This is a genomic window from Kribbella koreensis (assembly GCF_039525325.1).
Taxonomy (GTDB): domain Bacteria; phylum Actinomycetota; class Actinomycetes; order Propionibacteriales; family Kribbellaceae; genus Kribbella; species Kribbella koreensis.
Genome location: NZ_BAAAHK010000021.1, coordinates 1 through 57,017 on the forward strand (window position 1 = coordinate 1; position 57,017 = coordinate 57,017).

A 57,017-nucleotide genomic window follows, 5' to 3' on the forward strand; every position below is an offset into this window, starting at 1 on the left:
GCTTCACTCTTCCAAGTTCAGCTCCGGGGCAACCCGCCAAACATTACTGTTTCGGTCAGTGCCAGTCAAATCGGCGCTTTTCGATCCAGTCACCCGGCAAGACTCAGCGACTGAAGTCCGCACTAGGCGTGCTTCAGCTGCTAGGACCTTCTGGGAGTTCGAAGCGACCGGCCGCTTTCGCGTCCCGCACTCGCTCCGACAAAGAGAACAATACACGCCCTGGAGAGTGCTTTTGACCAGGGGTACCAACCCCCGCCGTTCACCAGGACGACTTGGTGATCCCGGGCAGCTCGCCGCGGTGCGCCATCGTGCGGAACCGGACCCGCGAGATGCCTGCCTTGCGCAGGAAGCCCCGCGGCCGGCCGTCGGCCACATCGCGGTTGCGGACCCGGATCGGGCTCGCGTCCCGCGGCAGCTTCTGCAGCTTGAGCTGGGCGGCGCCGCGCTCCTCGAAGCCCGACGCCGGGTCCGCGATGATCCGCTTCAGCTCCGCGCGGCGCTCGGCGTACAGAGCGACCGTGCGCTTGCGCTGCTCGTTCTTCGCGATCTTGCTTGTCTTCGCCACCCGCTCCTACCGCTCTTCGCGGAAGTCGACGTGGGCGCGGACCTTCGGGTCGTACTTGCGGATCACGAGCCGGTCGGGGTCGTTCCGCCGGTTCTTCCGGGTGACGTAGGTCGTCCCGGTGCCCGCGGTGCTCCGCAGCTTGATGATCGGGCGGACGTCGTTGTGCTTGGCCATCGAACCCTTCCTTCCGGGCGCCTCCCGGCGCCGTTGACCTCTGTAGCGTTGAACACCCGCCACCGGGGCTGACATTCCCGTTGGCAGGAGTGTACGTTGTACTGGTTATCATTTTCAATAACCATCGAGGGGTGCCATGCCGAGTCAGCTGCCGATCACCCTCCTGACGGGCGTCGACGAGTCCGTGCGCGGTTCCGTCGCCGCCGATCTACTGTCCGTAGCCGGCCAGGCCGTCCTGGTCGAGTACGACGTGAGCGGTCTGGCGGGCGGCTCCGTAGTACGGATCGCCCGTACTACGGGGGGCGTGATCGACCGCGAGGTCATCCGGATGGGCCACCCATGTGTCTCGTGCGCGATGCGCGGCTCGCTCGTCCCTCTCCTGGTGAGCATCGCCGCCACCGAGAAGTACAGCGCCGCGATCGTCTCCATCCCTGGCGCCGGTGACACCCAGGCCTTGGCGGAGGAGATCGCCCGGGATGCCGGCGACGAGCTCCGCGTCGACGCGGTGCTGACGGTCCTCGACACAGCCACCTTCGCCACGGACGTGAGCGGCGAGGACCTGATCCAGGACCGGGGCATCCCCACGGCGGCCGAAGACGGCCGGGCGATCGCGGAGGTGCTGGTCCGGCACGTCGAGTACTCGAACGCGGTCATCCTGAGTAAGCCCGACGACGTGGTCGAGGGGCTCGCCAACGCGCTGAACCCGCAGGCGTCGGTCCGGCCCGCAGCGAGGGCCGCGGAGCTGTTCGGAGTACGGCTGCATGATCCGGATGCGGCGGAGGCCTGGGTCGAGCCTGGGTCGATCAGTGCTCCCCTGCAGACGGACGAGCGGGTGCAGACGTTGGTGTGGCAGTCCGACCGGCCGTTCCATCCGGAGCGGCTGTACGACGTACTGGAGGACCTGGTCGCCGGCTCGGTGCGCGGCAAGGGGACGGTCTGGCTCGCGACGCAGCCGCACGCGCGACTCGGGTGGGACAGCTTCGGTACGAACATCGCGCTCGGTGTCCTCGGCCCGTGGCTGGCCGACCTCCCGGTGGAGCGGTGGTCCGAGGTCGGCCAGACCCATCAGGCCCGGTCGGCGCTCGAGTGGCACCCCGAGCACGGCGACCGCGCGTCGTACCTGTCGATCACCGGAATCGATCTGGACCGGCGGGAATTAGCCCGGGTCCTCGATGGTTGTGTCCTTCGTGCGGGTGAGTCAGCGGACAAGCTGACCGATCCGTTCGCCCCTTACCTGGAAGGAAGTAGCGCAGCATGAAGAAGGACATTCACCCCGATTACCGCCGGGTCGTCTTCCGGGACAAGTCCGGTAACTTCAGCTTCCTGACCGGCTCGACGCGGGAGAGCAACGACACCATCGAGTGGCACGACGGGAACACCTACCCGGTCATCGATGTCGAGATCTCGTCCGCCAGCCACCCGTTCTACACGGGCCAGCAGCGCGTCATGGACACCCAGGGCCGCGTGGAGAAGTTCAAGAAGCGCTACGGCAAGGCCTGACCAACCCCTTTCCCCAGCCCGTCGATCCAGGTGGATCGGCGGGCTGTTTCGTTGTCCCGGGCGGCCCAGACGTCTCGGATTTCAGACAGATGCTGCCCGGCGGTACTACGTGCGCTGGGTCACAGGACTCACACTGGGCGGGTGGAGCCGGTGGAGATTGTCGGGGCGGGGCTGTCGCCGCTGGATGCGGTCGCGCTGGGACAGCGACGGACGATCGTGCGGCTGGCGGACAGTGCCCGCAAACGGATGGCCGCGTCTGCTGAGGCGGTCGCCGAGATCGCGTTGCATCAGCCGGTCTATGGGCGGACTACCGGGGTCGGGGCCAACCGCGACGTGCTGACGTCGGATCCGGAGCACGGGGCTCGGCTGCTGGCGTCGCACTCGACGACCGGGACCACGTCGTACCCGAAGGATGTGGTGCGGCTCGGGTTGCTGATCCGGGTCAACCAGCTGGCTTCGGGTGGGTCGGGGCTGCAGCCGGAGGTCGCGGACGCGATCGTCGGGCTGCTCAACGACGACGAGTTGCCCGAGCTGCATCGCGGTGGCGCGATCGGCACGGGTGATCTTGGTGCGTTGGCGGAGCTGGGGTTGGCGCTTGGGGACGTGATCGATGGGACGAGCGCACTCCCCTTGCTGTCCAGCAATGCGATCACGCTGGCCGAGTGCTGCCTGGCGTTCGTCGAGGCAGCGACGCTGATCAACGTCGTACCGCTCGTCGGTGGGCTCTCGCACGTCGCGCTACGCGGCAACGCGGAGGTGTACGACGAACGCGTCCACGCAGCCCGTCCGCAACCCGGCCAAGTCCGGGTGGCCCGCCGGATGCGCGGGCTGCTCGACGAGTTGCCGATCCCGCCGGCCCGGGTGCAGGACCCGTTCGGCCTGCGTGCGTTCGCCCAGGTGCTCGGCCCGGCCGTCGACCATGTCGATGCCTTGGGCAACGCCCTGGCGATCGACATCAACGCCTCCGCCGAGAACCCGCTGGTGGCCGGTGACACCGTGCTCCACAACGGCAACTGGCACGCGATGCCGATCGCGCTCGCCCTCGACTCGCTGCGGCTGAGCCTGCACTCCGTCGCCACCCTGTCCACGTCCCGCGTCGCGAACCTGGTCGACCCCGACTTCACCGGCCTCAGCCGCTTCCTGGCCAGCGGTGCCGAGGCGAGCTCGGGTGTGATGATGATCGAGTACGTCGCCCACGATGCCCTCGCCTCCGTCAGGTCGACGGCTCAGCCGGCCACGCTCGGTACGGCGACCCTCTCCCGGGGTGCCGAGCACCACGCGAGCTTCGCGCCGCAGGCCGCAGTACTGACCGGATTGCTGCTGGATGCGCTCCGGGACGTGCTGGCGTGCGAGCTGGTCACTGCCGTACGGGCGGCAAGGCTGGCTGGGATCGAGCCCGAGAAGCTCGCCCCCGCCGCGATCGGCCCTTGGCTGGCCGATGCGCTGGCCGCGCTTCCCGACGTACTGACCGACCGCTCCCTCCGCGACGACCTGGAGATCGCCCGGGGTCTGCTGACCCAGTGGGGCGACCGCCAGGTCGAACACCCCGCCGAAGCTGGTTAGAGCCGGCCGTAGGCCTTCAGGGTTCGGAGGGCGGCGACTGTGACGATGCCGCGGTATTCGAGGGTTGCGGCGACGCCTGGGGGTTCCCAGGTGATGGCCCAGCCGCCGTCTTCTTGCTGGTCGGCGATCAGCCGGTCCAGGTGGCCCTCGATCTGGTCGTCGGTGAAGAGCTGGCGCCAGAAGCTGTCGGGGGTCGGCGCGAAGTGCAGGGGGGTCACGCCGTACTCCGGGTCGGCGGCGTCGGCGCGGTAGTGGGCGAGCTTCGGCAGCCACTCCCGCACCGCGGCGACGTCGGGCTCTGACGTGTGTTCGAGGTATTCCAGCGACTCGTGCATCGCGTGGGCGTCGTCCGGGAAGCCCTTGGCCAGGGCGTCGGCGCACCACGCGGCGGCCTGGTCGCGCCAGGGGTGTTCGACACCCATCGTCTGGAGCCGGCCGACCAGCCCGGCTGTTGGGTTGAGCCCAGGGACGTAGGTCCACTCGGCCATGTGGACGGCTCGTGGGTAGCCCTCGATCGCCGGCGAGGCCAGGGCGACGGCACCGTCCTCGGTAGCGACTGATTGCAGCCAGTCGCAGGCGCGGCGTACCAGGTCGTCGTCGTGGACACCCGCGGCGAGCAGGATGTCGAAGGCCGTCTCGACGTCCAGCCCGGTGCTGTCCGGACAGCGCTTGTCCGGCTCCAGGCCGTGCCCGAACCCACCATCCGCATTCTGATAGCCGCGCAGCGCGTCCACCACCCCGCCCGGATCAGCGCCTTCGAACACCGTCGCGAACAACCGCCGCTCCACCAACCGCGCATCACGCCGGACGAACTCCCGTGCAGCCTCGAAAATCTTCATGCCCCCAACCTTGCCCCTCCGACCCCTCCCCAGTCTTGAAGAAATCGGCCATGATCCCAGCCATGACCGACGACCTGTACGCCGATGTCCTGGACGAACAGTTGACCCGCCCCGACGGCCGCACAGTCGCCTGGACGAGAACCGGAACCGGCACACCGGTACTGCGCCTCCCCGGCACCCCCGGGTCGCGCTGGAGCATCCGCGCCGACCGAGCGCTCTGGAACGACCGCGGCCTCGAGGTGATCACCACCGAGCGCCCGGGATTCGGCGACTCGAGCCGGCTGCCGGGCCGGAAGTACAAGGAGCACTCTGACGACCTGGCCGCGATCCTGGATCACCTCGGCCTCGACCGCGTCTACCTGACCGGCGGCAGCGGCGGCGGACCGCATGTGCTGGCGTTCGCGGCGCATCACCCGGACCGAGTGATCGCCGCGACGATCGCCGTGGGCTTCCCGCCGCTGAACGACGACGAGTACGACCAGATGATCCCGTTCAACACGAAAGCCTTCCGGGCCGCCCGCGACGGCGATGAGGCGACGCTGCGCGAGCTCCTCGGCGGAGCGTACGAAGTGGTCAAGACGGCACCGCTGGCCCCGCTGGACGCCGCGATGGCGACCGCGCCGGCCTCCGACCTCGCCGTGATGAGCGACCCGGCCTGGCGGGCCGGCCAGGAGCACGCGACCGTCGCGGCGTTCGCGCAGGGCATGGACGGCTGGTACGACGAGATGCTGGCGATGGGCGGCGAATGGACCGACATCGACCTGGCCGCGATCACCACCAGCATCACCTGGTGGCACGGCCCGACCGACCGCAACTGCCCTTACGCAGCAGCCGAACGCCTCGTCAACAAGTTGCCGACAGCAACACTCAGGACGCTCGGCGCCGGCCACTTCGAGCCGTTCATGCGTGAAGGCGACATCCTCGACGAGCTGCTCAGCCGCAAGAGTTGAGCCGCCGCGCTTGAAGGCGGGATGCAGCCCGACGAGGACCATCAGGGCTCGAAGCGATAGCCCATGCCCGGCTCTGTGAGCAGGTGGACGGGCCGGGCGGGGTCTGCTTCGAGCTTCCGCCGGAGCTGGCCCATGTAGAAGCGCAGGTTGCCGCTCGCCGTCTCGTAGCCCGGTCCCCACACCTCGGTCAGCAACTGCCGCTGGGACATCAACTTGCCGGGGTGCCGGATCAGCACCTCCAGCAGGTGCCACTCGGTCGGCGTCAGGCGGACGTCCTCGCCGGACTCCAGCGTCACTCGCTTCGCCGACAGATCCACCTGGGCGCCACCGACGGTGACGACCGGCTGGTCCTGCGCCAGGTTGCTGCGCCGCAGTACTGCGCGCATCCGCGCCAGCAGCTCGTCGATGCCGAACGGCTTGGTCACGTAGTCGTCGGCGCCCGCGTCGAGCGCCTCGACCTTGTCCGTACTGTCCGTCCGGCCCGACAGCACCAGGATCGGCGCCTCGGTCCAGCCGCGCAGCCCGCGGATCACGTCGACGCCGTCGAAGTCGGGCAGCCCCAGGTCGAGAATCACCAGGTCAGGCGGGTACTGCGCGGCGACCTTGAGCGCCGCCGTCCCACTGCCCGCGACATGCACCTCGTACCGCCGGGCCTTCAGGTTGATCTGCAACGCCCGCACGATCTGCGGTTCGTCGTCGACCACCAGGACTCTGGTCATCCCCGCCCCTCCGACCGCTCACGGCTGCCCGGTACGGGCGCGTCACTCGCCTTCAAGGTTGCCACCGGCAACGAGACCACCATGGTCAGGCCACCACCGGGCGTGTCCTCCGGCTGCAGCGAGCCGTGCATCGCCTCGGCCAGCCCGCGGGCCAGCGCGAGCCCGAGCCCGACGCCGGTGGTGTTGTCGGTGTCACCCAACCGCTGGAACGGCGCGAACATCCGGTCCCGCTCGTCGCGCGGGATGCCCGGGCCTCGGTCGATCACGCGGATCTCCACCACGTCACCGAGCGAACTCCCGGTCAGCAACGGCGGCTTGCCCGCAGGCGAGTAGCGAACCGCGTTGGCCAGCAGGTTGGCGAGGACGCGCTCCAGCAACGCCGGATCGGCGTCGGCCAGAGGCAGGGTGTGCGGGATGTCCACGGTGATGTCGGCGGCTCGCTCACCCAGCTCGGCCAGGGCGCCCGGCATGATCTCGTCGAGCGCCATCGGCCGGGTGAAGACGGGCAGTACTCCGGCCTGCAACCGGCTCAGATCGAGCAGGTTGTCCACCAGCCGCGTCAACCGGTCGAGCGACTCATCGGCCGTCTCCAGCAACTCGTCCCGCTCTTCGTCGGTCCAGTCGACGTCCGAGCTGCGCAGGCTGGTGACGGATGCCTTGGCCGACGCCAGTGGGGAACGCAGATCGTGGCCGACCGCGCGGAGTAGCGCGGTACGGAGCTTGTCGGCCTCGGCGAGTGGTTTGGCCTCAGCCGCTGCCTCGCTCAGCCGGGCCTTGTCGACCAGGGCTGCCGCGTGGGCCGCGAAGGCGCCGACCAGACGACGTTCGTCGGCCGCCAGGGAGCGGCCTTGCAGGACGAGCACGAGGTCGTCGCGTCCGGGGATCTCCGCGTCCCCGTCCTCCGGGCGCCGGCAGGTCGGCGTACCGGCTGAGGCCAGGGGGCGCCAGGTCTCGGTCAGCTCGTCGGTGTCGATGCGTTCCATCAGGCAGGCGCTCGTCATCCCGAACGCCTCGCGGACCCGCTCGAGCAGGGCGGGCAGGGCGGTTTCGCCGCGGAGTACAGAGCCGGCCAGGGTTGCCAGCGTCTCGGACTCGGCTGCCGACCGCGCGGCCTGGCGCGTACGCCGGGCCGCCCGGTCGACCACCGACGAGACGAGTGCGGCGATGAGCACGAAGATGCCCAGCGCGAGCGCGTTGTTCGGCTCGGTGATCGTGAAGGACCGCTTCGGTGGGGTGAAGAACCAGTTCAGCACCAAGGTGCCCGCGATCGCGGTCAGCAGAGCGGGCCACAACCCGCCGACCAGGGCCACCACGACGACGGCGAAGAGGAAGGCGAGCACGTTGCTGGTCAGGTTGAGCCGGTCGTCGCCGATGCTGAACAGGAAGGCGAACAACGGCGGTAGGACGACGGCGAGCATGAACCCGTAGATCAGCCGCCGGCGCGACAGGCTGCCGTGCATCCGGGGCAGCCGGCCGCGGCCCATCTCCGAGTGCGTGACGATGTGTACGTCGATGTCGCCCGACTCGCGAATCGCGCTGGAGCCGATGCCCGGCCCGGTGAACAGCGCGGTCAGCCGGGACCGGCGTGACCCGCCGAGCACCAACTGGGTGGCGTTCTCGGCACGCGCGAAGGACAGCAAGGCGTCGGGGATGTCCTCGCCGACGACCTGGTGATAGGTCCCGCCGAGGCTCTCGACCAGGGCACGTTGCTGGGCCAGTGCGGTCGGGTTGGCGCCGGTCAGTCCGTCGGACCGGGTGATGTGGACTGCGAGCAGATCCCCGCCGGAGGAGCGGGCGGCGATGCGGGCGGCACGCCGGATCAGGGTCTCGCCTTCGGGTCCGCCGGTGAGCGCGACGACGACCCGCTCGCGCGCCTCCCAGGTGGAGTCGATGTCATGCTGCGAACGGTACTGCTGCAGGCCGGCGTCGACCCGGTCGGCGAGCCAGAGCAGCGCGAGTTCGCGCAGGGCGGACAGGTTGCCGACCCGGAAATAGTTGCCCAGGGCAGCATCGATCTTGTCGGCGGCGTAGACGTTGCCGTGCGCCATCCGGCGCCGCAGCGCCTCGGGAGTCATGTCGACCAGCTCGATCTGGTCCGCGGCCCGGACCACCCGGTCGGGCACGGTCTCCTGCTGCGGTACGCCGGTGATCTTCTCGACGACGTCGTTGATCGACTCCAGGTGCTGGATGTTGACCGCGGAGATCACGTCGATCCCCGCGGTCAGCAGCGCGTCGATGTCCTCCCAGCGCTTGGCGTTCCGGCTGCCCGGAACGTTGCTGTGGGCAAGCTCGTCGACGATGGCGACCTCGGGCCGGCGGGCAAGCACGGCGTCCAGGTCCATCTCGGTGAAGCTGGCGCCGCGGTAGTCGATGATCTTGCGGGACACGACCTCGAGGCCGTCGAGCATGGCGGCGGTGTGCTCGCGGCCGTGCGTCTCGACGTACCCGACCACGATGTCGGTGCCGCGCTCCCGCCGGCGCTGCGCCTCGCCCAGCATCTTGTAGGTCTTGCCGACGCCGGGCGCGGCACCCAAGTAGATCCTCAGGTGCCCGCGACCGCTTCTGCTCATCTGTCCATCGTCTCAGTTATCCCAGCGCGACCAGGTCGGCGTTCAGGGTGACCACGTTGACGTACGGCTCACCGAGGAACCCCAGCGTCCGGCCTTTCGTGTTGTCCTTCACCAACTGTTGCACCTTGGCCACGTCGAGACCGCGCTCCCGCGCGACCCGGTTGACCTGCAACGCGGCGTACGCGGGGCTGATGGCCGGGTCGAGGCCGCTGCCGCTGGCGGTGAGGGCATCCGGCGGTATCTGGGACGGATCGACGTTCTCGAGCTTGGCGACCGCCGCCCGCCGCTCGTCGATCAGCTTGACCAGATCCGCGTTGTTCGGCCCGTACTGCGAGGCCGCGCTGGCCGCGGCGTCGTACTTGGCCGCCGACGGCCGGGTCTGGAACAGCGACAGGTCCTTCGAGTAGTCCTGGCCGATCAGGTCGGAGGCGACGTCCTTGCCGTCGACCTGGACGATCGAGCCGTTCGCGTTGTCGTGGAACAACGCCTGCGCCGCCCCGGTCATCGCGAGCGGGTAGACCACCCCCAGGCCGAGCGTGAACACCGCGATCGCCCGCGTTGCGACCCCGAACTGACGAAACGTCGCGGGAAGTCTGCTGGACATGTTTATTGCGCCTTTCAGCCGATGCCTGGGATCAGGGAGATCAGCAGGTCGAGAAGTTTGATGCCGATGAACGGGCTGACCAGCCCGCCGACGCCGTAGATCAGCAGGTTGCGGCGCAACATCGCCGACGCCGAGGACGGCTTGTACCGGACCCCGCGCAGCGCCAGCGGCACCAGCGCGACGATCACCAGCGCGTTGAAGACGATCGCCGACACGATCGCCGACTGCGGCGAGTGCAATTGCATGATGTTCAGCTTGTCCAGCCCCGGGTAGGCCGTGGCGAACAGGGCCGGCAGGATCGCGAAGTACTTGGCCACGTCGTTCGCGATCGAGAACGTGGTCAGCGACCCGCGGGTGATCAGCAACTGCTTGCCGATCTCGACGATCTCGATCAGCTTGGTCGGGTTGGAGTCGAGGTCGACCATGTTGCCGGCCTCCTTGGCGGCCGACGTGCCGCTGTTCATCGCGACGCCGACATCGGCCTGCGCCAGCGCCGGAGCGTCGTTGGTGCCGTCACCGGTCATCGCGACCAGCCGGCCACCCTCCTGCTCCTTCTTGATCAGCGCCATCTTGTCCTCGGGCGTCGCCTCGGCCAGGAAGTCGTCGACCCCGGCCTCCTCGGCGATCGCCTTCGCCGTCAACCGGTTGTCACCGGTGATCATCACGGTCCGGATGCCCATCGCGCGCATCTGGTCGAAACGCTCGCGCATCCCTTCCTTGACGACGTCCTTGAGGTGGATGACACCCAGCGGGCGGGCCACCCCTTCCTTGGCGATCGCGACGACCAGCGGCGTACCACCGGAAGCGGAGATGCCGTCGACGATGTCGCCGAGCTCGGCCACCACGGTGCCGCCCTGATCGTGGATCCAGGCGGTGATCGCGCCGGCCGCGCCCTTGCGGATCTGCCGGCCGTCCACGTCCACGCCGCTCATCCGGGTCTGCGCGGTGAACTCGACGAAAGTCGCGTGCGGCAGCTCACCGGTGTGCCGCTCCCGCAGCTCGTACTTCGTTTTGGCGAGCACCACGATCGAACGGCCCTCGGGCGTCTCGTCGGCCAGGCTGGACAGCTGGGCCGCGTCGGCCAGCTCGGTCTCGCTGACCCCGGCGAGCGGGATGAACTCCGACGCCTGCCGGTTGCCCAGCGTGATCGTGCCGGTCTTGTCGAGCAGCAGCGTGTTCACATCGCCGGCCGCCTCGACCGCACGGCCGGACATCGCCAGCACGTTGCGCTGCACCAGCCGGTCCATCCCGGCGATACCGATCGCCGACAGCAGCGCGCCGATGGTGGTCGGGATCAGGCAGACCAGCAGGGCGACCAGAACGACGACGCTCAGGTCGATCCCGGCGTACTTCGCGAAGGTCGGCAGCGTCACGGTCGCGATCAGGAACACGATCGTCAGGCTGGCGAGCAGGATGTTCAAGGCGATCTCGTTCGGCGTCTTCTGCCGCGACGCGCCCTCGACCAGCGCGATCATCCGGTCGATGAAGCTCTCACCGGGTTTGGTGGTGATCTTCACGATGATCCGGTCCGACAGCACCTTCGTACCGCCGGTGACCGCGCTCCGGTCGCCGCCGGACTCCCGGATCACGGGCGCCGACTCACCGGTGATGGCCGATTCGTCAACGCTGGCGACACCCTCGATCACATCCCCGTCGCCGGGGATGATCTGACCGGCCTCGACCACCACGAGGTCGCCGAGCTGCAGCTGAGCAGCCGGTACCTCCTGCTCGGTGAGGCGATCCGCGGACAGCTTGCGGGCGGTCGTCTCGGTCTTCGCCCGGCGGAGGGTGGCGGCCTGGGCCTTGCCTCGCCCTTCGGCGACGGCCTCGGCGAGGTTGGCGAAGACCACGGTCAGCCAGAGCCAGACCACGATCCACCAGACGAACACGCTGGAGTCGGTGAAGGCGAGGATCGTGGACGCGACCGCGCCCACCTCGACCACGAACATCACCGGGTTCTTCACCATCACCCGCGGGTCGAGCTTGCGCAGCGCGTCCGGTAGCGAGGTGAGCAGCATCTTCGGGTCGAACAGGCCCGAGGCGGCCTTCTTGGGAACCGCGTCCGCCTTGGGGGCGGGCGGGCTTACGAGCGTGGTCACAGTCCCTCCGCGAGGGGTCCTAGAGTCAAAGCAGGGAAGTAGGTCAGGCCGGTCACGATCAGCACGACGCCGACGAGCATCGTCACGAACAAGGCCTTGTGGGTGGGCAGCGTGCCCTCGTTGACCGGTACCGGCTGTTGCTTGGCGAACGAGCCGGCCAGCGCCAGCACGATCACGATCGGCACGAACCGGCCGAGCAGCATCACGAGGCCGAGAGCCGTGTTGTAGAAGGGGATGTTGGCGCTGATCCCACCGAACGCGCTGCCGTTGTTGTTACCGGCCGAGGTGAACGCGTAGAGCACTTCGGAGAACCCGTGCGGGCTGTCGGTGTTGAAGATCGACGCCCTCGCCGTCGCCAGTCCCATCGCGAGCGAGGCGCCCACGAGGACCACGGTCGGCGTGGCCAGGATGTAGAGCGAGACCAGCTTCATCTCGCGCGCGGTGATCTTCTTCTTCAGGTACTCCGGGGTGCGGCCGACCATCAGTCCGGCCACGAAGACGGCCAGCACCGCCAGCACGAGCATGCCGTACAAACCGGTTCCGGTACCGCCCGGGCTGACCTCGCCGAGCATCATGTGGAACAGCGTCGTACCGCCACCCAACGGGGTGAACGAGTCGTGCGCGGAGTTGACCGCGCCGGTCGACGTACCGGTCGTCGAGGTGGCGAATAGCGCCGAGGCCCATTCGCCGAAGCGGGTCTCCTTGCCCTCCATCGCGGCTCCGGCCGCTTGCGTCGCGGTACCGGCGCCCTGGTTCTCGAAGAAGGTCGCGGAGAACGTGAAGGCGGCCCACAGGGTGCCCATCACGCCGAGGATCGCGTAGCCCTGCCGCTTGTCCTTGATCATCAGGCCGAAGGTGCGGGTCAGACAGACCGGGATCACCAGCAGCAGGAAGATCTCGAACAGATTGGATAGGCTGTTCGGGTTCTCGAACGGGTGCGCCGAGTTCGCGTTGTAGAAGCCACCGCCGTTGGTGCCGAGCTCCTTGATCACTTCCTGGCTCGCGACCGGGCCACCGGGCAGATGCTGGGCCTGGCCCACCACCGAGGTGACCTCGTGACCGCCGGAGAAGTTCTGGACGACTCCCATCGCGACCAGCGCGAGGGTGCCGATCACGGCGATCGGCAGCAGGACGCGGACGACCGTGCGGGTCAGGTCGACCCAGAAGTTGCCCAGCCGGTCGGTCTTCGACCGTGCGAAACCGCGGATCAGGGCGATCGCGACGGTGATACCGACAGCGGCCGAGAGGAAGTTCTGCACCGCGAGGCCGGCGAACTGGACCAGGTGGCCCATCGTGACCTCGGGCGAGTAGGACTGCCAGTTCGTGTTCGCCACGAAGGACGCGGCGGTGTTGAAGGCCAGTCCCGGCTCGACGTTCGGCAGCCCCAGCGAGAGCGGCAGATGCGACTGCAGCCGCTGGAGGAGATACAGGAGAATCAGGCCGACAGCAGAGAAGGCCAGCAGGGACCGTGCGTAGACGGCCCAGGTCTGGTCGGCCTTGGAGTCGACCCCCAGCAACTTGTACGTTCCACGCTCGATCCGGGTGTCCTTGTCGGACGTGTAGACCCGGGCCATGTAGCCGCCGAGCGGGCGGTACACGGCGGCCAGGAGCGCGACCAGCAGGCCGACCTGGAGCAGGCCGGCGGCAGTGTCGGACATCAGAACCTCTCGGGGAAGATCAGGGCGGCGATCAGGTAGAGGACCAGGGCCGCGGCCACGACCAGGCCGGCGATGTTCTCGGCGCTCACAGCTTCTCCACCCCTCGCAGCGCGAACCAGACGGCGGCGAACGTCGCTACACACAGGGCGAGGTACAGGACGTCTTTCACGGCCGCCCCCACCGCTCGACAAAAGTGCACATGTCTTCACTGAACTGCTTTGTTTGCGCAGTCAGGAGCGTTCTCGCACGTCTCTCACACCCGGCCACCCAGCTCTCACGCGTCTCTCGCATACTTACGCCTGGTACGAGCAGCCCCCACCAGAGTTAGGGAAGACCGCAGTGACTGAAGTGGACAACCAGGAGTTCTCCGCCACCGGGGAGCAGTTCTTCTCCGAGGAGAGCCGCAAGGCGCTGGCCGAGGCCAGCCGCCAGCTGGCCGAACGCCTGCAGGCCCACACCGAGGCCCTGCTGGCGATGACCGGTGACGAGGACCAGAACACCCTCTATGAGCAGAACGCCGCGCTGGAGGAGCTCGTCGAGGGCTGGAACGACGCTGTCTTCGAGCACACCGGGACCGCGCCGCTGCTGCTGGACGACGAGGTCGGCGAGGACGCGGACGACGAGGAGGATGAGGAGCGCGACCAGGTGATCAGCGTGGTGTCGCGGTTCGACCTGCGCGTGGTCGACCTCGACGCGTTGCTCGAGGCGGGCAAGTCGGCGCAGGAGCGGCACCCGGCCGAGCTGGACGAGTCCGGCGAGCGGGAGCCGGTCGAGACGGCCGAGCAGGCCATCTACGAGATCAGCCGCGAGGTCGGCGAGGCGTGGTTCGAGCTTCCGGGGGTCGACCTGGTCGCTGGGGCGCGCGCGTACGTCGTACCGGAATGGCCGTTCGAGCCGCTGGAGGCCGACGCCGAGGATGTCCTCACCGAGCTGAGCGCCCCGAACGGGTCCATCACCCACGCGGAGACCTGGGCCTAGATCTTCAACTCGCCGTCGATGACCGTGACGGCGTGGCCGGTGAGGTGCACCCGATCACCGGCCAGCAGGACCTGAACTACCCCGCCTCGGGCGGAAGCCTGGTACCCCACCAGCCGCTCCCGCCCGAGGCGCTCCGCCCAGTACGGCGCCAGCCCGGTATGCGCGCTCCCCGTCACCGGGTCCTCCGGAATCCCGTGCCCGGGCGCGAAGAACCTGGAGACGAAGTCATACCCGGCGGCCGGCGGCTCGCCGTCCCTCTCCGCCGGCGCGGTGAGGATCGCGCCCCGGAAGGCGAACTTCTCGGTGAGCTCCGCCACGGCGATGAGATCCGGGGCCGCTGAGCGGACCGCTGCCTCGTCCGGCAGGACGACGAGCAGGTCGCCCAGCGGCTCGGTGCGGTAGACCTCGACCGGCTCGATGCGCAGCGCCTCGCGCAGTCCTTCCGGCGCCTCGATCACCGCCGGCAGCGACACCGGGAAGTCGAGGGTGATCAGCTGGTCCTCGACCGACGCGACCAGTACTCCGCTCAAGCTGTTGAAGCGGACCCGGCCGTCCAGCAGACCGTCGGACGACATCGCGTGGGTGGTGGCGAGGGTCGCGTGGCCGCACATCTTCGCCTCGACCGTCGGGGTGAACCAGCGCAGGTCCCAGTCGGCATCGGGGTCGTCGGGGAGTGGGCGTGCGAAAGCCGTCTCGGACAGGTTCACCTCGGCGGCGATCTGCCGCATCCAGCTGTCCGCCGGCCAGGGACCGGCCTCGAGCAGGCAGACGCCGGCTGGGTTGCCGGCGAACGGCTGGTCTGTGAACGCGTCGACGATTCTGATCCGCATACGCCGACGCTAGGTGCACGCCCGGCGACGGATCCATAACCAATCCGGAGCGGGTGGCCCGGCCGGGGTTCGTAGTACCGGTCAGGAAGCGGCGACTGCTTCTATCTCGAGCAGCCATTCCTCGGCGTAGATGTCGCAGATGATGATCGTCAGCGCCGGGGCGTGCTCGCCGAGGATCTCTTCGCGGATCTTCGAGTTGAGCGCCCGGTACTGGCGGTCGGACAGGTACGTCGTCACCTTGACCAGGTTCGCGACGCCGAGGCCCGCCTCGGCCAGCACGGCGAGGATGTTGCGCCAGACCATCCGGCACTGGTCCTCGAAGGAGTCCGGGATCTTGCCCTGGTCATCGCCCCACGGCACCTGGCCGCTGACGAAGACGAGCCGGCCCGCGCCGTCCACCTGGACGCCGTGCGTGTAGTTGCCGGTCGCGGCCGGCAACAGCCTCGGGTTGAGCGGCTTGATCGAGAGGTCTGGCATGTGGTGTTCCCCCCACGTTTTCGGTTTCGCCATGTCTATCGCGCGAACCGCTGAACCGGCCAGACCTTTCGCTCGTATGGGTGGTGTTCGACTTCGCCAACCGACAGGAAAGTGTCATGTCGCTTCGCTTCAAGGGACGCCCACTCGCCGCCGCCGCCGCTCTGGTCGGCGGACTGGCACTGGTCGTTCCCGCCACCGCCAGCGCGCACGAGCCGTCCGAGCACGAGTCGCGCAACAACCTCGCCGTCCACCAGGTCAACCTGGTCTCCGACGTACCGGGTCAGGCCGCGCTGCTCGATCCCGACCTGGTCAACCCGTGGGGCCTGGCCCTCGGCGCGACCTCACCGCTGTGGGTGTCCAACCAGGGCACCTCGTCGTCGACGCTGTACTCCTCGGCGGCCGGCGCGACCACGGCGACCAAGGTGCCGACGGTTCGCGTCAACGTCCCGGCCCCGACCGGCCAGGTGGCCAACGCCGGTACCGGGTTCCAGTTGGCTCCTGGTGTGTCAGCCCGCTTCATCTTCTCGACCCTGACCGGTCAGATCGCCGCTTGGGGACCGCCCGCGACGCCGCTGATCGGCGACGCCCAGATCAAGGCCACCACTCCGGGTGCGGTCTACACCGGCCTGGCCATCGCCACCGCGACGAAGGGCGACCAGCTGTACGCCGCCGACTTCGCACAGGGCAAGATCGACGTCTTCGACAACGCCTTCGCCCCGGTCGCGCAGCCCGCGTGGGCCTTCAAGGACGCGTACCTTCCGAAGGGTTACAGCCCCTACAACGTGCAGACGCTGAACGGCCGGATCTTCGTCGCGTACGTCAAGGTCGACCCGGTGACCCACCGCCCCGCCAGCGGTAAGGGCCTCGGCATCGTCGACGAGTACTCCGTCAACGGCAAGTTCGTCGACCGGATCGTCTCGCACGACTCGCTGAACGCGCCGTGGGGTCTGGCGATCGCGCCTGCTTCGTGGGGTAAGCAGGCGGGAGCGCTGCTGGTCGGCAACTTCGGCGACGGCCGGATCAACGTCGTCGAGGCCAAGAACCACGGCCGTTTCCAGCACAAGGTCGCGAGTCAGGTGCGCGACGCCGCGACCGGCAAGCCGGTGGTCATCCCGGGTCTGTGGGCCCTGACCTCCGGTACGGCGACAACTGGTGGCACCGACGCGATCTGGTTCTCCGCCGGCATCGCGAACGAGACGCACGGGCTGCTCGGCGTACTCCGTAAGTGACACCTGTTGGGTGAACGGGTGAGGGGCTGAGGATGCCAGGGGGATCCTCAGCCCCTTTCCTGTTCGTCACTCAGCGTGCATGCTGTCCGTGGGAAATCACTGTGGGGGTGACGCGGATGGCGGACGTGTACTGCCGGTGGGAACGCCGGCGCTACCAGGACTCGGAGTTCGAGCAGACCGACAACGGGGTGCTGGTGCATGTGGGCAGCAGCCCGCTGCACACGGTCAACGGCCGGCTCGTCGATCCAGGCGAACTGGAGACCGCGGACGCCGACCCGAATGAGGAGTAGCCGATTGTTGCGGCTCCCCCGTGGCCTGCCGCGACCCGCCAGCAGAGAGGAACGTACTGCCTTCTATGCGGCGCGGATCGCGCTGGCGACGAAGAGGTACGAGGCTGAGCTGGCCGAACACGCTGCGGTCGCGACAGCGGCTCGTGTGGAGCAGGCTGCCGTCACCAGTGCCGACCGGGCGGAGCAGGCCGCCGTACTGGCCGCTGATCGCGCCGAGGGCAAAGCCGATCTGGATGCTGATCGGGCGTCGGCCGCGGCCTTCAGTGAGGCGGTGCTTGCGGTTGCCAAGGGCGGGATCGATCGGGCCCGGGCGAGCGCCGAATTCGTCCAGAAGGGCGCGACGGCGATCTTCGCGCTCTACACCGGCGCGTTGACGCTCGCCTTCTCGGTCACCGACAACCCGTTGCCTGCCCGCGGCATCCTGCCCAGCCTGTTCCTCGGTTTCGCCATCCTGCTCGCGACCGCGTACCTGGCCTTCCTCACGCGTGGCGACCGGGTCAAGGACCCGGCGGACGCGGCCGGCGTACCGGAGGCGCAGCTGAACCGCACCCGAACCTTCGTGGAGTGGACCAACACCAGCGTCCTCAACCGCGCCCCACTGCTCCGCTGCGCGGTCGTTGCCTTGGGCATCGGTGTCGTCGCGCTCCCCGCGCCCTTCCTCACCCCACCTTCACATCAGACCGTCGCAGCCATCACCTGCGCGGCCGGTCAGGAGAAGGACCCGACCACCGGGGTCTGTCTGACGGCCTGGCCGCCGGTCCCGACCGGTCCCGCGACGGATGCTGCTCTGCGGCAGAAGCTCTACGAAGCTCAACTCACCGAGGTCACGGCGAGCCGCGTCTCGGCCCGATCCGGCGCGACCGCGGCGCCCGACGACACCGCGTGGGTCCTCGGCGCGGCCGGGGCCGGTCTGCTGTTGATCTTCCTTCCGCTGCTGCTGGCCGGCCTCAAGCGTCCTGGCCGAATGTCTTTCGGCGGCATCCCGATCTCGTTCCTCAACGAGTGAGCTGCTTCTCGAACCAGTGGTGGGCGTACGGCTCGTCGTTGAAGGCCGGTACTTCGGTGTAGCCGGCGGCCCGGTAGAGCGCGATCGCCTCGGTGAGGTTGCGGTTCGTCTCCAGTCTCAGCGCTGAAGCTCCGTGTGCGGCTGCCTGCTTCTCGAGTTCGGTGAGGAGGCGGCGGCCGAGTCCGAGGCCGCGGACGTCGGGTGAGACCCACATGCGCTTGGCCTCGGCCGGCTCGTCTTGGTGGAACTTGAGAGCGCCGCAGCCGACCGGCTCGGAGTGCAGGGTCGCGACCAGGAGCAGGCCGGCCGGCAGGGTGAGCTCGTCGGTGGTGGCCGAGATGGTGCGGGCGTGGTCGAAGCCGGCGTCGAAGCGAGCGCCTAGCTCATCGAAGTACGACTGCAGGCAGTACTTCGCGTCCGGGTGGCGCGGGTCGGCGATGCCGACGGTGACCGTCGAGGCGATCAGCAGGCGCTCGACCTCGGCCATCGCGGCGATCAGCCGGGCGCGCTGCGATTCGCTGAGCGGGTCGAGGATCGAGGCGGCGAGGTCGTCGGAGCGCTGGTCGAGGACCGCGCGCTCCTTCAGTCCTTGGGCGGTGAGCCGGGCGGTGCGGACCCGGCCGTCGTCGCTGTTCTGCTCGACCTCGACCAGGCCGTCGTTCTCGAGGATGCGGAGCAGGCGGCTCAGGTACCCGGAATCGAGATCGAGCCGGGACCGCAGCGAGCGCACGTCGCAGCCGTCCAGGCCGATCTCCCAGAGCACCCGGGCTTGTCCCAGCGGCCGGTCGCGCGCCATGTAGGTGTCGCTGAGCGCGCCGATCCGCTGGGTCACCGTGCGGTTGAATCTCCTGACGTCGGAAATACTCATTTCCTGACTATAGTCAGAGAAATGCCAGATCGATCGGATCCCGGCGCTGATACGGCCGCCATTCGGTCAGATACGGGTGTACCAGCCACCTGATCCGCCCCGTCTCCTCCGTCCAGGTCCCCGGCGCCGCCACCCAGTCCCGCACTCCGGACCGCAGCACCCCACCCACCCTCTCCACCTGCTCCCGAGGCACCGACCCCCGCACCACGAAAAACATCCACCGCCGGGTAGCCGGCGCCATCGCCGTAGGACACCCCGACTTCACCCGATGATTGAGCACCGCCCCGTACTCCGCCGGCAGCTCCATCACATCAACCCACTCAGCCACCAACGCAATCTCCCAGGCCGGCTGATTTTCGGACCAGACCGCTGCCGCCCGGGAGCCGTCGCGGACCACCTCGTCTCCTACGAGGTGGGGCTCCGGGCAGGTTTTGCCGTTGCCGCACGGGCACGCGCCGTTGCGGGGTACTGCGAGGGGTGCGACCGGCCAGCCGTTGGCGGCGTAGCGGACTGCGTTCTCGTGGAGCTTGCGGCGGTGGTACCGGTTAAGCACGCTGGCCGACCGCGAACAGCAACGAGCTGGACGGCACGAGCTCGGGGTGGCGGTCGGCGAGGCGCGAGCACTCCAGCGCGGTGTCCATCGGTGGCGGCTGCTGGAGCAAGTCGGGTAGCTCGATCTCACCGAAGTACCGGTCGATCGCGATGGTCAGCCAGCCACCCGGGCCGGTCAGCCCATGGATGGTGACAGATGCCAGACCTGCGTTGACCAGCTCGGTCCGCAGCTGGGTGGTCGTGTGATAGACCGTCTCCGCCATCCGCTCGTTGTCCGGGCTGAACCCGGTCTCGAGAATGTCCGTCACTACCTGCTGCCTGGTCAGCAACGTGTTGGCGATGGTCGAGCCGATCAAGTTGGCCGCCCGGTTGATCGCCACCACCGCGACGAACCCACCCGGCCGCACCACCCGGATCGCCTCCCTCAGCGCCAGCCGCCGATCCGACGCCTCGGTCAGGTGATAGATCGGCCCCGCCAGCAACGCCGCATCGAACTGCTCGTTCTCCCACGGCAACCGCCGCGCATCCCCTTTGATCGCGCTGATCCCCGCCGCCGTCGCCTGCGCCACGTGCCGATCCACGGGGTCGAGCAACTCGACCGAATACCCCAGTTGCTTCAACCAGCACGCATGCGCCCCCGGCCCACCCCCGATATCCGCCACGTCAGCCGGCGCCTCCGGCAAGTACTGCCTCAACAGATGCTGCGTCCGCGCCATCTCGAACCGCCCCCGCCAAGTACTCCGCAGCCGAACCTCCTCGTTACACCGCTCCGTGTACTGCCCCTCAATCCCAACCTGTACCTGCGCCTGTGCCGTCATACCAACCACCCTGCAGACCCCAAGCCCCCGACAGCAGGCCATCCCCAGGGCAACCTCGGGGCATCTCAGGGCAGATCCCCAATCCACAACCCCGACCTTTGCTGTGGACAACTTGACCGGCTCCGGCCACGCCGAAATCCCTGATCCACAAGGCCTTTCCGGCGTCGAAAACTGTCGGCGGCACTGTCTACCGTTGTGCTCATGGAGATCCCGCAGCTACGACCAGCGTGTCGACACAGTGACAGCGAACTGCTGATCACCATCGACACGGTCGAAGCTGCCCGCGACACCCTCGACTCCTACCGCCTCGAACTCCTCGCCGACCTCGACTCCCGCGGCCTGGCCCGCGAACTCGGCGCCAAAGACACCACCGAGCTCCTCACCCTGCGCTGCATCTGGTTGCTGGGAAGTTCCACCAGCACGACAGACGCTCCTTCACCCAGGTGGTGGTGAAGGAGCGTCTGTTCGAAGCCACCCGGAGGCTGAAGGCTGACTGCGTCAGTCGAGGGGACGTAGTTCGTCGGCGTAGGAGACTGAGACTCGGCGGAGGACGCCTTCTTTTACTGAGTATTGGCCCATGCGCCAGAGTGGGGGGCTGTAGGCGTGGACGGTGACGCTGCCCTTGGCTGAGCCGACTACCCGGTGGATGTGTTCGGGGCCGAAGCCGTAGACGTCGCCGGCTTCGATGGTGGTTTCGATGGGCTCGGTGCCGATGGCGAGGTTGTGTTCGACGAGCTCGCCGCGGGCGACCGCTACCGCGCCGGAGGAGACGTCGTGGTCGTGCCAGCCGGTGTCGTTGACGGGGGTCCAGCAGATCAGCCAGACGTCGACGTTGGCGTCGCGGTGCAGGGAGGCGAAGACTCGTTCGTCGTCGCTGTAGGCGACCTTGTCCTCCCACAGGTGCGGCTGGGCGGCCAAGCCACCGGCCAGTTCGGCCAGTTCGCCGGGGGTGAGATCACGTCCCGGGAGGTTGTCGAGCGACAGACAGTCGTTGAGCTCCACGAGCCGGCTGGCCTGGCGCGCGGGTACGACGGGTGCGTCGGAAACGGGCTGAGCAGTCACTGCACTCCCCTCTCAGGAGGTGGCACCGGTCCGAACAGGAGCCGATGCGGGTTGTTGTGTTGGATCACCGCGGTTGCGGCGTCGCCCTGCCGGAGGTCGACGGGTCCGGCGTACGGCCGGTCGGTGCCGTGGACGACCTGGTCGATGCCGAGGACCCGGGCGACCGCGTCGATTCCCTGCGGGCCGTAGCTCGAGGTGTCGACGTACAGGTTGGAGTCGATGGTGCCGAGACGACCGCCGCGGGCAGCGAGCCGCTCGTGGTGGACAGGCGCCAGGCCGGCCGCGGCGACGAAGCAGAGCCGGAGCAGCGGGTACGTCGTACGCCCGCCGAACGCGTGCCATGCCCACCAAGCGGCCTGGAGCTGAGTCGTGTAGTCGACCACCGGCGACCACCACCCGGGCAGCTCTTCACCTGGCGGCAAAGGGGTGCCGGGATGAACGAGGATCGGCTTGTTCAGCCGCTCGGCCAGCGCCAGCAGCGGGCCGACAGCGGCCCAGCCGGCAGGCGTAGCCAGAACTTGGGCCGGCAGCTGCAGACCGAGAAACCCCTTACCCAGAAGGCCTTCCAGCCCAGCCAGGTCAGGCTCCAACAAGTTGACAGCGGCCCAGGCCTTGAAGGGCTCAGGCAGTGACGCAGCGCCGACGTGCCAGGCATCCAGCAGCAAGGAGTCACCGAGGTGCTCGATACCGAGCGGCGACGACAACGACACCCCGACCAGCGACGTCCCCGCGTCCAGTTCACCGGCGACCCGCTTGTCCACGGCATGCGCCGCCGGATCCACCTCGTACGGCGCTTCGCCGGGCGTATAGAGCGTCCAGCCGTCCAGATACGGCGCCGAAGTACGCGCCCGCAGCCGATCGACGAACTCGGCCGGCCAGAGGTGCTGGTGCACGTCGATCACATCACCCACGAGCCCACACCTCCTCCGCCGAGCCAATTTTGAAGCGCTTCAAGACATCTGTAGTGAAGCGCTTCAAAGCCTGATCTGTCAAGCGCCGTTCCAGCAACGCCCACTCTCCGACAGGTTTTTGTCCCCGCCGTGCCCTAGGGTCGATGCCATGTCCGGAACAGGCCGCAGGCCGACCCTCAAGGACATCGCAGCCGACACCGGCCTCTCGATGGCCGCCGTGTCGTACGCGTTGCGAGGTCTGCAAGGAACGCCGGAGACGCAACAGCGGGTGCAGGAAGCCGCCGAGCGTCTCGGCTACCAGGCCGACCCCGTGGCCCGCGCGCTCGCCTCCGGCCGCAGCGGCTCGATCGGCGTGCTGTGCGCCTCGCTCGAGGACCTCTGGCAGCAACGGCTGGCCGCCGCGCTCGGCCGCGAGCTGCTCGCCCCGGACCGTAACGCCTGGATCATCGACTCGGCCGGTGACGCCGACCGGCAGCTCCAGCTCGCCCAGCACCTGGTCGACCATCGCGCCGACGCGATCGTGGTGATCCCGATCGATCCGGGCGCCAAGGGCTGGGCCAAGATCGCCCAGCAGGCGCCGGTGATCGCCATCGGCGACGCACTGCCGGCCGCGAAGGCGAAGTCCGAGGTGCTGTTCGACAACGAGACCGGAGTCAGCACGGCGCTGCAGCGGCTGGCCGACGCCGGTCACCGCGACATCGTCGTACTGAGCCCGTCCCGCCGGTTCGAGGTGGAGCGGCCGGCCGAGGAGATCGCCCAGCGGATCGCCTTCGGGCTGAAGGTCAAGGTGCGGATCGTGCCCTGCCCGCACGACCTGGCCGGCGCCACCGAGGTCGCCCGCGAGGTGCTCACCGGGGACCGTCGGCCGACCGGCATCCTGGCGCTCGCCGACTCGATGGCCTTCGGCGTGTACGCCGCCTGCAAGGAGCTCGGCATCTGCGTCCCCGACGACCTGTCCCTGCTCGGGTACGACGACCAGCCGATGTCCCAGCTGCTCAGCCCGCCGCTGTCCACCTTCCACTGGCCGCTGGACGACCTGGTCGCCGACGTCGTGAGCCGCGTCACGTCGGCCGTCGACACCAACCGCCGGGTCCGCCGGACGACGGTCGAGCCGACCCTGATCGAGCGTGGCTCGGTCGCCGCCCCGCCCCCTGGCCAGTAGAACCGAGCTGGGGCGTGACGGCGACTCTGAGTCACCCACGACGGTCACACCTGCGAAACTAGACTAGTTCACTGCACTTAAATTCCACTGTCCAGATACTGAACGCCGGATACCGAACGTCAGTCGCAGCCCTCAGCCGGCGAGCCGATCCAGCCGGGCGGCAACCGCGGCCCGGCGATGGTCACCGGCCGGCAGCAGCCGATCGAGCACCTCGAAGATCTCCAGATCCTCGGCCCCCGTCGGCGTCTCCGCGAACCGCCACAGCAGCTCGGCATCAGCCGAACCCAGTACTGCGCGCCGCAACGTCGCATCCAATTCGTCCCGCTCCACCCGCAAGGCCGGCGCATCCGAGCGCCCGAGCAGCGGCCCGGAATACAACTCCAGAGCCCGAGCCAGGTCGCCAAGACGCAGAGCCAACTGCACATCGCTGACGTCCCCCGACACCTCCGCGACGATCCGATACGGCTTGGTGTCGAGTACGCCCGGCCCGAGCAGGTTCCGCAGCCGATGCATCTCGGCCCGCACCGTCGCCGGATTGCCCTCGTCCCCATACAGGTGCAGCATCAACTGCTCAGCCGTGAGCCCGGCCGGATGGAGGAGCAGCAACGCGAGCACCTCGGCCCGGCGCAGCGTCAGCGCGATCTCACGGGTCCCGACGACAGCGGCGGGCTGGTCCGCGCCCAGCAGCCTCAACCGCAGGAGCGGGCGGCGTCGGCGTACCGGGCCTGGGATACGCAACAGGTAGCCCTCGTCCAGCTGCTCGACCACGGCCTCGCGTCCATCGCCGAGCTCGACGCGTGACGCGCCAGCGGAGACGTCGAGGCGATCAGGCAGCCAGGCCAGCGGCTGGACCGCCAGCACCCGTCCGGTCGGCGTGAGCAGCGCTCCGGGCGAATCACCAAGCGCGATCAAGTGCCGCATGTTGCGAGCGCGCAGCGTCTCGTCAGCCGCAGCCATCCGCACCCGGAGCTGCCCCTCGGCCAACTGAGCAGCCGCTGTCACCAGAGCCATCATCGCCGGATGGACCGTCCGCAACGGCCCGCTGACGTCGATCGCCCCGATCACCTTGCCGGTATCCGGGTCATGGACCGGCGCCGCGGCACACGTCCACGCGTGAATACGGCGTACCAGATGTTCGGCCGAGTGGATCTGGACCGATTGATCGGTAGCCAGCGCAGTACCCATCCCATTGGTACCGATCGCATCCTCGGACCACACCGCCCCCTCGGTCAGCGCGATCCGGTCGGCCTGCCGGCGAACATCGGCCGCCCCCTCGCGCCAGAGGATCAGCCCCTGCGCGTCCGTGACGATCATGATGTGGGACGCCTCGTCCGCGATGGTCGTCAGAGTCGCGCGGAGGATCGGCAGTACCGCGTGCAACGGGTGGTCCTCGCGCAAGGACTCCAGCACGTCGGCCGGCAGGACCAACGGCGGCCCGTCCAGCTCCGGATCGACGGATGCCGCCAGCGATCGTTGCCAGGACTCGGCGACCAACGGCCTCGGCGCGGCAGGGCGCGGCACACCAGGCACCCGGACTCCGCCGAGCACCTCGTCGTACAGCTCACTGAGCCGCCGTGCCCTTTCGCCGGGGTCCACGCTCCAGCCTCACCCGGAACGGGCGGTCAGACAAGGGTGTACCAGGCCACAAAGCTATGCAACGTCCTTGCAACGTCGCCCGGCCTAGCTTGCGCAGCACCGCTCTTTTCTGCAGGAGGACCTATGACGATCTATGCAGCCCCAGGGCAGGACGGCAGTCCCGTCAGCTTCAAGTCCCGGTACGACCACTTCATCGGTGGTGAATGGGTGCCGCCGGCCAAGGGCGGGTACTTCGAGAACCCCACGCCGGTGACCGGCGAGACCTTCACCGAGATCGCGCGCGGCACCTCCGACGACGTCGAGGCAGCCCTCGACGCCGCCCACGGAGCCGCGCCGGGCTGGGGCCGGACCTCGGCGGCCGAGCGCGCGAACATCCTGAACAAGATCGCCGACCGGATCGAGGACAACCTCGAACTGCTCGCCGTCGCCGAGACGTGGGACAACGGCAAGGCGGTCCGCGAGACGCTGGCCGCGGACATGCCGCTGGCCGTCGACCACTTCCGGTACTTCGCCGGCGCGCTGCGCGCGCAGGAGGGCTCGATCTCCCAGGTCGACGACGACACCGTCGCCTACCACTTCCACGAGCCGCTCGGTGTCGTCGCCCAGATCATCCCGTGGAACTTCCCGATCCTGATGGCGACCTGGAAGCTGGCGCCCGCGCTGGCCGCCGGCAACGCCGTCGTGCTCAAGCCGGCCGAGCAGACGCCCGCGTCGATCCATGTCCTGATGGAGCTGATCGCCGACCTGATCCCGCCGGGGGTGCTGAACATCGTCAACGGGTTCGGCGTCGAGGCCGGCAAGCCGCTTGCGTCCAGCAACAGAGTCGCCAAGGTCGCGTTCACTGGTGAGACCACGACCGGCCGGCTCATTATGCAGTACGCCTCGGAGAACATCATCCCGGTGACGCTGGAGCTCGGCGGCAAGAGCCCGAACCTGTTCTTCGACGACGTCGCCAGCTCCCGTGACGACTTCTACGACAAGGCGCTCGAGGGCTTCACGATGTTCGCGCTGAACCAGGGCGAGGTCTGCACCTGCCCGTCCCGCGCGTTGATCCAGGCCGGCATCTACGACTCGTTCCTCAACGACGCGAAGGCGCGCACCGAGGCGGTCAAGCAGGGCAACCCGCTGGACACCGACACGATGATGGGCGCGCAGGCCAGCAACGACCAGTACGAGAAGATCCTGTCGTACATCGACATCGGCAAGGCCGAGGGCGCCAAGGTGATCACCGGCGGCGAGAAGGCCGACCTCGGCGGCAACCTCAGTGGCGGCTACTACGTCCAGCCGACCATCTTCGAGGGCGACAACAAGATGCGGATCTTCCAGGAGGAGATCTTCGGGCCGGTCGTCTCGGTGACCAGGTTCGACGACTACGCCGACGCGATCAAGATCGCCAACGACACCCTGTACGGGCTCGGCGCCGGCGTCTGGTCGCGGGACATGAACACGGCGTACCGGGCCGGCCGCGAGATCCAGGCCGGGCGGGTCTGGACGAACTGCTACCACGCCTACCCGGCGCACGCGGCCTTCGGCGGCTACAAGAACTCGGGCATCGGCCGGGAGAACCACAAGATGATGCTCGACCACTACCAGCAGACCAAGAACCTGCTGGTCAGCTACAGCCCGAACAAGCTCGGCTTCTTCTAAAACGTCATGGTCGAAAGGGTTTCGTACACGGAGGAGGCGGCGGAGTTGCTCCGTCGCCTCACCGAGATCCATGGCCCGCTGATGTTCCATCAGTCCGGCGGGTGCTGCGACGGCAGCTCGCCGATGTGCTACCCGGACGGCGAGTTCAGGACCGGCAACGCGGACATCCTGCTGGGTGACCTCGACGTGGCCGGGCTCGACCAGCCGATCTCGTTCTGGATGTCGAAGAACCAGTACGAGTACTGGAAGCACACCCACCTGACCGTCGACGTCGTCAAAGGCCGCGGCAGCGGCTTCTCCGTCGAGGCGCCGGAAGGCGTCCGCTTCCTGATCCGTTCCCGTCTGTTCAGCGACCAGGAGTCCGAGGCTCTCGGCCTGCTCTGACGTGGGACCCCAAGCGAGTGCCGGCCGCCCGGTGGCGTTGCCGGACGGCCGGCACTCTTCAGCTGCCCAAGTAGGCAGTCAATTCCTCGGTACTCCGTACGCCGTGCTCGAGCACCGCCGGATAGATGTCCGACCCGCCAACCGCGTCCGGGTACACCGGATAGGTGCTCTTGAGCCGCAGAATCGCTTCCTTCTCCTCATCACTCGCCGCCCCGACCCGCAACGCGTCCGCGACATGCGGCCGGTCGACGGCGTGCAGCCAGACGGTCAGCTCGACCTTCCAGCCGGCGTACCCGAGTACCGCGTAGAAGCGCTCGTCGGTGAGCTGCGGCGTCGGCCGGCGCTCTCCCCGTTCGTCGCGGAAGTCGACCGACAGCAACTCGACCCGCGCCGCGATGTCGGCAAGCCCGGCCAGTACCTCGCAAGCCGTTGCCGAGGGCGCCGTGAACATGACGTCCAGGTCGCGGAGCACCATCAGTCCCGAGCGCGCGCTGCCGATCAGCGACGGCGGCCCGAGGGACGGGAACGCGTGCTCCAGATCGAGCCTACGAAGTACCTCGTGGGCCTCCGTCTGTAGTGCCTCCGCCTCGGCCAGCAGGTCCATGAAAAGGACGCTAACCGAAAAGTCGGGGGGAATCCTTCGGATTACGCCGAAGGGGCAGATCTGGGCGGGATGGCGGGGAAAACCGTTGTGCTGCAAGGGGTTCGCGCAGCGGTACCCATGACATTTGTCAGGGATCGGATCGCTGGATTCCGGGGTCCGGGCAGGCGCACGATTCCGAACACCAATCACGCCGGTTCCGCCCCAGACCGAGATGATCAGGGCGGGCCTGCCCAGCTCGAGGAGTTCTGTTGAAGCAACGGATTCTCGTGTCCGCCCTGGGCGTCGGCGCACTAGCCGTCGCAGGACTGACCAGCCAAGGGGCCGCCGCGGCTCCCACCCCGTACACAGCCGGAAAGCACGCCGCGCAGGTCTGCAGCACCGCGAAGGCGGCCCACACCGCCTCGTGCCATGCGCTCAAGCTCGTGGACGCCGCCGGGAAGTCGGTGACGTCAGCCGCTCCGCCCGCGACCGGTCTCACCCCGACCGGGCTGCGGGACGCGTACAAGTTGAACGGGCTGAGCGCGAACGGCCGTACGGTCGCCATCGTCGACGCCTACGGCTACCCGAACCTGGAGCGCGACCTCGGCGTCTACCGCTCGCAGTTCGGGCTGTCCGCCTGCACGATCGCCAACGGCTGCCTGCGCATCATCAACCAGACCGGCGGGACCACGCTGCCGTCCTTCAACGTCGGCTGGGCCGGCGAGCAGGCGCTCGACGTCGACGCGGTCTCGGCCGCCGCACCGGACGCCAAGATCGTTGTGGTGCAGGCGAAGTCGGCCAGCTTCGCCGACCTCGGCACCGCGGTGGTCACCGCCTCCAAGCAGCCCGGCGTAGTAGCCATCTCGAACAGCTACGGCGGCGGCGACGCCTCCGACGCGACGTACGGGTCCTACTACAACCACCCGGGCATCGCTGTCACCGCTTCGACCGGTGACGACGGCTACCAGGGCGGCAGCTACCCGGCTTCGTCGTCCTACACGACTGCTGTCGGTGGTACGTCGCTGGTCTCGGCCGGCAACAGCCGTGGCTGGTCGGAGAGTGTCTGGAGTGGTGCGGGTTCGGGCTGCTCGACGTACAACACCGCGCTGAGTGCGGCATCCACCTTCGGCACCGGTTGCTCGAAGCGTGCGATGGCTGACGTCTCGGCGGCGGCTGACCCGAGCAAGGGCGGGATGGCGATCTACTACCCGACCAGCAAGACGGCCTCCACCTGGGCGCAGTTCGGCGGTACGAGTGAGGCCGCGCCGATCATCGCCTCGGTCTACGCACTGTCGGGCAACACCGCCGGTTACGCGAACGCACTGCCGTACGCGCACGCCAGCTCGCTGTTCGACGTGACCAGCGGCAGCAACGGCTCGTGCCCCACGACCCAGTGGTGCAACGCCCGGACCGGCTGGGACGGCCCGACCGGCCTCGGCACGCCGAACGGCGCCGGCGCCTTCTAAACCGGCGAACCCCACTCAGGGTTGATCCGGGGTAGGCCCAGGCCCAATAGGGGGCCTGGGCCTACTGTGCGGCGAGTCCGCGATCCCGACGATCGATACATGACAACTGTGGGGGAAATCCGAACCGAAGTACCGGTACTTCCGGCCAGGCCGCGACGTCTGCACCGGCCACTGATCGCGGTCGCGGCGGCGGCATCCGTGCTGGTCCTGATCGGCATCGTGGGCGCGCTGTTCGACGATCGGCAGCTGCTCGGGCATCCGATCTGGATGAAGCCGCTCAAGTTCTCGATCAGCTTCGCGGCGTACTGCGTGACGCTGGCCTGGTTCCTGTCGCTGCAGACCAAGGCGCGCCGGCTCGGCTGGTGGATGGGCACCTTCGTGGCGCTGGGTATCGCCGCCGAGCTGGCGATCATCGTCGGTCAGGTCGCCGTCCGGGGCCGCCAGCTGCACTTCAACCAGTCCACCCCGACCGACACGCTGTTCCACGACCTGATGGCGACGACGATCTACGTGGTCTACATCGCCGTCTTCGTGATCGCGGTCCAACTGCTCTTCGACAAGCCCGGCGACAAGGCGCTGCGCTGGAGCATCCGGCTCGCCCTCGGCACCACTCTGGTCGGGATGCTGCTCGGCTCGCTGATGTTCCGCGCCACCCCGGCCCAGGAGAGGGCGATCGCGGCGACCGGCCGGGAGGACTTCTTCGGCGCGCACTCGGTCGGTGTCGAGGACGGCGGTCCCGGGATGCCCATCACCGGCTGGAGCACCCAGGGCGGCGACCTGCGGATCGGGCACTTCCTCGGCATCCACTCGCTGCAGCTGATCCCGTTGGTTGCCCTCGGCCTCATTCTGCTCGCCCGCCGGTTCCCGGTACTCCGCCCAGAGGGCCCGCGGACGGCCCTCGTATGGATCGCCGCCGCGGCGTACGCCGGACTGGTCTGGCTGACCATCTGGCAGGCGCAACGCGGCGAATCCCTTGTCCACCCAGGGCAGTCGACACTCCTCGCAGCCGGATCGTTGCTCACCGCGACGACTGTGGCATCGCTCGCAGTACTGGTCCGGGCACGAAGGACAACCCTCGCTTCCGCGTCATTCCGCAAATAACCCTTCCCCACGCCGACCGCCCGGCTTAAGGTCGGCCGGACGGGTCGTGGAGGGCGATCCGCGCGACTTTCTCTGGAGCACAGTTGTGAGAGTTTCTGGCAAGGGACGGGGGCTGCTGGCGGTTACCGCCGTCGGCGCATCCACCGTCCTGGCTGTAACGGCCGGCGGTGGCGCGATGGCCGCCACCTCCGCCGCCCCGGACGCCAAGGCCCCGGCCGACGCCGCGAAGTCGATCACCGGCAAGGAGCGCAAGGGCAACTACGACGCCCGCACTCCCAGCGCCCGCGCGAACTACGCCCGCGCGGCGAAGGTGGTCGGCAAGGAGACCGCCGCGTCGGAGAAGTTCCGTACCTCCCTGGGCAGCCAGGGCGTGGTCGCGGTCGACGAGAACACCGGTACGCCGGCCCAGGTGACCAAGCTCAACGGCTTCCTCACCGCCAAGAGCACCAAGAAGGCCACCGAGATCGCGCTGGCCTACGTCAAGGCCCACCCCGAGGTCTTCAAGCTGTCGGCCTCCGACCTCGGCACCCTCAAGCTGAGCAAGGACTACGTCGACGACCTCGGCACCCACCACATCTCGTGGAGCCAGCAGGTCGACGGCATCGATGTGTTCGGCAACGGTCTCAAGGCCAACGTCACCAAGGCCGGCCAGCTGATCTCGCTGCAGGGCGCGCCGATCTCCGGCCTCGTCTCGCAGGCCCAGGCCCGCGAGAAGGCGGCCTCCTCGACCATCAGCGCCGACGCGGCCCGTACCGCGGCGGCCGAGGATGTCGACGCGAAGCTGGCGAACGCCACCGCGAGCACCACCGCCGGCACCACCAAGTGGAGCAGCGGCGACACCGCCAAGCAGGTCTGGTTCCACACCGCCGACGGTCTGCGCAAGGGCTGGCTGACCTATGTCAACGGCGGCGGCTCGAAGATCTACAGCCACGTGATCGACGCCCAGACCGGCGGCCTGCTGTACCGCAAGGACCTGGTCAGCGAGGGCAACGGCGACGCGCTCGTCATCGACAACTACCCGGGCGCTGCCAAGGGCGGCACCCAGCGCACCGAGAACCTGATCTACAACAAGTGGCTGCCGAAGAACGCGAAGACGCTGCTCGAGGGAACGTCTGTCGCCGCCTTCGCGGACGTGAACGACGACAACCAGCCGAACGCCGGCGAGACGGTCAAGGCGCCGGGTACGCCGACCACCTCGGAGTACAAGCTCGTCCCGTTCCAGGACAGCAGCCGGTTCTGCTCGGCCGCGTTCATCTGTACCTGGGACCCGGCCAAGCCGGACTCCTGGAAGACGAACCTGAACCAGGACGTCACCAACGCCTTCTACCTGGCCAGCAACTTCCACGACTGGCTGGCCAAGCCGCCGATCAGCTTCACCCCGGCGGCCGGCTCGTTCGACGCGGCGGGCGGCGACCCGGTGCACCTGAACGCGCTGGACGGCGCGGCGACCGGCGCCGACGGCGGACCGGACGCGAACCACGACGACAACGCGAACATGTCGACCCCGCCGGACGGCACCCCGCCGACCATGCAGATGTACCTGTGGCACTCGCCGGGCAAGTCCGACGACCAGGAGCGCTGGGTCCCCGCGAGCGGGGCGAACGACGCCAGCATCCTGTACCACGAGTACACCCACGGTCTGTCGAACCGGCTCGTCGTCGACGCCACCGGCAACTCGACGCTGAACAGCATCCAGGCCGGCTCGATGGGCGAGGCGTGGAGCGACTTCTACGCGATGGACTACCTCGTCTCACACGGCCTGGAGAAGGACACCACCGCTCCCGGTGAGGTCCTCGAGGGCAAGTACGTCGCCCACGGCCAGCTGTTCCGGACCGAGGCGATCGACTGCCGCGTGAAGGCGATCAGCCCGAACTGCGTCGCCCGCGACGGCAGCAAGGGCGGTTACACCTACGGCGACTTCCCGCACATCACCAACCGCCCCGAGGTCCACGCCTCCGGTGAGGTCTGGGCCCAGACGCTGTGGGACCTGCGGGAGCGCTTCGGCCGCGCCTACGCGCTGAGCATCATCACCCGCGCGATGGAGCTGTCCACCGCGGACCCGACGATGCTCGACATGCGTAACGCGATCGTCCAGGCCGACCTGGTGGCCAGCGGCGGCAAGAACGCCGGCATCATCTGGCAGGTCTTCGCCAACCGTGGCATGGGCTGGTTCGCCGGCGTGCTCGACGGCGGCGACGCGAACCCGATCGAGGACTTCCACGTTCCGCCGAAGACGGCCACCACGAGCATCACCGGTACCGTCACCGACAAGGACACCGGCGCTCCGGTGGCCGGCGCGCTCGTCTTCATCGGCGGCCACGCCTCCGGCTACGCGGGTGACTACTCCGCAGTGACCGGCGCCAACGGCAAGTACACGATCACCGGCGTACTGCCCGGCACCTACGGCAAGTTCGTCGTCACCGGCGCCGGCTACGAGGTACTGGGCGCTCCCGTGACGGTCAAGCCGAGCGGCACCGTCGCCAACCTGGCTCCGCGGCGCAACTGGGCCGCGTCGTCCGGCGGCGGCACGGTCTCGGACTACAACGGTCCGGACTTCTCGCCGCAGTGCGGTCCGCAGTACGCGAACGACTCCAGCCAGGGCACCGGCTGGGGCAGCACCACCGGCGACGACAACGGCACGCCGACCAACGTGATGGTGCCGAAGTTCATCACCATCACGCTGCCGGACACCGTGAACGTCACCAAGTTCTCGGTCGACCCGTCGAACACCTGTGGTGACGACCCGACCGCCGCCACCGGCCAGTACAAGATCGAGACCTCGGCCGACGGCACCACCTGGGCGACCGCCCAGGAGGGTGAGTTCACCGCCGCCAACGTCGGCAAGTACACCGAACTCGCGCCGACCGGCGCGACGGCCGGCGTGAAGTACGTCAAGTTCACGATGCTCAGCCCGCAGGTCCCGAACTTCGCGACCACCTGTCCCGGTTCCACCGTCAGCGGCTGCTCCTTCACCGACATGACGGAGATCCAGGTCTTCGGCACCAAGTAACCGCACCGATCACCATCCGCGAGGGCCGGCCGAGTACCCACTCGACCGGCCCTCCGGCTTCTGTCTCGACAATATTCAGGAGTGATGTTTGTGAGAGTTCCCGGCAAGGGACGCAGGCTGCTCGCGGTGACCGCCGTGAGCGCCAGCACGGTCCTGGCGGTCACGGCCGGCGGTGGCGCGATGGCCGCCACGGCCGCCACCCCCGATGCGAAGACACCCCCCGACGCGGCCAAGCCGCTGAAGGCCAAGGAGCGCAAGGGCAACTACGACGCCCGCACCCCCAACGCCCGCGCGAACTACAACCGCGCGGCCAAGGTGGTCGGTAAGGAAACGGCCGCCTCGGAGAAATTCCGTACCTCCCTGGGCAGCCAGGGCGTCGTCGCACTCGACGAGAACACCGGTACGCCGGAGCAGGTGACCAAGCTCGACGGCTTCCTCACCGGCAAGAGCACCAAGAAGGCGACCGACATCGCGCTGGCCTACGTCAAGGCGCACCCGGAGGTCTTCCGGCTCTCGGCCTCCGACCTCGCCGGTCTGAAGCTCCGCAAGGACTACGTCGACGACCTCGGCACCCACCACATCTCCTGGGTCCAGGAGGTCGACGGCATCGAGGTGTTCGGCAACGGCCTGAAGGCCAACGTCACCAAGGCCGGCCAGCTGATCTCGCTCCAGGGCGCACCGATCGCCGGACTGGCCACCCAGGCCGCGGCCCGCCGGGCTGCTCCCTCGGTGACCGCCGCGGCGGCACGTACCGCCGCGGCCGAGGACATCGGTGGGACCGCGAAGAGCGCAACTGCCAAGGCCGCCGGTACCACCACCAAGTGGAGCAACGGCGACTACGCGAAGGAGGTCTGGTTCCACACCGCGGACGGCCTGCGGAAGGCGTGGTCGACGTACACCAACGCGGGCGGCACGCTGATCTACACCCACGTGATCGACGCCCAGACCGGCACGCTGCTCTACCGGCGTGACCTGTCCAGCAACGACAAGGGCGACGCGCTCGTCTTCGACAACTACCCGGGCGCGCCCAAGGGCGGCGTCCAGCGCACCGAGAACCTGATCTACAACAAGTGGCTGCCCAAGGGCGCGAAGACGCTCCTCGAGGGCACTTCGGTCGCGGCGTTCGCGGACATCAACGACGACAACCAGGCGAACCCTGGCGAGACGGTCAAGATGCCGGGAACGCGCACCGGTTCGGAGTACAAGCTGGTGCCGTTCCAGTCGGTCCCGCTCTGCTCGCCGACGACCATCTGCACCTGGGACCCGGCCAAGCCGCAGTCCTGGAAGACCAACATGAACGAGGACGTCACCAACGGGTTCTTCTTCGCCAGCAACTTCCACGACTGGCTGGCCAAGCCGCCGATCAGCTTCACCAAGGCAGCGGGCTCGTTCGACGCCGACGGCGGCGACGCGGTCCAGCTGAACTCGATCGACGGCGCGGCCACCGCTGCCGACGGCGGGCCGGACGCCAACCACATCGACAACGCGAACATGAACACCCCGCCGGACGGCACCCCGCCGACCATGCAGATGTACCTGTTCGGCAGCGTCGGCGACGACGCGACGGTGGCGACCAGTTCGTCGAACTCGGCCGAGATCCTGTACCACGAGTACACCCACGGCCTGTCGAACCGGCTGGTCGTCGACGCGAGCGGCAACTCGACGCTGAACAGCATCCAGTCCGGCGCGATGGGCGAGGCGTGGAGCGACTTCTACGCGCTCGACTACCTGGCCTCGCACAACCTGGAGAAGGACACCAAGGCCAACGGTGAGATGCGGATCGGCCGGTACGACACCGGCGGCGGCACCATCCGCACGATGCCGAACGACTGCCGGGTCAGGGCCAAGGAGCCGGCCTGTGTCGGCATCGACGGTTCGCAGGGTGGCTACACCTACGGCGACTTCCCGACCATCGGCGGCTCGCCGGAGGTGCACTCGTCCGGTGAGGTGTGGGCCCAGACGCTGTGGGACCTGCGCGAGCGGTTCGGCCACACCTACGCGCTGAGCATCATCACCCGCGCGATGGAGCTCTCCACCGCCGACCCGACGATGCTGGACATGCGCAACGCGATCGTCCAGGCCGACCTGGTGGCCAGTGGCGGCAAGAACGCCAAGGTCATCTGGCAGGTCTTCGCGAACCGCGGCATGGGCTGGTTCGCCGGCGCACTCGACAGCGGCGACTCGCACCCGGTCGAGGACTTCCACATCCCGCCGACGGGCGCCACCACCTCTATCTCCGGCACTGTGACGGACAAGGACTCCGGCGCTCCGGTGGCCGGTGCACTGGTGTTCATCGGTGGCCACGCGTCCGGCTACGCGGGTGACTACTCCGCAGTGACCGGCGCCAACGGCAAGTACACGATCACCGGCGTACTGCCCGGCACCTACGGCAAGTTCGTCGTCTCGGGCGTCGGCTACGAGGTGCTCGGCAACGCCTTGACGGTCAAGGCCGGCGGTACGACCGCCAACTTCACGCCCCGGCGCAACTGGGCCGCGGCGTCCGGCGGCGGTTCGGTGGTGGACTTCAACGGTCCGGACCTCACGTCGCTCGGCTGTGGCCCGGCCAACGTGATCGACTCCAGCCAGGGTCCGGGCTGGGGCAGCACCACCGGTGACGACGACGGTACGCCGACCGGCGTGATGATTCCGAAGAACGTCGACATCGCGCTGCCGGTGGCCGTGAACATCAGCAAGTTCTCGGTCGACCCGTCGAACAACTGCGGCGACCCGGGCAGCTCGGCGACCGGTAAGTACCGGATCGAGACGTCCGTCGACGGCACCACCTGGGCAACGGCCCTGGAGGGCGAGTTCGGCGCCGCCAACCGCGGCAAGTACAACGAGGTCACGCCGACCGGCAACGTCACCGGCGTGAAGTTCGTCCGGTTCGTGATGCTCAGCCCGCAGGTGCCCGACTTCGCCACGAACTGCCCCGACGGCGGCTACGCCGGCTGTCAGTTCACCGACATGACCGAACTCGAGGTCTTCGGCTCGAAGTAACCACCGGCGCGAGGGCCGGCCGAGTACCCACTCGGCCGGCCCTCGTTCTGTTTCCGTATGGAATGGTTGTCACCCCTGGTTTGCAAGGACAAAGCGGCACCCGTTCGGCGGCGCCATTCGAATATGAAATGCCACCCCTGATCAGGCAGGCACCGGCCCGGACTACCCGCGCCGGCCGCACCCGAAACCCCGGAGAAGGCAAAAACCCCAGGCCATCGGCCTGGGGTCTGCTGGAGCGGGTGACGAGAATCGAACTCGCACTGTCAGCTTGGGAAGCTGATGTTCTGCCATTGAACTACACCCGCGCGGCTGCCGGTTTCCCGGCGGACTCAGAGGATCATACCCGACCCCGCGGGCGGTTTGCACGGGGGGTTAACGGGCAGTTTTGAACAAAGGGCACGCTCAGGACTGGGCAGGCCGGTCATCTTCTGGCAGATTAGAACGCGTTGCCGGGGGCAACATTCGACGCAACGTGAGGATGCGGTCCTGACTGGGGCCGGACAAGATGGTTGCGGGGCAACTGAAAAGAAGGGGTGAACGGTGGCAACTGACACTAACGACGCACTCGAGAACCTGGAGAAGGAACTCGTCACGCTGGCACGCCGGCTGCGCAGTCTGCAGCGGACGCTGTCGGACGAGGCGCATCCGGATCTGGAGCCGGCCCAGTACGCCTTGCTGAACCACGTCGAGGAACTGGCGCCGGTTCGGATGGCCGACCTGGTCGCGGCGCTCGAGGTGGACAAGGGGCCGGTCAGCCGGGCCTGCGCCCGGCTCGAGGAGGAGGGCCTGCTGAAGCGGGCCGCCGACAAGTCCGACGCCCGGGCGACCCTGCTGACGCTGACGGCGAACGGCAAGCGCAAGCTCGCCGCGGCCCGCAAGAAGCGCCACAAGGTGATCGAGGACCTGCTCAAGGACTGGTCGCCGGCCCAGGTGAAGACGTTCGCCGGCCAGGTCTCGAAGTTCAACAAGCTCGCCAACTGAGCCGTTGCCGAAGGCCCGTAGCCGCGTCGACGGTCCGGGGAGCTGAGGGCTCCGGAACAGGTACGCGGCCAGGTCCGGGTGACACCGGGCGCCGATCCGATCGGGATCGAGGCCCTGCAGACAGGCGGAGTTGCAGCACGCTGCGGTAAGTTGCGTTCGTGCTGCTCTCCGACCGTGACATCTTGGCCGAGCTCGACGCGAAGCGGGTCCAGCTGGATCCGTTCGATGCTGCGATGGTGCAGCCGTCGAGCGTCGACGTACGGCTGGACCGATTCTTCCGGGTGTTCGAGAACCACCGCTACCCGCACATCGATCCGGCCGAGGAACAGCCCGACCTGACCCGCCAGGTCGAGCCGGAGGGCGACGAACCCTTCATCCTGCACCCGGGCGAGTTCGTCCTCGGCTCGACGTACGAGCTGGTCACGCTGCCCGACGACGTGGCGGCGCGACTGGAGGGCAAGTCCTCACTGGGCCGGCTCGGGCTGCTCACCCACTCCACCGCCGGGTTCATCGACCCCGGCTTCTCCGGCCACGTGACGCTGGAGCTGTCCAACGTGGCGACGCTGCCGATCAAGCTCTGGCCGGGGATGAAGATCGGCCAGCTCTGCTTCTTCCGGCTCTCCTCGCCCGCCGAGCACCCGTACGGCTCCGAGAAGTACGGCTCCCGCTACCAGGGCCAGCGCGGGCCGACGCCGTCCCGCTCGTACAAGAACTTCCTCCGCGGCGGCATCTGAGCCGCCGCGGTCCGGCTGACCGTCAGCCGATCGCCTTCTGGACGACCAGGATCTTCTCGACCCGCGGCGAGACCTTGTTGGTGGGCTGCTGGAGATAGACGCTGCCGTACTTCGAGACCATCAGCGGCGACTGCTGATTGCCGTACAGCAGCGAGGTGTCACCCCAGCCACCGACGTTCCCGCTGTCGAACGTCGAGGTGTCGGCAGGCGTCGGCGTACCGTCGGTCGGAGTGGCGGCCGGAGCCTCCACGTCCTGGCCGGTCTTGGCGTCCAGCAGGACCGCCTTGTCGTCGGCCGTCCCGTAGACCAGCCCGTTGAACATCGTGGTGATCTTCGGCACCACCCGGTTCGACGACGAGTCGTAGCCCCAGACCGGCTTCCCGGTGGTGTCGTCGAATCCGGCGATGGAGGTCTTCCGGTCGTCCAGCGAGCGGTTGCAGACCACCGAGGTCACATGGTCGGAGAAGCAGTGCACGTCGTCGGCGGAGTCCGCCGAGAGCGGCAGCTTGTTCTCGACCACCGCGCCGGTCGCGATCTCGACGGCGTAGATCGAGTTGACGTGGTCGACGCTGTCTTTGGCGCCGTTCAGGTAGCCGGTCCCCGCGAGGAACGCGTACTTGCTGCCCGAACCAGCCGGGTGGAGGTAGTTCATCGCCGGCACCGGGACGGACTTCTTGACCGCTCCGGTGACGCCGTCGGCCTGGATGATCGTGTTGTCCTTCGCGCCCTCCTGCTGGCTGCCCTTGACGCCGACGACGACGCCGTTCTGGACGCCGGCCGCGCGGATCCCCGGGATCGTCGTCGCCTTCAAGGTGGCCGGGTCGGCGAACACGGTGAAGTCGCCGAGCTTCGGTGCGTTCTCGACGTACTGCGCCTCGAGGCCGACCGCGATCTGGCCGGTCGCCGGGTCGTACACCGGACTGGCCAGCCCGGAGCTGCCCCGGCCCGGCCCGAGCAGGGTGCTCAGATCGGCGACGACCGTGGCCAGCACGTCCCCTTCGGCCGGATCGATCCACTGGAACGCCACCTGATCGTGCGCCTTCTGCGTCCCGCTGCCCTGGACGACCTGCTTGTACGCGATCGCGACGACCTCTTTACCGTTCAGCTGCAAGGCCATCGGCGGGGTCAGGTCGGTGGTCTTGGTGGTCGGGTCGGCGGCGGCCGGCACCTCCCAGCTGTTCGCGCTGAGCGTGCGGGCAGTCAGCCCGGTGCGGAGCGCATACAGCGAGGTCTCACCGACCATGCCGGCCTCGACGTAGTACTGGTTCGGCATCCCGGCTTCATCACCCTCGGCCAGCGCCGAGACCGGCGCGAACGCCTTGGGTGGGTCGAAGGTCGCCAGGTTGGGCCCGGACGGTGTCGGCGAGGTCGATGTCCCGTCACTCGACGGCTGGTCGGTGGCCTTGTCGTCGTCACCGCCACTGCAGCCGGCCAGCAGGGCGGCCGCGACGATTGCCGTGGTCAACGGACGCAGGGCGCGCATCAGCCGACCGCCTTCAGGACCTGAAGGATGCCGCTGGACTCGTCGGACAGGTCCAGCTTGTGCAGATAGACACCGCCGTACTCCGAAACGCCCGCCGGCGACTGAAGCTCGAGGTCCGGCTGGGCCGGCACCGGGGCGCCGGGGGTCTCCCCGCCGGACGGCGTCGTACCGTCGGTGCTGCCGTACGTCGGCGTCGGGCCATCGGTCGACGTCGAGCCGTCCGTCGGGGTCGAGCCGTCGGTCGGCGTCGGGTTCTCACCGGGCGTGCTGCTGGTGCCAGGGGTGGCCGAGTCGGTCGGGGTGGCGGTCGGTGTCGGCGCCGGGATGTCCTTGCCGGTCAGCGCGTCCATCAGGACCGTCTTGTGCTCGGAGGTGGCGTAGACGACTCCGTGGAACGCCGCAGTCACTTCCGGCACCGCCCGGGCCGCGTTCGCGGCGGTGTAGCCCCAGGCCTTCTTACCGGTGGTGTCGTCGAAGCCGATGATCTCCGCCTCGTCGTACCCGGGGTCGGCCGTGCAGACGACCGACTTCTGGCGGTCCGCGACGCAGGTGTAGTCGAGCAGGAAACTGGTCTTCTTCACCGCGGACTTGGTCTGGACGACCGTTCCGGTGGCCGGGTCGACCGCGTACACACTGCCGACGTACTCACCATCGCCGAGCTTCGGGTCGTACTTCTGGCCGTACAGGTAGGCGTACTTCCCACCGACGCTGCCGGTCGAGCCGAGACCCCACAGTCCGGGCAGCAGACCGGACTTCGTGACCCGGCCGGTGGCGGCGTCGACGAGGGCCAGCGTCCGCCGGGTGTTGTCCTCGCCCTGGGCCCCGACCACTACACCCTTGCTGATCCCGGCCGGCCGCATGAAGGGCACGCCGGCGCCCTTCTTGGTGACCGGATCGCCGGTCACGGTGATGATGCCGGACTTGGCGCCGATCAGGCTGGCCGGCGCGACGCCGACCGCCAGCCGGCCGGTGGCCGGGTCGGCGAAGAAATCGGTCAGGCCGCCGGGGAGGCCGCTGTTCACCTCGTCGTCGCCGAGCAGCGCGGTGGCGTCGACCGTTGCCTCGGACAACGGCTTGCCGTCGGCCGGGTCGAGCCAGCGGAACAGCACCGAGACCCCGGGCTTCTGCGTGCCGGTGCCCTTGACCCGCTGGTAGTAAGCGACCGCGACGGCCGGCTTCCCGTCGAGCTGGACGGCGATCGGGCGACTCGCGTCGTTGATCACCACGCTGCCGTCGGTGGTTTCGGTGGCCAGCGTCTGCCAGGGTTTCTGCGTCCCGGTCACGCTCTGGCCGACGGCACCGCTGTAGCTGTTCGCCACCGCGGTCATGCCGACCATGGCGACCTCGGGCTCGGCGGTGCTGTGGCCCTTCTCCTCCGCCAGCGCGGACGCGGCGACGGCCTGGAAGGCCTTGGGTGGGTCGAAGGTCGCGAGTTCGGGAGTGGTCGGGGTGGCGGCCGGATTGTTGCCCTTGTCCCCCGATGCCGAGTCGGATTTCTTGTCGTCGCCACCGCTGCAGCCGGTCAGTAATACAGCAGCGGCGGTCATCGCGACCAGCGGACGCAACATCGTTTCTCCCCGAGTCTGGGCCTGGTTACGGCCAGCACGCTAGCAGCGTCAGCGGCCTCGGGAGGTCAATAAACCAAGGCGTTGCAGCAAGCTGCAAAGTGCTTGAGAAGTCATCGAAATCACCGGACGACGGACAGGCCGGTCCGGCGGTGGCGCGGCTGCGGCTCGAGCCGGTCGGCCAGCCGGCGCAGGACGCCGGCCAGCTCGTGCCGCGGTCCGGCGGGCTCACCGTCGGCCCGCAGCGCCTCGCGGTGTTGCTTGCTCTGGGCCCGTAGTTCGGCGACCCGGATCTGTTCGGCCACCCGATAGCGGGCTACCTCTTGGTGTTCGCTGATCATGGCTGTCTCCCCTCACTGGTCCCCGTGCTGACTGGTGCTGTTCTGGTACTTCAGACCCGGACGACGGTGATGTCGCCGGAGACGGTGCGGGCCCGCAGCATCAGCGAGCGCTCGCCCTCGGCCGGCTTCTCACCGGGCTCGAGGTCGCACCGGATCTGGCCGGTGACCGTCTTGAGGTCGAGGTAGGTCGGCACACCGTCCGGTACGCCGATCTGCACGTCGCCGCGAGCCGTCTCCGCCCGGACACTGGGTCCCTCGGCGGACTCGACCCGGACGTCGCCGGAGCCGGAGGTCGCGACCGAGTGGTCCCGGATCCGCTCGATGGTGATGTCACCCGAGCCGACCTTGACCGTCGTCGGTCCGGCCGCGTCGCCGACCCGGACATCGCCGGACCCGGTGGACAGGCCGGTCGTGCCGACCGCCTCGCCGATGTCGATGACGCCGGAGCCGGTCTTGGCCCGGACGCTCTGGCCCGCGTACCCGACCCGGACGTCACCGCTGCCGGTGTTGGCCGCGAGGTCGCCCTCGATCCGGTCGGCGCGGATGTCACCCGATCCGGTCGACAGCCGGGCCTCGCCCAGCGCCGCGCGGGAGCTGATGTCACCGGAGCCGGTCTGGATCCGGGCGTCCAGGACGTCCGGAGTGGCGATCCGGACCCGGATCTCCGGGCCGCGCCGCAGGTTCTTCGGGGTCTCGACGATCAGTTCGCCGTTGACCACCTCGAACACCACGTCGCCCTCATCACCGCTGTCGACCTCCAGGTCGACGACGGTCTTGTCGCCGTCGGCCGGGCGGATCTCCACCAGGCCCGAACCGATCTCGATCCGGACCCGCTCGATCTCGCCGGCCTCGCCGATCAACTGGCTTGTGTAGCTCACTGTGCCCACCCCTGCATCCGTTGGCCCGGGCCACGTCCACCCCGGCGCTGTCCATGGTCGCCGCGCTCACCGCGACGCTCGCCTCGGTCGTTGCGACGGTCACCGCGGTCACCACCGCGGCGTCCCTCGCCGAACAGGCCGTCCGGTCCGAAGACTCCCTCCGGCCCGAAGACGCCGCCCTGGCCGAAGATGCCGTCGGGTCCGAGTGGGCCCTCCGGTCCGAGCGGTCCGTCGGGGGCGAAGATGCCCGGCCGCGGTGCGCGCGGCGGCCGGGGCGGGCGGCCGTAGCCGGACCGGCCGGAGGTCAGCGCAGTCATCACGGTCCGCATCAGCCACGCGTTCGACGAGATGCCCTCGGCGGTCGCGGCCTCGTCCACCTTGTTCTTCACCGACATCGGCAGCCGCAGCGTGATCCGCGCGGTCGGCTCGTCGGCGTCCAGGGCGAGATCCGCGGCGGCCGGCTCGGCCATCTCGTCGTCCAGGTCGTCGTCATCGTTGCCGGTCAGCTGGCTCGGGGCCGGCGTCACGACGAACTCGGGGCGGCCACCGGCCATCCGGAGCTCGACGGAACCGGGCGACAGCTCACGGCTGATCTCACCGGCGGCGTCCGACAGGGCTGAGATGAGGGCCAAGCGGCCCGCGTCATCCAGCGTGGCCCCGAGGCGCTGTGCCACGGAGCGAGTTTGGTCGTCGGCCAGCGCGGTGGCGTTCTCCACGCTACGGCGGACCGACTCGAGGTAGTGGTCAAGTTCCATGACGCAATACTGACGTCATAGTGACGTCACTGTCAACCCTTCTGATGTCACCAATGCCGCCATGGCGATGTCAGGGCCTGCTGACAGGGCAGAATGAGGGCAGCCGAGGAGAGGGGATCGCAGTGTCCAGAGGAGTGCTCGTCACGGGCGCGTCGCGCGGGGTCGGAGCGGAGGTCGCGCGGGTCTTCGCGGCGGCCGGGGACCGGGTCGTGCTGCATTGCCGGGGTGCTGTCGACAAGGCGAACGCAGTACTGGCCGAGCTGCCCGGAGAGGGGCACGCGGTACTGTCCGGAGACCTCGGCGATGCGGCCTCGATCCCTTCACTGGTTGAGGAATCGGCGAAGGCGCTCGGACGGATCGACGTACTGGTCAACAACGCCGCGCTGTTCGTCGAGGAGCCGGTCGCGGGGTCGCGGCGGCTCGGTCACCCGCTGCTCGAGACGTCGTACGACGACTGGGTGGCGGCCTGGCGACGGACGCTGGCCGTCAACCTGGAGGCGGCGGCTCACCTCACCTGGTGCGTGGCCCGGCAGATGCTCGAGGTCGAGCCGGCCGATGGCGTCAAGCGGGGTGCCGTGGTCAACGTCGGGTCGCGTGGCGCGTATCGGGGTGAGCCGGACGTACCGGCGTACGGGGCGAGCAAGGCGGGGTTGCACTCGTTCGGGCAGTCGATGGCGATCGCGCTGGCGCCACATGACATCACCGTGACGTCAATCGCCCCCGGTTTCATCGCCACTGATATGACGGCGCAGAACCTGGACGGCCCCGGCGGCGACGCGATCCGCGCCCAGAGCCCGTTCAACCGGGTCGCCACCGCGACCGAGATCGCCAACGCCGTCCACTGGCTGGCCTCCCCCGAAGCCACCTGGTCCAGCGGCGCCGTCCTCGACTTCAACGGCGCCTCGTACCTGCGCTAACGCCCGGTCTTGATGACCATCTTCGGCGAGGGAGCCCTGATGGCGCCAACGGTGTCGTACCCGGTGATGGTGATCTGGGTACCAGCCGACAGCGACTTGTAGGTGAGGCGGTCGGCACCGATCCAAAGCGACTGGACCGAGGTCTTCGGCATCCCGGCCGGACCCTTCATGCCGAGCACCCGGAGCATCGCGGCGTTGTTCATCGTGAGGTCGTACCGGTCCACCTTGCGGAAGCCGACCGTCTCACTGGCCACGAACTTCACCTTGACGAGCGCCTTCCGCAGCACCTCGTTCCCGTTGGTGGGATCGGCCGCGGCGAACAGTTGCGCGAAGGCGGCCGCCGTCGGGTTCGTGGTGTCCTGCGAGTCAAATTTCAGGTACCTGCCGCGGGCCTGCGGAATCGGCAACTGCAGGTAGAGCACACCGTTGATTAGGACCGCGTGGGCGACGCCGCCGAACTGCGGACCACTCATGTCCATCCGCATCGCCAGCGGCTTGTAGGTCTGCGCGATCGTCGCGGTCATCACCTGGCCGTTGAGGCTCATCCGCATCACCCCGGACCAGGACTTCACCTTGGCGTTGGCGGCAAGCGTCACCGGCGCGAAGGTCGCGGTGGTCAGGCGGGCCGGCGGTTTGGCGGCCTTCTGGTTGGCGGCCGGCTTCGTCGTCCTGGCCTCGGGCTTGATCGCCGCGTCGTCCGTGCAGGCGACCAGACCGAGTACCAACGGCAGGGTGGCGGCCAGTGCCGCCACCCTCGACCGGATGTTCATCAGCGCTGCTTGACGATCTCGCTCGCGGCCGGCGCCGCGATCGGAGCGACCGTGTTGTAACCGGTCATCGTCATCACGTAGTCCATGCCCGAGAAGGTGTACGCCATCTTGTGCAACAGATTGTCGGCGCCCATCCACAGGTCGAAGACGATCGGCTTCCCGCCCAGGACCGTGCTCACCCGGTAGTGCTCCACCGCCAGATCGTCGAGCTTGTCGGTGCCGACGAACTCGACCTCCTGGCCGCCCGGTTTCCAGCTCTTGAACTGCTTCAGCGGATCGGCGTTGGCCAGCATCCGGCCGACGGCCCGGACCTGCGGATTCTTGTCCTTCGTCAGATCGAGCACCACGTACTTGCCGGCCGGCGTCACGCCCGGCGCCGACATGTAGACGACGCGCTCGGCCATCAGCATCCTCACGCTGCTGCCGCCCAGCGCGGCGCCGCTCATCTCCATCGACATCGCCAGCGGCTTGGCCGTCACGGCGGCGGTGAAGGCCAGCGTCTGGCCCTGCGCCGTGATGTGCCCGACGCCCTCGAAGGAGGTCACCTTGGCGGTCGCGCGGTTGAGTGCCGGCGCGAAGGTCGCGCTGGTCAGGCGTAGCGGCGGAGCAGCCTTCACCGGCGCGGCCGGTTTCGTCTGGGCCGGCTGCTCGGCCGTCGGGGCGGCGCCACAGGCGGCCGCCCCGAACAGCAGAGGCAGGGTGGCGGCCAGTGCCGCCACCCTGGTGCGAGTCGTCATGACTAGCGCTTGCCGACGATCTTGCTCGCCGGCGGCGCGGCGATGGCGACCGGCTTGTTGTAGTCGGACATCGTCATCTGCATGTCGACGCCGGCCATCGCGAACTTCATCTGGTAGATCAGCTTGTCGCTGCCCATCCAGACCGAGTAGACCAGCGACTTCGGCACGCCCTTCGGGACCGGCTGGCCGGCCGCCTTCAGCGACTTGGCGGTGTCGACGGTCACGTCGTACCGGTCGAGCTTCTGGCCACCGACCGTCTCGGACTTGACGAACTTGACGCTGCTCAGCGCCTTCTCCCAGCCCTGGTACGACTTCGTCGGGTCGGCGCTCTCGAGCATCGAGCCGAACGACTTGACCGTCGGGTCGCTGCTGTTCTTCAGGTTCAGCTGGATGAACTTGCCCGCGCCGGTCTGCTTCGGGATCGAGATGTACAGGTTCGACTTGACCAGGATCATCTGCATGGCGCCGCCGGCCATCGGGTTGACCATGTCCATCTTCATCGCCAGCGGGTTGGTGCTCTGCGACGAGGTGGCGGTGATCTTCTGGCCGCCGACCGTCATCACCATCGTCGACTTGAAGGACTTGGCCTTGCCGGTGGCCGACTTGAGCGTCGGGATGAAGCTGGCATTGGTCAGCCGGGCCGGCTCCTCGACCGGCGCCGGGGTGCTGGGCTCCGGCGTGGTGCTGGTCTCCGGTGCGCTGGTGGACTGCGTCGGCGTCGGCTGAGTCGCGCCGCCACCGGCAGTGTCCTTGTCGCCACACGCGGCGATGCCGAGAATCATCGGCAGGGCGATGGCCGCGGCCACCGCCCGGTTACGGAACTTCACGAATTTCCCTCCCCATTGGAACAACCAACGGAGCCTAAGGGGCAGACCCACTGACTGGGAAGGGAAATTGCAGGAAGTTGCAGTGAACTGAAGGTCGGCTGCGGTGAACCTCAGTCGCCGCGCTTGACGGACGCGAGCAGGAGCTGGGCGACGTCCTGGACCTCGACCGATTCGCGGGCCGAGCCGTCGGCCTGCTTGGCGGTCAGCCCGTCGGACAGCATCACCCGGCAGAACGGGCAGCCGGTGGCGATCTTGTCCGCGCCGGTCTCGACCGCCTCGGTGGTCCGGTTCAGGTTGATCCGGCTGCCGGTCTTCTCCTCCATCCACATCCGCGCGCCACCCGCGCCGCAGCAGAACGACTTCGTCTGGTTCCGCGGCATCTCGGCGAACTCCGCGCCCGGGATGATCTCGAGCAGCTCGCGCGGGGCGTCGTAGACCTGGTTGTGCCGGCCCAGGTAGCACGGGTCGTGGTAGGTGATCTTCTGCCCGTTCAGCGAGCTGTCGGCCGGTGCGACCGGGGTCAGCTTGCCCTCGCGGACGAGCCGGTTGAGCAGCTGCGTGTGGTGGATGACGTCGAGCTCGACGCCGAGCTGGGAGTACTCGTTCTTCAGCGTGTTGAAGCAGTGCGCGCAGGTGGAGACGACCTTCTTCGCGCCGGTCTCCTTGAACACCTCGGCGTTCTGCATCGCCAGCTGCTGGAAGACGAACTCGTTGCCGGCCCGCCGCGCCGGGTCACCGGTACAGGTCTCGCCGTCGCCCAGTACGGCGAACGAGACGCCGGCGATGTTCAGCAACTCGGCGACGGCCTGCGTCGTCTTCTTCGCGCGGTCCTCGAAGGCGCCGGCGCAACCGACCCAGAACAGGTACTCGACCTCGGCCAGCGTCTCGACGTCGGTACCGACCGTCTTGACCTCGAACGGCAGGCCCTTGGCCCAGTCCATCCGGCCGGACGGGTTCATGTTCCACGGGTTGCCCTTGTTCTCCAGGCCCTTGAACAGCCCGTTGAGCTCGGACGGGAACGACGACTCGATCAGCACCTGGTACCGGCGCATGTCCATGATCGCGTCGACGTGCTCGATGTCGACCGGGCACTGCTGGACGCATGCGCCACACGAAGTACAGGCCCAGAGGGCTTCCTCGTCGATCACGGCGACATCGGCGGGACCGACCAGCGGGCGCTCCTGCTCGGCCAGCACCAACTCCGGCAGCGACTTCCGCGCGTCGTCGTCGGCCGCCAGCAGGTACGGCGCTTTGGCGTACGCGTGCTCGCGCAGGTTCATCATGACGAGCTTGGGCGACAGCGGCTTCTCGGTGTTCCACGCCGGGCACTGCGACTGGCAGCGGCCGCACTCGGTGCAGGTGGTGAAGTCGAGCAGGCCCTTCCAGGTGAAGTCCTCGATCTTGCCGACACCCAGGGCGGCGTCCTCGTCGAGCTCCTCGATGTTCTCGAAGTCGATCGGCTCGCCCTTGACCATGATCGGCTGCAGCGCGCCGAGCGCCGTACCGCCGTCGGCCTTGCGCTTGAACCAGATGTTCGGCCAGGCGGTGAAGCGGTGCCAGGCGACGCCCATCGTGGCGTTCAGCGAGATGGTGATCATCCAGGCGAACGAGATCAGGATCTTGACCATCGCGGTCAGGTAGATCGCGTTCTCCAGCCCGTGCTCGGACAGCCCGCCGAAGATCCCGGAGCCGATGAAGAACGTGCTCGGGAAGTGGAACTTGGAGGCGCCGGTCAGCTGGTACTCCAGCCCGCGCAGCGCCAGGATGCAGACCAGTACGCCGAGGATCGTGTACTCGACGTAGTACGCCTGCCAGGCGGTCGAGCCGAAGAACCGGCTGTACCGGCCCTTCTCGCCGCGCGGCAGGTTGCGCAGCCGGATCGCCATCAGGCCGATGATCGAGACCAGACCGGTCCAGCTGAGGAACTCGCTGACCCACTCGAAGACGAACCAGTGGCCGATCACCGGCAGCACCCAGTGCGCGCTGAACAGCTGCCCGAAGGCGGTCACCAGGCTGAGGAACAGCCCGATGAAGCCGAACGCGACGAACCAGTGCAGCACGCCGATGTGGCTCCATTGGAGCATCCGGGTGTGCAGCAGCGACTCCTTGGCCAGCGTCGCCGTGCGCTGACCCGGGTTGTCCGTTCGCGACACCGGCTGACCGAGCTTGATCACGCTGATGATGTGCCCGATCGTCTTGCCGAACAGCGCGACGCCGACAGCGGCGATCGCGAGCGAGACGACGATGGCGAGGATCTGCATACCAGCGATGTTATTGGTTGGTTACCGGTCAGTCATGTCGGTGTCGGCCTCATCACGCCCCGCGTGTTGCGTCTCACTTGCCGCGGCGACCGTTCGGGGACCGGAGAAGGACACTTTCCTGACAGCTTGCCGACATCGGCTGGGGAGCCTGGGGACGACCTGTTCCCGGCTGTGAAGGATCTGTTCGGATGAGAAGTCCCCTTGCTCGCAATCTGCTGCTGGTGGGCGCGGTGACCGCCGGAATGCTCGGCTCCGCCGTCGCACCGGCCGCAGCCGCCGGTACGCCGTACGCGCGACTGTTGACCGGTCAGCCGGCCCTGTTCCTGGCCAACCTCGATGACGATGCCGGCCGGTGCCAGGCGCCGGCGCGCGTCATCGCGGCCGCGGCGGTGGACCGGGAGGCGGCCAACGACCAGGCGTTCTACAAGAAGAAGGAGGAGCTGGCGCAGCGGCCTGATCAGGACCAGGCGCAGAAGGAGTACGAAGTACTGGTCAAGGCTCATCAGAAGGAGCAGAACCTGGCCGACCGCGAGATGGCTGCCTGCAACGACGCGGCCGACACCGTGGTGAACGGAGCCCAGGACGCCAAGGACCTGGCCCGGATCCGTGTCGCGCCCTGGGCCTTGGCACCCAAGGACGCGAGCGGCCGGCTCACGGTGAGTCAGGCCGATCGGGTGCATTTGTTCGTCAAGCGCGCGCAGGGCTGGCAGCTGGTCGGGCCTTCCACCCGGCTGACCGCTGACGAGGTTCGGCATGGGGTCGAGCTGGGTCTCGAGGGCAAGGACATCATCCGCGACTCGGCCGTTTGGGACGGACGGGTCGACGTGACGCTGACCGTGACGGGCGGTGGGAAGACGGCGACCAACCGGGTGACGCTGAAGGAGGCGCCGGTACTGACCCAGCTCAACACGCAGCGACTGGAGCAGGTGTTCTCGTCGTTGAGCGACGACGCCGAGACGAAGGGGTGGCAGGACGTCGTACGGTCGCAAGCCCGGGCGTCGGGTGCGTCGCTGAAGATCCTCGACCAGAGCGGTGACTCGTGGACGCAGGACATCTTCGAGCCGGCCTCCATGTCGATGCCTGGTCCCGGTGGCCAGCAGCAGAGCATGAAGGTGCTGCTCGGCTCGGTCAACGACAGCCGCCGGGTCGGCTCGCGGGTGATCTTCACCGAGCTGGCCGGGCATGACGTCGCGGCAGTGCATACCGAGCACGTGCCGGTCCTGGATCCCTTCGAGAACGAGAGCTACGACTCGATGGGCAACCTCGAGACGATGCCCCCGACCCCCGGCCACCCGAACGGCCAGCTCGTCATCGGCGGCGACGGCCACAAATCCGGTCCTGCCACCGAGATGCTGACTCTGCTGAAGTCGCAGGGCGTCCAGAACCCGATCGACGTGGACACGTCCTGGCTGTCGATCGGCCACGTCGACGAGTTCATCCAGTTCGTACCGGTACCAGGCGGCTGGAAAGCCGTCGTCGCCGACCCAACCGCCGGCCTTCAGCTCCTGCACGACGTGGTCAAGGCCGGCCACGGCGACGACATCATGCACGGCGGCCTCCCCAAGCTCGAATGGCCCTACGACGAACGCATCGACCAGCGCACCACCAACGAATTCCTCGCCGACGACCAATTCGTGGAAACCAACACCCGCGCCGCCACAAGAATCGCCGCCAACCTGTCGGTCCTCCGTCAGCACGGCCTGACCGACACCGACATCGTCCGGATCCCCGCTCTCTACACCGCCCGCGGCCTCGACTACGGCATGCTCGAAACCCAGATCCGCTCCACCCCTGACGGCCCCGAGAAAGACAGACTGACCGCCCGACTACACGCCATGCGCGACGCCGTGGCCGAAATCCCCGGCACAGTCAACGGCCTGGTCCTCAACGCCGGCCGCTACGTAGCCCCCAAAACCTACGGCCCCGTCCTCAACGGCAAAGACCTCTTCGCCACCGCCATCACCAAGTCCTTCGCCTCCATCGGCTACCAGGTCACCTACGCCAACGACCTGACCTCGGTCCACATCTCCGAAGGCGAACTCCACTGCGCCACCAACACCCTCCGCACCACCCCCACCACCCCTTGGTGGAAGAAGCACTAACCACCGCCACTGCGCACGCTCCCACGCGGGGCGTGCGCAGTACCGCGTCTACGGCACTGTTACCCGGCCGGTGGCGGTGGTGGTTTTCAGGTTGAGGGTTTTGGTGGCGGTGATGGTGATGTCGCCGGAGATGGTGGCGGTGTGGATCACTGCGTTGGTGGTGGCGTGGACGGTGATGTTGCCGGTGGTGGTGTCGGCTCGGAGCTTCTGACCCTGGAACTCGCGGAGAGTGAGGTTGCCGCTGGCCGACTTCGTGGTCAGGTCGCCGGTGATGGTGCCCAGCTGGATGTTGCCGCTGGTGGTGTGGGCTGTGGTGCGGCCGGCGGTGTGGATGGTGATGGGGCCGGAGTGGGTGGTGACTGTGGCCTCGGCGGATTGCTGGATGGTGATGTTGCCGGAGGCTGATTCTGCGAAGACTCGGCCGGCGGAGGGGACGGAGATGTTGCCTGAGGCGGTTTTCAGGTCTACCTCGGTCAGGCCCAGGGCGCCTATGTGGGCGGTGTCGGTTCGGGCGGTGAGGGTGCTGCCGGGTGGGGCGGTGACGGTGATTTCCACTGGTGCTTCGCCTTTGGCGCCGTGGAGAGTGCAGATCAGTTCGCCCTCGGTGCCTGACTCGACTGTGGCGTCGCGGATGGCGGTGGCCGAGGGGCCGTCGTCTGATGGGGTGGAGAGGCCGATCAGGGCGGTGGTGCAGTCGGGTTGCACCTGGACTTTGATCCAGCCGGCTTGGGTGAACAGGCCTAGGTCGATGGCGATAGGGCCCTCGACAGCCGCTGCATAACCGCGTCGCATGGCAGCCTCCGTGTGCTGGATCGAGGCTTCAAAGTAGTTCAGGCGACGCGGATGCCGCCGTCGAGGTGGAGGTCTATGGCGTTGGCGGCGCCGTTGCGGAGGAGGAAGTCGACGGCGTCTACGACCTCGGCGGTGGTGGTGGCGCGGCCGGTGGGGGTGCGGTCCGCGATGTATGACTGGTCGCGGTCGGCCCACGCGGGGCTGTCGCCGACGACGCCGGGGTGGAGGGCGTTGACGCGGACAGGGGCGAGCTCGACGGCGAGGGTGCGCATCACGCCGGAGACCGCGCTGTTGGTCGCGGTGATCATCGTGGAACCCGGGTACGGACGGACCTTGCCGAGCCCACCGAACAGCACGATGGACGCGCCCGGACGCAAGCGATCGTGCAGCACCCGCGCGACCTCCGTGTACCCGACCAGCTTCACCGTCGAGGCGCGCACCGCGTCGGCGATGCTGAACGCCTTGACCGTGTTGCCGTACTGCTCGATCGCGGTGATCACCACATGGTCGACCTCGCCGACCTCGGCCAGCGCCTTCTCGATCGTCTCGGGCTCGGCCAGGTCGACGGCCAGCCCGCGGGTGTCGCCGCCGATCTCGGCAGCGGCCTGCTCGGCCCGCTCGGTGGAGCGGCTGGTGACCACGACGGAGTCGCCGCGCTCCGCGTAGTACCGGGCGATCTCTCGGCCGAGGCCACCGCTTCCTCCGACGATCAGCACTGACGACACCCTGAACCCGCCTCCCATAAAGTTTAAGATTCACCTAAAGCATACATGGGTAAGCGGTTGCCGTAACTAACTTTCTGCTGATTGACTCGCGACGTGAGGTTTTTCCCCTTCGCCCGGGAGTACCAGTGGACATCACCCGTCGCCGCCTGCTGTCTTTCGTCCCCACCGCCGCCCTGCTGACCGCGGTCCGCCCGATGCCCGCCGGCGCGGCGAGCACGGACTCAGAAGCACCGAAGCTGCTGACCAACACCATCGCCATCTTCACCGGTACGCCGGAATCGAACTCGCGCCCCGAGGTCAGGGCCAAGCTCAACGCCATCGACCAGACCGCCCGCACCTGGCTGGCCAACCTGGACCGCGCCCAACCCGGCGAACTCTTCGCCGGCCTCCCCCTCGGCACGAGCGACCCGAACCTGAGCGCCTCGTTCCAGCACCTCTACGAGATCGCGCTCGCCACCCGCCGACCAGGCCCGGCGTCGGAGTTGCAGGGCAACACCGCAGTACAGGCGCGGGTGCTCGACAAGCTGCGCTGGCTGCATGCCAACCACTACGGCGACCAGTCGAAGGGGTACTACGGCAACTGGTTCACCTGGGAGATCGGCATCTCGGGGTACGCCGGGAAGGCCCTCGCTCTCCTCGACGCGCCCGCCGACCTGATCACGACGTACGTCGCCTCCATGGACGCCTACCTGCGCAATGGCAAGGACGGCGACGTCGACCTCGACTCGCGCTTCCACACCGGCGCCAACCTCGCCGACATCACCGCCAACCGGATCCTGCAAGGCGCCCTGCTCGACGACGACGCCCGGATCCGCAAGGCGCTGCAGGACCAGTTCACCGTGTTCGCGACAGTCGATCCGTACCACCTTCAGCACGGCGTCACCGACGGGTACTACGCCGACGGCTCCTTCATCCAGCACGACTCGGTCGCCTACACCGGCTCCTACGGCAAAGCCCTGCTCAGCCGCGTCGTCCAGACCGTGAAGACTCTCGACGGCACCGCCTACGCATCGACCGACGAACTCGTGAAGGTCGTCCAGGGCTGGGTCGAACACGGCTTCGCGCCGCTGATCTTCGAGGGCTGGATGATGGAGATCGTCAAGGGTCGCGCGATCTCGCGACCCGCGACCGGGTACGACGATGTCGCGGTCGTCGTCGAGGCGATCGTCGACCTGGCCGACTACGCGACAATCGCCGACGCCGCCGAGCTCCGCAGCTATGTGAAGTTCACCGCCCGCCCGACGCTCAACCCGAACAGCTTCGTCTCCCCGGTCAGCATCGCCCGCCTTGCCGACATCGTTGCTGATAGCAACATCACTCCAAAGGATCTCAACCCGGCCGAAAGTTCCGTCGCCTTCAACTCGATGGACCGAACCGTGCATCGACGGCCCGGCTACGCGTTCGCATTGGCCCGGAGCTCGGACCGGATCAGCAAGTACGAGTACATGAGCGGCGAGAACCTGATGCCGTGGTTCCAGGGCGACGGCGCCTACTACCTGTACCTGAGCGGCCAGGACCAGACGCAGGCGTACGGCGTCGACTACCTGACCACTGTGTCGCCGTACCAACTAGCGGGCGTCACTGCGCCGGTGGAGCAACGCAAGTCGGTCCCAGAGCTCTACGGGACCGCGTACTACGACAGCCCACCCGACTTCACCCCGTCGTCGGAGCTGCAGAACAAGTACGTCTACTTCCCCGTCGGCACCAACCAGTACTCCGGTGGCGCCACCCTGGGCGCCTATGGAGCCACCGGCTGGGTCCAGTCGAGCGACCAGGCCTATGCCGACCGCATGCAGCTCCCGGCCGACTTCGTGACCTACCGCAACGCAGAGTCGACCAAGTCGTGGTTCCTGCTCGACAACGAGATCGTCGTCCTAGCTGCCGGCATCGGCGACGCAGTCGGCCGCGCTGTCACCACAACCCTCGACGCCCGCATAGCTGCCCCAACCGACGCAGTACAAGTGACCGGCGTACTACGCAACGGCCGCCCCTGGTCCGGCCCCGGCGTAGCCGACCTCACCTGGCTCCGCTACGCCAACACCACCGCAGGCACCGCACTCGGCTACTACCTACTCCAGCCAACCCCTGTCGCCGTCGGCCTGGAGCAGGTCACCCGCAGCCGCCGCGCCATCCGCACTGCCAACCCAGACACCCAGGTCACCAAGCAGGTCTTCACCCTCACCCACCAGACCCAGCGACGCGCATCCCTCGCCTACGCCCTCATCCCCCACGCCACCGAAGCCACTCTGCGCTCCTACCGCGGCCGCGTCCACCTGCTCTCCAACACCCCACGCCTGCAGGCGATCCACCACCCCACCCTGAACCTCACAGCCGCCAACACCTTCACCCCCGGCCGCCACCAGGTCCTCAACTACACGATCGACGGCCCCGCATCCTTCCTGACCCAACGCCAGTCCGGCACCACCACCATCGCCATCTCAGACCCCACGACGAGACGCCCCACCATCACCGTCACGGTCCTCGGCCGCTGGCTGACCAAAACCGGCGGCGCAGGTGTCGAACTCCGCCACACCCCCACCGGCACCCGCCTGACCTACGACACCCACCAGACCTACGGCCGGACGATCAGCGCCACATTCCTTCACTGACCAAGCTCGGCGGATCAGCCTCGACCGGCCACCGGTACCCGTCCAGCGCAGCGTCCGCCGGGCGGCCGGCGCCGAGGTAGTCGGCGTACTCCACCTCCATCAGCCCGACGTTCGCCCAGCGGTCCGTGGCTGCGCCCACCAGCCGTTTCGCCAGGTCCAGCGCGACCTCGGGCTCGTCGGTCCGCGCGATCAACCGCCCGAACTCGTCCTCCTCCCGCCGCTCCAGCGACGGGAATTCGCCGACATCGAAGAACTGGTCGTGACCGATGTCCTCAGCGCAGTACAGATACAGCTCGTACTTCCCGGCCGGCCGGATCTCGACGTACCGGATGCCGGGCAGTTCGAAACCCGTCGCGGGCCCCAGGAACTGCTGGATCGACCGGCCACGCCGCAGCGCGCCGACAGCCAATTGCTTGGCCAGATAACGCATCTCAGCTCCCCCCGCCGCCGACGACCTGGGTGCGGATCGCAAGGACGCGCGTCTTGCCGGCGGGTGGGATGACCAAGGCAACTTCATGGAGATAGTCCTGACGAAGAGTTTGGTAGTACTTGACGTTCTTGCTGTACGCCGAGACCGCGCCGCTGGTCCAGTTGGCGTAGTTGCCGGGCTCGACCTGCTGCAGGAACTGCTCGGTGAGGTTGAGGAACACCAGTGCCTCACCGTTCGACGCGATGAAGACGGTCGGCTGGCCGTCCGGGCGGAACGTGTCGGTGACCGTCGAGATGTAGTCCTTCGCGATCTGGCTCCGCTTGTCCTTCGCGCGATTGGCGAGCACCTGGGTCAGGTCGGTCGACGTGGCGAAACGCGTTGCCTGCTTGGAGGTCGGCCCCTCCGACAGGTACTGCGCCAGGTTGGCGCCGGCCGCTTGCGGCAGCAACGGCAGCTTCGCCATGTCCGCCTTGTCCGGCATCCGCAGACCGTCCATCGGTGGCACGTCCTCCGCGGTGAGCGGGAAGACGGCGTGGGTCAGCAGCCACGGCGCACCGGCGTTTCCCCGCTCCCACACGCCGAGTTGTCCGCGCGTCGGGTCGGTGGACAGCTTCGCCGTACTGACGAAGCGCATCGGGTACGCCGCGAACTCGGGCGCGCCGATCTCGATGTCCTCGAAGCTGTCCGACGTCGCCGGGTCCTTGCCGGCCGGATCGAGCTTGCGGCCGATGAAGGCGGCCGCGCGGGACTGCCGCAGCCGCGCACCGGCCTCGATCGTCTCGTCCAGCTTGGCGTCATAGGTCTGGTTCACCCGGGCCCGGACCTCGGCGTACCGGTCGAGGACCGCCTGGCCGTCGGCCAAGGTGACGGCAGGCTTGGTGGTCACTTCCTGGCTGACGTTCTTCGGCGGTATCGCCGTGCAACCGGTTGCCGTGAGCAACACCACCGACGCGACCCCGACCGCCCGGCGCACCGAACTGGGCTGGGACGACGCCTTCGGCGGGGTGTAGGGCATCACGGGCTGGAGGTTCAGCGGTTTGACGACCGGGACCGGCGGAAGCGGTTGCCGACGGCGCCGGACGAACATCAGCAGCAGGCCGATGAACGTCAACAGCAACCCGCCGCCGAACACCATCAGGCAGCTGCCGAACAGGCCGTCGATCTCGACGCCGAAGGTCACCCTCGCGTCGACGTCCGGCGATCCGTCGGCATTCATCACGACCACGTCGTACCGGCCGTCGACGATCGGCCAGGCGAGTGACTGCTTGCCCTCGCCGCTCGCCTTGACCGTCCACCAGTCGAGCCCGGCCGGCGCGGCCAGCGGTGCGACCTTGCCGGTCATCTCCTGGCTGTCGAACGACGAGGGCAGCTCGAACCGGATCAGCCGCGTGTACTGCGAACGGCCGAGGTAGCTGGCCACGTCGATGTCCTGCCCGATCCCGACGAAGACCGGCTCGGCCGCCGCTGCGGTGAGGTGCAGCGTCGGGCCGTGCCGGTCGATCAGGTCGGGCGCGGTCATCACCGCGAGCCCCTTGCTCACCAGCGACTGCTCGCCGGTGTCGACGGTGTTGTCAGGACCGACCAGCCAGAACGCGGCGGCGCCTCCCACCGCCGTGACCACCAGTCCCACCACAGCCAGCACCAAGCCGGAGGCGATACGGGCGAAACGCATGAAAACACTCCCCGTTGGAACGACAATTCGGCCCTGGACGGAGGGCCGGCCGTAATCCGATAACTGCTCCGACAGCGATCTGTTACTGTTCCGGGAGTTAGTGAATGCCCATTCGCTAACTCCTCGGAGGGAGCTCCCATGGCCAGACCCCGGCTGATCAGCGACGACGCGATCCTGGACGCGACCCGCCAGGTGCTGGCCGAACTGGGCCCGACCGGGCTCACGCTGGC

General features: G+C 68.2%; 53 protein-coding genes and 1 tRNA gene (1 of these 54 running past the window's edge). 22 read left to right on the forward strand and 32 right to left on the reverse strand.

Annotated elements, in window-relative coordinates; genetic code table 11:
• Positions 1-259: 259 nt before the first annotated feature.
• Both rpsN and rpmG read right to left on the reverse strand, forming a co-directional pair.
• Positions 260-565 (reverse strand): 30S ribosomal protein S14, encoded by a 306-nt coding sequence (gene rpsN, locus ABD116_RS36605; protein WP_343981548.1) that lies wholly within the window; start codon positions 563-565, stop codon positions 260-262.
• Between the two features lie 6 nt (positions 566-571).
• Positions 572-739, reverse strand: a complete 168-nt coding sequence (gene rpmG / locus ABD116_RS36610) for a 50S ribosomal protein L33 (RefSeq protein ID WP_343981552.1) — start codon at positions 737-739, stop codon at positions 572-574.
• 136 nt (positions 740-875) lie between these two features.
• On the opposite strand from rpmG, the gene ABD116_RS36615 reads away from it, so the two are divergent.
• The 3 genes from ABD116_RS36615 (at position 876) to ABD116_RS36625 (ending at position 3,802) form a co-directional block, all read left to right on the forward strand.
• On the forward strand, positions 876-1,997 hold the full coding sequence (locus ABD116_RS36615) for a CobW family GTP-binding protein (protein WP_343981555.1): 1,122 nt from the start codon (positions 876-878) through the stop codon (positions 1,995-1,997).
• On the forward strand, positions 1,994-2,239 hold the full coding sequence (locus tag ABD116_RS36620) for a type B 50S ribosomal protein L31 (RefSeq protein ID WP_343981559.1): 246 nt from the start codon (positions 1,994-1,996) through the stop codon (positions 2,237-2,239). Before ABD116_RS36615 ends, ABD116_RS36620 begins: the two co-directional genes overlap by 4 nt.
• Before the next feature lie 150 nt (positions 2,240-2,389).
• On the forward strand, positions 2,390-3,802 hold the full coding sequence (locus ABD116_RS36625; RefSeq protein WP_343981562.1) for an aromatic amino acid ammonia-lyase: 1,413 nt from the start codon (positions 2,390-2,392) through the stop codon (positions 3,800-3,802).
• Here ABD116_RS36625 and ABD116_RS36630 read toward each other — a convergent pair.
• The gene (locus tag ABD116_RS36630; protein ID WP_343981566.1) at positions 3,799-4,641 is read right to left on the reverse strand and encodes a hypothetical protein; all 843 of its coding nucleotides are present in this window, start codon (positions 4,639-4,641) and stop codon (positions 3,799-3,801) included. The genes ABD116_RS36625 and ABD116_RS36630 overlap by 4 nt on opposite strands.
• A 62-nt stretch (positions 4,642-4,703) precedes the next feature.
• Here ABD116_RS36630 and ABD116_RS36635 point away from each other — a divergent pair, with 62 nt between their 5' ends.
• Positions 4,704-5,591, forward strand: coding sequence for an alpha/beta fold hydrolase (locus ABD116_RS36635; RefSeq protein WP_343981569.1), 888 nt, complete (start codon positions 4,704-4,706; stop codon positions 5,589-5,591).
• 41 nt (positions 5,592-5,632) lie between these two features.
• On the opposite strand, the gene ABD116_RS36640 is transcribed toward ABD116_RS36635, so the two are convergent.
• From ABD116_RS36640 to kdpF, 6 genes are read right to left on the reverse strand one after another with little or no spacing between them, the layout of a single operon-like run.
• Entirely contained in the window at positions 5,633-6,310 is a 678-nt protein-coding gene (locus ABD116_RS36640) for a response regulator (protein WP_343981572.1), read from the reverse strand.
• Entirely contained in the window at positions 6,307-8,880 is a 2,574-nt protein-coding gene (locus tag ABD116_RS36645) for a sensor histidine kinase (RefSeq protein ID WP_343981575.1), read from the reverse strand. Before ABD116_RS36645 ends, ABD116_RS36640 begins: the two co-directional genes overlap by 4 nt.
• 16 nt (positions 8,881-8,896) lie before the next feature.
• The gene (gene kdpC, locus ABD116_RS36650) at positions 8,897-9,484 is read right to left on the reverse strand and encodes a potassium-transporting ATPase subunit KdpC (protein ID WP_343981577.1); all 588 of its coding nucleotides are present in this window, start codon (positions 9,482-9,484) and stop codon (positions 8,897-8,899) included.
• A gap of 14 nt (positions 9,485-9,498) precedes the next feature.
• Positions 9,499-11,583, reverse strand: coding sequence for a potassium-transporting ATPase subunit KdpB (gene kdpB / locus ABD116_RS36655; protein ID WP_425552227.1), 2,085 nt, complete (start codon positions 11,581-11,583; stop codon positions 9,499-9,501).
• Positions 11,580-13,241 carry a potassium-transporting ATPase subunit KdpA gene (kdpA, locus tag ABD116_RS36660; RefSeq protein ID WP_343981580.1) on the reverse strand — a complete coding sequence of 554 codons (1,662 nt, stop codon included), beginning with the start codon at positions 13,239-13,241 and terminating at the stop codon, positions 11,580-11,582. The genes kdpB and kdpA overlap by 4 nt, the downstream gene beginning before the upstream one ends.
• On the reverse strand, positions 13,241-13,330 hold the full coding sequence (gene kdpF, locus ABD116_RS36665; protein WP_137256202.1) for a K(+)-transporting ATPase subunit F: 90 nt from the start codon (positions 13,328-13,330) through the stop codon (positions 13,241-13,243). Before kdpF ends, kdpA begins: the two co-directional genes overlap by 1 nt.
• A gap of 250 nt (positions 13,331-13,580) precedes the next feature.
• Here kdpF and ABD116_RS36670 point away from each other — a divergent pair, with 250 nt between their 5' ends.
• Positions 13,581-14,219 carry a hypothetical protein gene (locus ABD116_RS36670; RefSeq protein ID WP_343981584.1) on the forward strand — a complete coding sequence of 213 codons (639 nt, stop codon included), beginning with the start codon at positions 13,581-13,583 and terminating at the stop codon, positions 14,217-14,219.
• Here ABD116_RS36670 and ABD116_RS36675 read toward each other — a convergent pair.
• Together ABD116_RS36675 and ABD116_RS36680 are read right to left on the reverse strand one after the other, a co-directional pair.
• On the reverse strand, positions 14,216-15,049 hold the full coding sequence (locus ABD116_RS36675; protein ID WP_343981587.1) for a PhzF family phenazine biosynthesis protein: 834 nt from the start codon (positions 15,047-15,049) through the stop codon (positions 14,216-14,218). The genes ABD116_RS36670 and ABD116_RS36675 overlap by 4 nt on opposite strands.
• A gap of 81 nt (positions 15,050-15,130) precedes the next feature.
• Entirely contained in the window at positions 15,131-15,526 is a 396-nt protein-coding gene (locus ABD116_RS36680; protein ID WP_343981590.1) for a RidA family protein, read from the reverse strand.
• A 116-nt stretch (positions 15,527-15,642) separates the two neighbouring features.
• On the opposite strand from ABD116_RS36680, the gene ABD116_RS36685 reads away from it, so the two are divergent.
• The 3 genes from ABD116_RS36685 (at position 15,643) to ABD116_RS36695 (ending at position 18,051) form a co-directional block, all read left to right on the forward strand.
• Entirely contained in the window at positions 15,643-16,755 is a 1,113-nt protein-coding gene (locus tag ABD116_RS36685) for a TIGR03118 family protein (RefSeq protein WP_343981593.1), read from the forward strand.
• A 116-nt stretch (positions 16,756-16,871) separates the two neighbouring features.
• Positions 16,872-17,045, forward strand: a complete 174-nt coding sequence (locus ABD116_RS36690; RefSeq protein ID WP_343981596.1) for a hypothetical protein — start codon at positions 16,872-16,874, stop codon at positions 17,043-17,045.
• A gap of 7 nt (positions 17,046-17,052) precedes the next feature.
• On the forward strand, positions 17,053-18,051 hold the full coding sequence (locus ABD116_RS36695; RefSeq protein ID WP_343981599.1) for a hypothetical protein: 999 nt from the start codon (positions 17,053-17,055) through the stop codon (positions 18,049-18,051).
• Here ABD116_RS36695 and ABD116_RS36700 read toward each other — a convergent pair.
• From ABD116_RS36700 to ABD116_RS36710, 3 genes are read right to left on the reverse strand one after another with little or no spacing between them, the layout of a single operon-like run.
• Positions 18,041-18,919, reverse strand: a complete 879-nt coding sequence (locus ABD116_RS36700) for a GNAT family N-acetyltransferase (protein WP_343981602.1) — start codon at positions 18,917-18,919, stop codon at positions 18,041-18,043. The two genes, ABD116_RS36695 and ABD116_RS36700, sit on opposite strands and share 11 nt — an antisense overlap.
• Before the next feature lie 13 nt (positions 18,920-18,932).
• The gene (locus ABD116_RS36705; protein ID WP_343981606.1) at positions 18,933-19,472 is read right to left on the reverse strand and encodes a hypothetical protein; all 540 of its coding nucleotides are present in this window, start codon (positions 19,470-19,472) and stop codon (positions 18,933-18,935) included.
• Positions 19,465-20,289 carry a class I SAM-dependent methyltransferase gene (locus ABD116_RS36710; protein WP_343981609.1) on the reverse strand — a complete coding sequence of 275 codons (825 nt, stop codon included), beginning with the start codon at positions 20,287-20,289 and terminating at the stop codon, positions 19,465-19,467. The genes ABD116_RS36705 and ABD116_RS36710 overlap by 8 nt, the downstream gene beginning before the upstream one ends.
• A gap of 201 nt (positions 20,290-20,490) precedes the next feature.
• On the opposite strand from ABD116_RS36710, the gene ABD116_RS36715 reads away from it, so the two are divergent.
• Positions 20,491-20,742 (forward strand): hypothetical protein, encoded by a 252-nt coding sequence (locus tag ABD116_RS36715; RefSeq protein ID WP_343981612.1) that lies wholly within the window; start codon positions 20,491-20,493, stop codon positions 20,740-20,742.
• A 45-nt stretch (positions 20,743-20,787) separates the two neighbouring features.
• Here the strand turns inward: ABD116_RS36715 and ABD116_RS36720 are convergent, their stop codons facing one another.
• Together ABD116_RS36720 and ABD116_RS36725 are read right to left on the reverse strand one after the other, a co-directional pair.
• Positions 20,788-21,351, reverse strand: a complete 564-nt coding sequence (locus ABD116_RS36720; protein ID WP_343981615.1) for a cysteine dioxygenase — start codon at positions 21,349-21,351, stop codon at positions 20,788-20,790.
• Positions 21,348-22,262 (reverse strand): amidohydrolase family protein, encoded by a 915-nt coding sequence (locus tag ABD116_RS36725; RefSeq protein ID WP_343981618.1) that lies wholly within the window; start codon positions 22,260-22,262, stop codon positions 21,348-21,350. The genes ABD116_RS36720 and ABD116_RS36725 overlap by 4 nt, the downstream gene beginning before the upstream one ends.
• 148 nt (positions 22,263-22,410) lie before the next feature.
• Between ABD116_RS36725 and ABD116_RS36730 the strand changes: the two genes are divergently transcribed.
• On the forward strand, positions 22,411-23,424 hold the full coding sequence (locus ABD116_RS36730) for a LacI family DNA-binding transcriptional regulator (protein WP_343981621.1): 1,014 nt from the start codon (positions 22,411-22,413) through the stop codon (positions 23,422-23,424).
• Positions 23,425-23,556: 132 nt separating this feature from the next.
• Here the strand turns inward: ABD116_RS36730 and ABD116_RS36735 are convergent, their stop codons facing one another.
• Positions 23,557-25,020: a GAF domain-containing protein gene (locus ABD116_RS36735; RefSeq protein ID WP_343981624.1), complete on the reverse strand. Its 1,464-nt coding sequence runs from the start codon at positions 25,018-25,020 to the stop codon at positions 23,557-23,559.
• Positions 25,021-25,143: 123 nt separating this feature from the next.
• Between ABD116_RS36735 and adh the strand changes: the two genes are divergently transcribed.
• Together adh and ABD116_RS36745 are read left to right on the forward strand one after the other, a co-directional pair.
• Positions 25,144-26,667 carry an aldehyde dehydrogenase gene (gene adh / locus ABD116_RS36740; RefSeq protein WP_343981627.1) on the forward strand — a complete coding sequence of 508 codons (1,524 nt, stop codon included), beginning with the start codon at positions 25,144-25,146 and terminating at the stop codon, positions 26,665-26,667.
• Positions 26,668-26,673: 6 nt separating this feature from the next.
• Positions 26,674-27,051, forward strand: a complete 378-nt coding sequence (locus ABD116_RS36745; protein ID WP_343981630.1) for a DUF779 domain-containing protein — start codon at positions 26,674-26,676, stop codon at positions 27,049-27,051.
• Between the two features lie 58 nt (positions 27,052-27,109).
• Here the strand turns inward: ABD116_RS36745 and ABD116_RS36750 are convergent, their stop codons facing one another.
• Complete coding sequence (locus ABD116_RS36750; protein WP_343981633.1) at positions 27,110-27,655, reverse strand: hypothetical protein; 546 nt, start codon at positions 27,653-27,655, stop codon at positions 27,110-27,112.
• A 248-nt stretch (positions 27,656-27,903) separates the two neighbouring features.
• Between ABD116_RS36750 and ABD116_RS36755 the strand changes: the two genes are divergently transcribed.
• From ABD116_RS36755 to ABD116_RS36770, 4 genes are all read left to right on the forward strand, one after another.
• Positions 27,904-29,100, forward strand: a complete 1,197-nt coding sequence (locus ABD116_RS36755) for a S53 family peptidase (protein WP_343981636.1) — start codon at positions 27,904-27,906, stop codon at positions 29,098-29,100.
• 99 nt (positions 29,101-29,199) lie between these two features.
• A complete protein-coding gene (locus ABD116_RS36760) occupies positions 29,200-30,201 on the forward strand; it encodes a hypothetical protein (RefSeq protein WP_343981639.1) in 1,002 nt (333 codons plus the stop codon).
• Between the two features lie 85 nt (positions 30,202-30,286).
• Complete coding sequence (locus tag ABD116_RS36765) at positions 30,287-33,211, forward strand: M36 family metallopeptidase (RefSeq protein WP_343981642.1); 2,925 nt, start codon at positions 30,287-30,289, stop codon at positions 33,209-33,211.
• 126 nt (positions 33,212-33,337) lie between these two features.
• On the forward strand, positions 33,338-36,208 hold the full coding sequence (locus tag ABD116_RS36770; protein WP_343981645.1) for a M36 family metallopeptidase: 2,871 nt from the start codon (positions 33,338-33,340) through the stop codon (positions 36,206-36,208).
• Positions 36,209-36,439: 231 nt separating this feature from the next.
• Here ABD116_RS36770 and ABD116_RS36775 read toward each other — a convergent pair.
• Positions 36,440-36,513 (reverse strand) — tRNA-Gly (locus ABD116_RS36775).
• A gap of 235 nt (positions 36,514-36,748) precedes the next feature.
• On the opposite strand from ABD116_RS36775, the gene ABD116_RS36780 reads away from it, so the two are divergent.
• Both ABD116_RS36780 and dcd read left to right on the forward strand, forming a co-directional pair.
• The gene (locus ABD116_RS36780; protein ID WP_164601271.1) at positions 36,749-37,189 is read left to right on the forward strand and encodes a MarR family winged helix-turn-helix transcriptional regulator; all 441 of its coding nucleotides are present in this window, start codon (positions 36,749-36,751) and stop codon (positions 37,187-37,189) included.
• A gap of 158 nt (positions 37,190-37,347) precedes the next feature.
• Complete coding sequence (gene dcd / locus ABD116_RS36785; protein ID WP_343981648.1) at positions 37,348-37,923, forward strand: dCTP deaminase; 576 nt, start codon at positions 37,348-37,350, stop codon at positions 37,921-37,923.
• Between the two features lie 22 nt (positions 37,924-37,945).
• Here the strand turns inward: dcd and ABD116_RS36790 are convergent, their stop codons facing one another.
• The 5 genes from ABD116_RS36790 to ABD116_RS36810 all read right to left on the reverse strand — a co-directional run bounded on the left by ABD116_RS36790 (position 37,946) and on the right by ABD116_RS36810 (position 42,945).
• The gene (locus ABD116_RS36790; protein ID WP_343981651.1) at positions 37,946-39,406 is read right to left on the reverse strand and encodes a hypothetical protein; all 1,461 of its coding nucleotides are present in this window, start codon (positions 39,404-39,406) and stop codon (positions 37,946-37,948) included.
• Positions 39,406-40,974: a PQQ-binding-like beta-propeller repeat protein gene (locus ABD116_RS36795; RefSeq protein ID WP_343981654.1), complete on the reverse strand. Its 1,569-nt coding sequence runs from the start codon at positions 40,972-40,974 to the stop codon at positions 39,406-39,408. The genes ABD116_RS36790 and ABD116_RS36795 overlap by 1 nt, the downstream gene beginning before the upstream one ends.
• Before the next feature lie 119 nt (positions 40,975-41,093).
• Positions 41,094-41,312, reverse strand: a complete 219-nt coding sequence (locus ABD116_RS36800; protein ID WP_343981657.1) for a hypothetical protein — start codon at positions 41,310-41,312, stop codon at positions 41,094-41,096.
• Between the two features lie 50 nt (positions 41,313-41,362).
• A complete protein-coding gene (locus tag ABD116_RS36805) occupies positions 41,363-42,190 on the reverse strand; it encodes a DUF4097 family beta strand repeat-containing protein (protein WP_343981660.1) in 828 nt (275 codons plus the stop codon).
• Positions 42,187-42,945, reverse strand: coding sequence for a hypothetical protein (locus ABD116_RS36810; RefSeq protein ID WP_343981663.1), 759 nt, complete (start codon positions 42,943-42,945; stop codon positions 42,187-42,189). The genes ABD116_RS36805 and ABD116_RS36810 overlap by 4 nt, the downstream gene beginning before the upstream one ends.
• Before the next feature lie 122 nt (positions 42,946-43,067).
• On the opposite strand from ABD116_RS36810, the gene ABD116_RS36815 reads away from it, so the two are divergent.
• On the forward strand, positions 43,068-43,862 hold the full coding sequence (locus ABD116_RS36815) for an SDR family NAD(P)-dependent oxidoreductase (RefSeq protein ID WP_343981666.1): 795 nt from the start codon (positions 43,068-43,070) through the stop codon (positions 43,860-43,862).
• Here ABD116_RS36815 and ABD116_RS36820 read toward each other — a convergent pair.
• The 4 genes from ABD116_RS36820 to ABD116_RS36835 all read right to left on the reverse strand — a co-directional run bounded on the left by ABD116_RS36820 (position 43,859) and on the right by ABD116_RS36835 (position 48,457).
• Positions 43,859-44,632 (reverse strand): hypothetical protein, encoded by a 774-nt coding sequence (locus tag ABD116_RS36820; RefSeq protein ID WP_343981670.1) that lies wholly within the window; start codon positions 44,630-44,632, stop codon positions 43,859-43,861. The genes ABD116_RS36815 and ABD116_RS36820 overlap by 4 nt on opposite strands.
• Positions 44,632-45,369, reverse strand: a complete 738-nt coding sequence (locus tag ABD116_RS36825; RefSeq protein ID WP_343981673.1) for a hypothetical protein — start codon at positions 45,367-45,369, stop codon at positions 44,632-44,634. Before ABD116_RS36825 ends, ABD116_RS36820 begins: the two co-directional genes overlap by 1 nt.
• 2 nt (positions 45,370-45,371) lie before the next feature.
• The gene (locus ABD116_RS36830) at positions 45,372-46,196 is read right to left on the reverse strand and encodes an SCO4651 family lipoprotein (protein WP_343981676.1); all 825 of its coding nucleotides are present in this window, start codon (positions 46,194-46,196) and stop codon (positions 45,372-45,374) included.
• A gap of 110 nt (positions 46,197-46,306) precedes the next feature.
• Positions 46,307-48,457 (reverse strand): (Fe-S)-binding protein, encoded by a 2,151-nt coding sequence (locus ABD116_RS36835; protein WP_343981678.1) that lies wholly within the window; start codon positions 48,455-48,457, stop codon positions 46,307-46,309.
• Between the two features lie 188 nt (positions 48,458-48,645).
• On the opposite strand from ABD116_RS36835, the gene ABD116_RS36840 reads away from it, so the two are divergent.
• Positions 48,646-50,559, forward strand: coding sequence for a protein-arginine deiminase family protein (locus ABD116_RS36840; RefSeq protein ID WP_343981681.1), 1,914 nt, complete (start codon positions 48,646-48,648; stop codon positions 50,557-50,559).
• A gap of 48 nt (positions 50,560-50,607) precedes the next feature.
• On the opposite strand, the gene ABD116_RS36845 is transcribed toward ABD116_RS36840, so the two are convergent.
• Entirely contained in the window at positions 50,608-51,351 is a 744-nt protein-coding gene (locus ABD116_RS36845) for a DUF4097 family beta strand repeat-containing protein (RefSeq protein ID WP_343981684.1), read from the reverse strand.
• Between the two features lie 38 nt (positions 51,352-51,389).
• Positions 51,390-52,067, reverse strand: coding sequence for an SDR family oxidoreductase (locus tag ABD116_RS36850; RefSeq protein ID WP_343981687.1), 678 nt, complete (start codon positions 52,065-52,067; stop codon positions 51,390-51,392).
• Between the two features lie 134 nt (positions 52,068-52,201).
• Here ABD116_RS36850 and ABD116_RS36855 point away from each other — a divergent pair, with 134 nt between their 5' ends.
• A complete protein-coding gene (locus ABD116_RS36855; RefSeq protein WP_343981690.1) occupies positions 52,202-54,685 on the forward strand; it encodes a polysaccharide lyase family 8 super-sandwich domain-containing protein in 2,484 nt (827 codons plus the stop codon).
• On the opposite strand, the gene ABD116_RS36860 is transcribed toward ABD116_RS36855, so the two are convergent.
• Complete coding sequence (locus tag ABD116_RS36860; protein ID WP_343981693.1) at positions 54,663-55,115, reverse strand: hypothetical protein; 453 nt, start codon at positions 55,113-55,115, stop codon at positions 54,663-54,665. The genes ABD116_RS36855 and ABD116_RS36860 overlap by 23 nt on opposite strands.
• Before the next feature lies 1 nt (position 55,116).
• A complete protein-coding gene (locus tag ABD116_RS36865) occupies positions 55,117-56,787 on the reverse strand; it encodes a DUF8094 domain-containing protein (protein ID WP_343981696.1) in 1,671 nt (556 codons plus the stop codon).
• Between the two features lie 138 nt (positions 56,788-56,925).
• Between ABD116_RS36865 and ABD116_RS36870 the strand changes: the two genes are divergently transcribed.
• On the forward strand, positions 56,926-57,017 hold the 5' portion of the coding sequence (locus ABD116_RS36870; protein ID WP_343981699.1) for a TetR/AcrR family transcriptional regulator. 496 nt of this gene lie beyond the right edge of the window; only the first 92 of its 588 coding nucleotides appear in the window; it begins with the start codon at positions 56,926-56,928; the stop codon falls past the right edge of the window.

What these genes read in the sequence shown, in the direction of transcription:
- rpmG (WP_343981552.1), bottom strand. Translation starts at nt 739, where the DNA reads ATGGCCAAGCACAACGACGTCCGCCCGATCATCAAGCTGCGGAGCACC.
- ABD116_RS36615 (WP_343981555.1), top strand. Translation starts at nt 876, where the DNA reads ATGCCGAGTCAGCTGCCGATCACCCTCCTGACGGGCGTCGACGAGTCC.
- ABD116_RS36620 (WP_343981559.1), top strand. Translation starts at nt 1,994, where the DNA reads ATGAAGAAGGACATTCACCCCGATTACCGCCGGGTCGTCTTCCGGGAC.
- ABD116_RS36630 (WP_343981566.1), bottom strand. Translation starts at nt 4,641, where the DNA reads ATGAAGATTTTCGAGGCTGCACGGGAGTTCGTCCGGCGTGATGCGCGG.
- ABD116_RS36635 (WP_343981569.1), top strand. Translation starts at nt 4,704, where the DNA reads ATGACCGACGACCTGTACGCCGATGTCCTGGACGAACAGTTGACCCGC.
- ABD116_RS36640 (WP_343981572.1), bottom strand. Translation starts at nt 6,310, where the DNA reads ATGACCAGAGTCCTGGTGGTCGACGACGAACCGCAGATCGTGCGGGCG.
- ABD116_RS36645 (WP_343981575.1), bottom strand. Translation starts at nt 8,880, where the DNA reads ATGAGCAGAAGCGGTCGCGGGCACCTGAGGATCTACTTGGGTGCCGCG.
- kdpC (WP_343981577.1), bottom strand. Translation starts at nt 9,484, where the DNA reads ATGTCCAGCAGACTTCCCGCGACGTTTCGTCAGTTCGGGGTCGCAACG.
- kdpA (WP_343981580.1), bottom strand. Translation starts at nt 13,241, where the DNA reads ATGTCCGACACTGCCGCCGGCCTGCTCCAGGTCGGCCTGCTGGTCGCG.
- ABD116_RS36675 (WP_343981587.1), bottom strand. Translation starts at nt 15,049, where the DNA reads ATGCGGATCAGAATCGTCGACGCGTTCACAGACCAGCCGTTCGCCGGC.
- ABD116_RS36680 (WP_343981590.1), bottom strand. Translation starts at nt 15,526, where the DNA reads ATGCCAGACCTCTCGATCAAGCCGCTCAACCCGAGGCTGTTGCCGGCC.
- ABD116_RS36685 (WP_343981593.1), top strand. Translation starts at nt 15,643, where the DNA reads ATGTCGCTTCGCTTCAAGGGACGCCCACTCGCCGCCGCCGCCGCTCTG.
- ABD116_RS36690 (WP_343981596.1), top strand. Translation starts at nt 16,872, where the DNA reads ATGGCGGACGTGTACTGCCGGTGGGAACGCCGGCGCTACCAGGACTCG.
- ABD116_RS36700 (WP_343981602.1), bottom strand. Translation starts at nt 18,919, where the DNA reads ATGAGTATTTCCGACGTCAGGAGATTCAACCGCACGGTGACCCAGCGG.
- ABD116_RS36710 (WP_343981609.1), bottom strand. Translation starts at nt 20,289, where the DNA reads ATGACGGCACAGGCGCAGGTACAGGTTGGGATTGAGGGGCAGTACACG.
- ABD116_RS36715 (WP_343981612.1), top strand. Translation starts at nt 20,491, where the DNA reads ATGGAGATCCCGCAGCTACGACCAGCGTGTCGACACAGTGACAGCGAA.
- ABD116_RS36730 (WP_343981621.1), top strand. Translation starts at nt 22,411, where the DNA reads ATGTCCGGAACAGGCCGCAGGCCGACCCTCAAGGACATCGCAGCCGAC.
- adh (WP_343981627.1), top strand. Translation starts at nt 25,144, where the DNA reads ATGACGATCTATGCAGCCCCAGGGCAGGACGGCAGTCCCGTCAGCTTC.
- ABD116_RS36745 (WP_343981630.1), top strand. Translation starts at nt 26,674, where the DNA reads ATGGTCGAAAGGGTTTCGTACACGGAGGAGGCGGCGGAGTTGCTCCGT.
- ABD116_RS36750 (WP_343981633.1), bottom strand. Translation starts at nt 27,655, where the DNA reads ATGGACCTGCTGGCCGAGGCGGAGGCACTACAGACGGAGGCCCACGAG.
- ABD116_RS36760 (WP_343981639.1), top strand. Translation starts at nt 29,200, where the DNA reads ATGACAACTGTGGGGGAAATCCGAACCGAAGTACCGGTACTTCCGGCC.
- ABD116_RS36790 (WP_343981651.1), bottom strand. Translation starts at nt 39,406, where the DNA reads ATGCGCGCCCTGCGTCCGTTGACCACGGCAATCGTCGCGGCCGCCCTG.
- ABD116_RS36795 (WP_343981654.1), bottom strand. Translation starts at nt 40,974, where the DNA reads ATGTTGCGTCCGCTGGTCGCGATGACCGCCGCTGCTGTATTACTGACC.
- ABD116_RS36800 (WP_343981657.1), bottom strand. Translation starts at nt 41,312, where the DNA reads ATGATCAGCGAACACCAAGAGGTAGCCCGCTATCGGGTGGCCGAACAG.
- ABD116_RS36810 (WP_343981663.1), bottom strand. Translation starts at nt 42,945, where the DNA reads ATGGAACTTGACCACTACCTCGAGTCGGTCCGCCGTAGCGTGGAGAAC.
- ABD116_RS36820 (WP_343981670.1), bottom strand. Translation starts at nt 44,632, where the DNA reads ATGAACATCCGGTCGAGGGTGGCGGCACTGGCCGCCACCCTGCCGTTG.
- ABD116_RS36825 (WP_343981673.1), bottom strand. Translation starts at nt 45,369, where the DNA reads ATGACGACTCGCACCAGGGTGGCGGCACTGGCCGCCACCCTGCCTCTG.
- ABD116_RS36835 (WP_343981678.1), bottom strand. Translation starts at nt 48,457, where the DNA reads ATGCAGATCCTCGCCATCGTCGTCTCGCTCGCGATCGCCGCTGTCGGC.
- ABD116_RS36840 (WP_343981681.1), top strand. Translation starts at nt 48,646, where the DNA reads ATGAGAAGTCCCCTTGCTCGCAATCTGCTGCTGGTGGGCGCGGTGACC.
- ABD116_RS36845 (WP_343981684.1), bottom strand. Translation starts at nt 51,351, where the DNA reads ATGCGACGCGGTTATGCAGCGGCTGTCGAGGGCCCTATCGCCATCGAC.
- ABD116_RS36860 (WP_343981693.1), bottom strand. Translation starts at nt 55,115, where the DNA reads ATGCGTTATCTGGCCAAGCAATTGGCTGTCGGCGCGCTGCGGCGTGGC.
- ABD116_RS36865 (WP_343981696.1), bottom strand. Translation starts at nt 56,787, where the DNA reads ATGCGTTTCGCCCGTATCGCCTCCGGCTTGGTGCTGGCTGTGGTGGGA.